Raw genomic sequence first — 47,552 nt, 5'->3', positions numbered from 1 at the left:
GGATCGCCATCCGGACCGTCACCGGTTACCGTAGCCTGGTTGCTCACACTGCCCGCATCTAGGTCTGCCTGTGTAACCACATGCGTTACCGATATCGTGGCCGTTGCAGCAGGTGCTAGCGTACCGATGTTCTCCTCGCCTGCAGGGATAACAGCGTTATCGTCCGTAAGGATAAGATTATCGATCGTCACGTTGCCGTTGTTTGTTACCACGATGTCGTAGGTGATCTGCTGGCCTACCGTATTGTAAGGACCTGCGCTTGTGATCTCTTTTGTTACCGTAAAGGATGGTGTCTGTACAACATCCGTATCCGTCGGATCGTTCGGCTCAGGTGTATTCGGATCATCCGAGTCAACAGGCGTCAATGGATCGCCGTCCGGACCGTCACCGCTCACCGTAGCCTGGTTCGATACCATGCCCGCATCAAGATCCGCCTGTGTAACCACATGCGTTACCGATATGGTTCTTGTACCAGCAGGTGCTAGCGTACCGATGTTCTCCTCACCTGCAGGGATAACAGCATTGTTATCTGTCAGCACAAGGTTGTCGATCGTAACATTGCCCGTATTGGTGACCACGATGTCGTAGGTGATCTGCTGGCCTACCGTATTGTAAGGACCTGCGCTCGTGATCTCTTTTGTTACCGTAAAGGATGGTGTCTGTACCAGCTCTGTAAACGTACATGTCGGACATTGCGGATCGAAGTTCGGATTATTAGGATCTAGTGGATTAGGGTCCTCCGATTCGTCTGATGCCGGATCGCCACCCGGAGTCTCTCCAGAAGCAGTCGCCAAATTCCAAATACCACCAGCATCAATGTTATCTTGTGTAATAGCGTATTTAGCTTCAAATGTCCATGTTTCACCGGGATCAAGACTATTATTATTGTTCGCATCACCAGAAATTAATACAGGAACGACTACCGGATTCGGCGCAATAAACAGAGGGTCATTCAATACAACGTTCTCAATCGCTACATTTCCAGTATTTGCCAAAGTAAATGTATAGTCAATCTGGTCTCCCACATTCACTACATCGTCGTCATTTGTATCTATGTAGTCTCCGGACTTTAACAGCTCCATGGAAGGAATACAAGGAACGACATTCAAACCGTATCCACGGCCAGACATGAGTGTAGCACCTACGACATTCTGTCTCACCTGTAACGTATTACCGGCAGGGCTCCAGTTAATCGTATTTAAAGAATTTCCATTAAAAAGTTCCAGGGGAAACAAGGGTCCTCCCGACGTTTTGCTTCCAAACATGGATACATTTCCAGTAGGACTTATTACTACCCTTATCAATGGATTAGTCGAACTTCCCGCCATCTGCCAGATGGCCCCTTCCGTATTAGTTTCATATAGATCTCCATCCGCAAAACGCACATTGATACCAGGAGCAGGAGTTCCATTGGATTGAAATTCGATTTCCGATGTCGCTAGCGGCTGTCCGTTTATAGACATATTAAAGGAGTTATCTAACTCATAAATATCAAGCACAAAACCGTAACTCGTTCCTGGTTGCGAAAATTCCGAGACTATAGGATTGCTTGGAGCTTGATTACTACCATAACTCCAACTAAAATTCTCACCATCTATTTGTTCCGTACAAATATTTCCAACGACAAAATCAATCCGATTCGTTAATATGTTATTGCAACCCCCTCCAAGTCCGTTGTCCGAACATTCGAAATGTGGATCCGTCGGAGGGATATAACCAGCCCCTGAAGGATCGCTTTGGTTTGTCGCATCAGGATCCGTAACGTCATTGGGCCGCAATATCGAGGCTTCTACATTTAATTCTCCAGAAAGCACCGTTTCGTTGATGGAACCCTTTATCGTATAAGTCACTTCACATCCATTAGGTATATTCAAAGAAGAACTATACGTATTTGTAATAGGGTCGTAAGTGATAGGAATGGCTTGCGTTGCTCCACATGCCGAGATAAAATTAGCCTCTAGAGGCGAAAAACCATCGGGTGCCTTAAATGTAAATGGCGCTCCCTCCACATCACTAGGGCCATCATTTTTCACTTTCACTGTATAGGTAAGTTCATCTCCTAAAGCAATGGACGTTTTATTCGGCGTAATACTCGATATCTCCAGGTCAGCGATCTTTACACTTACATCAGTAGCAATAGTTACCGCCTCTCCTTTTATGAACGTCCAGGTATCAATAGACTTCACATCACCAAATTGACCCGACGCACCCGAACCTCCAACGCCCCATATATGTCCATTAGTCTTACTACTTATCCCTATACTATTTGCCGGAGGTAAGTGGCTGTTATTTTTAGGATTAGGATTCGACCCATTCCCGGAATCCGGGACATCCTGGTCATTCCAATAGACAATATCAGAAACTACATTAGTTAAGTTTGTATGATCTAAAAGTTCTACTATTGTTCCAAACCGATTGTATTCCATATCGAAAAATGGAAAATGAACTTCGGCGCCTTGAAGTTGCACCGTTATTTCCGCGGGCACATTTCCTGCAGGAAGTGAGGCACCTACTCCATCTTTACCATCCCATAAAACACTGTTAGACCCGGCCGACGCCGATCCAGTAAGCGTACGAGTTACAAAAGCAGCAGGCACGGCCGTACTCTCAATAATAATGGTATAATTTCCTTGAGTTCCTGCATTAAACTGAACAAATCCGCCCTTATTACTTACCTGCCCAGGTGTATTATCTGCTCCTACCAATTGAACGCCGGAAACTTCAGGAGTTACCACAGCATTCTTTAACCAGGTCGAACCATCGGGCACTGCGCCAGTAGCCGATGCGGGCAAATCACCCGCTGGTAAGGTGTAGAACATTTTATGTGTAATATGCCGCTCGGTATCTGCAGCATTGGGGTCGTGAACACGCCCGCCAAGATTACTTGTCGTATTTAAACTTTTATAGATCGGTTCTTGCGTTGTATTATCGACAAAACCATTGTTGTTCACAAAAAAAGTGAAGTAAAGACCGTTATTACCATTATTGTCTACCCGGTACGTATAACCGTCTTTTGTCAACACATACACCAGTCCATAGAAACCGTTCGTATTTGCGCTGCCGGTTCCATTCGTAAGGTTTAAGACATTGGTATATACACGTCCTTTGATAAAACCACTATTTGTGCTATTAATAACCGACACATCCCATGCAAGAATACCGGCATTAACACTACTCTGTGTCCAGTTTGCTGTTGCAACATATGTGTTAGTGGGGTCGTTAGTTGCTCTGGCCACAAACTCTACCCGATACACCCCTTCGGTGGTCACATTATGGTAAATGGGCGTATATCTATTACCCCCTGTTTGTCCTAGCAACTGGGGTCCGGCCAATTCTGCGGTTCGATCGCTAATCTGACCAGCCGAAGTACTGTTAACAACTTCGACACCACTGGGTGCGTATAAACGAATACGTCCACTTCCCCCGCCTTGCGCGCTGGACGCCACCGTAATCGTTTCGCCAACCTTGGCATACACGTAATGCGTGCCATGGTTAGCGAAAGGCCAGTTTACAGTCGGAGCGGTATGAGCACGTAAATAAGCACGTAGCCCCGTAGCGCCAGTCGGATACAAATCCCTAGATCCATCCGCAAAAGCGTTGGCACCTATAAGTGTAAACAGTAAAACTCCCAGATATAACACCCAGTTTGCTTGCCTCATCCCTCGGGCCAACGTGTGAAAAAAATTCATAATACTATTCATATTTTCAAGAAAAAACATTAGTTTGGTGGTTGAAGATTCTTCTGTACAAAAACCTACCTTTTTTCCGGCGCAAATATGATAACAGCATCTTAGAATCCTTGTCTCATTTTTGAATACTGTTGTCCATTTAAAAAAATGAGACAAAAACAAAAATCACAAACAGCTATATATGAGATAGATAAAAACAAAAATAAACTACACCTCCCACCTCTACTCACTCTCGCGATTTTCGCAAAACCAATACTACACACTTCATAATAGTCGTTATTTTTGTAGCCTTAAGCCCGATGATGTCGTTGCGGATTATTGGCAAGCAGCCGAGTCGTGATGAAATTACCTAGCTTTCTCTGCACGATATTTTTCACCAACTCTGTTTTGTATATGGTCATGTTCTTATCGATTTTTTTAGTTCTAGTTACCCCTTCCGTTTGCCGTGGTTTACCATCAACAGTGGATACAAATCTTTCATACCTTGAGGCGACCAAATATCCAGCACATACGAGTTCCTATTTTGATCGAGAAATCTTCAAAAAGAACGTTTCCGACACAACGAATAATCGAATCACTAAAACCGATAAAATTAACGAACAGGTTCACAAAGCAATAGCACTTTACGGATCCGGACATAGGCAGTCCGCACTACAAATCATTAATGAGATAGAAAGTACAGTCCTTGCGCGAAAGGAATACCATCATTTAAGTAATCTTTTACGGATAAAATCGGTGATACTCTATCAGGCAGGTTTTAGAGATGAAGGACTGCAACTGATCGAACGCAGTCTCTACTACGCTAAAAAGATAGTGGATAGTGATTCACATCATATTCAACTCGGATATGCTTTCCTAGCAAAGACCGGTATGGTGACCGACGAAACCATCAAACTCCAGTTGAAGGCAGCTGCTTATCAGCATATGACTTCCGTATCAACACTTCATCCTAAGCAACAAAGTGCGATGACCTCAGCCATAACCTCATACGCCACCAGTTTAATGGACAAGAAGGAATTAGATTCAGCAGAATTTCACCTATTAAAAGCGCTACGGCTGTTTTCCCCCGATACACTTTATAAGGTGCCCGACACGTTCTATACCTTAGAAATATTAGGAATCCTTTGTTACGAAAGCAATAGGTTTGCAGAAGCCATCAGCTATTACGAAAAGGCCCTTCGTCACAATGAATCTGTGAAAAACGCTCACCATACGAGCCGTCTCTACCTGCGCATGCACGGGGCTTATAATAAAATGAATAAGGATATAGAAGCTGATTATTACCTACGCCAATATTCCATCATCAAACTTGGTCTAGACAGCGCAAAAGACGCCTTGATAAATGATGTAGCGACAAAAGCACAAGATCAGAATAGCACAAGTGAGCGAGAGAACAGCAGAGGTCTCGAAAGTATACTCATCGTTGCATTGCCCATTTCAATCTCACTCGCCATGCTCGTCTGGTACATCGGACGCCCATTTGCTAAACGAAAGCAGTCCAAAGAAAGCGAAACAGCAACCGAATCATTCACCAAGGTATCTCGTGTTTCCGAGGCACAGCTTTCACCCAATGCCATTCAATTGAGCGAACTCTATAATTTGGCAAAAGCAAATAATCCACTATTCCTTACGAAATTTTGCAGCTACTACCCTAGGTATATCGACCGGCTTAATCAACTAGCCTACCCTGAATTAGTTAGCTCCGAACTGGAAATATGTGCCTATCTCAAACTTAATCTCGATACGAAGGAAATATCGAGGTACACCTACCGAAGCATCCGCTCCATTGAAAACAGAAGATATAGGGTACGTAAGAAATTGAATCTTTCTCCAGATACCGATCTCAAAAACTTTTTATTAAACCTGGACTCGTAGTCTTACTTGTCACCCGTCAAATCCGAACTAGCTGCAATTTGCCGATCTCTCAATTGTTGCATATATTCAGAAGGCAATAAGCCAGTTTCGGAGCGGAAGGCAATAGAGAATTTGCCATGTGTAGCAAATCCGCACAAACTCGCGAGATAGCTTATTTTACAATTTAACAGGCTTGGGTCATCCGCCAGACACTTTATAATATAGGCGACCCTGTGCTTCTGAAGATAGGTATTGAAATCAATCCCACGATATTTTTTGAAGATATAAGACACATAACGCACATTAGAATGCATAACAGAAGAAAGCTTGGACAACGTGATATCCGATTGAAGATAAAACTGCCTATCTTCGAGTTCCTCCAGCACAGATTTAAGCCGTTTCTCAGTTTCTTCCGCTATATGCAATTCATCATCCGTCTCTGTATTCAGTATCCTACCCGCCGTCTGCGATACCTCTGTGGCAACTACCTTAGTAAAAACACCCTTCTCCACGCGCCTGTTGCGCAAGACTAGATAGCCGCCAATCACAATGGCTAGCAAGAGAAGAACGATCCCGACAAAAATAGCCTCTTTTTTTAAATTATCCTGCTCAAGTTCTTTGTGCTCCAATAGTTTATCCGCTACCCTTTGCCATACTGCCGTGCGATTTTGTAGCGTTTCTGCATGGAGGTCCTTATAATAAGTTGCCCGATTTAGATCGTTCATCTTACTATAGAGTTTTGAATACGACTCGTAAAGCAGGAGTTTCAATTCTTCCCGGTTAGAACTAGCGACGTATGGCATAGCTTCTGTCAGGTATTCTTCAGCGGCTTGTAGTCTATCTTGTTCTAGGGCCACTTCAGCTAGGCCGCGATAGATATAGGGTCTTAAATTACTTTCTTGATCGCCAAGAAGCTTTAAGGAGCGGAAAAATGCAGAATCGGCCGCCGCTAGTTTATCCAGTTGGAGGTAACAAATGCCAATTAGCTGATCATTGGTAGCGCGCACCAGTATACCTCGGGGCGAGCTGGACGTATCCTGTGATGCATATTCTCTTGCTTCATTTAAAAATACTAGCGCTCCTCGGAAATTTTTGTCATTGAGTGCGTGGAACGCGTGCTCCTGCAGAATGTTTATCTTCGTTAGTGTATACCCTTTCGCCTGCCGTTGTTTTTCATTGATTATATCTGCTTTTTTAAGGTATTTCTTAGATTCCGAATACAAGCCTACATTGCGGTATGTTGTCGCTAAAAATCCCGCCGCGCGCGATTCCCATTCTAGAAACCCATCCATTTCGGCGATTTTATGTGCACGCGTAGCAAAACGCAATGCAGCCGGAATATCCCCTGTACTGTGCTTAATGTTTGCAAGGAGCATAAGCGCTTTGATCTTTTGAAGATCCCCTTTCGCGTGTTGGTATAACGAGTCCGCTATCCGTTCCGCCTCGATTACATTAGAAGCGATCTTATCACTATACACCTCATTATACCGCTGATCAAATGTTTTCTCATCCGCGAAGGCCATAAAACAGATAAAAAAGGAAAGGAAAATGCTTAAGCTTAAGACAATGTTGTAGTTATGCATTTCGACGTTTTTTAAACAAATAGTTATCGCGATATTCCAAAGGCGTACATTCCTTTTCCTGATTGAAATTACGGTAAAAAGATGCCCGAGACTTAAATCCGCATTTTATGGCGAGTTCTTCCATGCTGTATTGCAGTATCTCCTTTTCCAACAGCTCGCAGGCCCTATTTATACGTAACGAGTTGATCCCCTGTTTCACACTACAATTGTACTCTTCGACGAAGAAGGCCGTGACGATCGGCTTAGGTAGACGTAATTCGCGTATCATCCCCCCTATCGTAAATTCGGGATCCAAGTATCTTTCATGCTGCAGATAGGTTTCTATCCGTCCATAATATCGCTGAAATTTAGCCGTATCCACCGGATCGTCAGCCAGACTATGCTCCGAGAGCAGCCCAGATTCTTCTTTTTGAACAACACCTTGCGAGGCAGGCCCCTTATTTCCTAAAAGCTGGTGTAGTTGATAAAAATAGGCCAAGCATACGCCAACAAACATCGAAAAAAATATAACAAAACCAGAGGTAGACGAGCTCGCCCGGCGCCCTTGTACGATACCTGTAATAACCAACGGAAGCATAAAAGCAGCCAAAATTAAAAGAATAACGACAGCATAGCGATAAATCCACTTCGAGTTCGCTTGTGTCCTATTGTCGGATAACACAACGACAATTGGATAAACCAACCAAGAGAGTGCCATTAATCCGTAAAGTATCACATAGTAAGACCTATCGTATTCCATGCGGAACTGGCGAAATATTAAAAAACAGCTATATGCAAGCAGTCCAAATATAAAGGGTAAGGCATGCCAAATCACCGTCTTTAAGGAGAGCGCATTGTTTTTTGCAGCATAATAGGCATAGAAAAGTAACGGCCCATACAAGAGTCCGAACGGAGCTCCTCTATCCACATATTTCAACCCCACGAAAACATCGCGAAACAACGCTGCATGTACAATATGGACGCCAGCAAGTACCAAGAAAGCACGGATTACTTTATCTAATCGAGAAGGAGCCACTATCAGGCTCGATAAATGGATACCGAGCAACGCAATAATGAAGATAGCGGCATATAAAAACCAGATTACCATGCGGAACTTTCGATATTTTCCCGATATGTACCAGGAGACACGCCGACATACTGTTTGAAATACCTGTAAAATGTCGTCTTTGAATTAAACCCACTTTGGTTAGCAAGTACCTCCATTTTTAATACCTGACGTTCGTGCTCGAGGAGATCTTTCGCGTGTTCGACACGAAATCTGGCCAACCATTCATAGTAATTAGTCTGTAAATGCTGATTGATATAATCCGTTATGAGTGATTTTGGGAGTGCCGTCTTTTTAGACAAGTCATCAAGTGTCAGTCCTGTATCCAAAAACAATTTATCTTTATACATACAATCTGCCAGTTTTTCTGCACACGCTAGAATACGTGAGTCATCTCTTACAGTCCTTATCTTCTGGGGTCGTGTGTCTTCAATATCTGCTGTGTTGTAGTCTTTGGCAAAGATCAGGTAATTGGTGAGGAGCAGAATGGAAAAGACCATTACAAAAGCCACAACGTACAACGGATTTACGTCCAGTTCAAATCCCCACTTTTGACTAAGCAGTAGCAAACCGATAAAAAAACCAATGGCATTGCCCAAAAAGGCCAACTGCCGCAGAAGGACCAGTCTATTCGAGGTATTCGACACACTACGGCGCATCCGAACCAACGCGACGAGTGGATAACAAACCATTGACAAGATCATCAGCGGAAAATAAAATTCGTAATATAGCACACCCGGATTCCCTAACGCAAAGAGATACCAAAGCAGGAACAGAGTGAACATGGAAAAGTGAGCCATAACTGATATTCTGTTCCCTATTTTTCCCGAAGATGCAATGTTGTACATTATCATAAAAATCGGACCATATAAGAACGGAAAGGGTATAGAATAATTCTGGAAAATAAATAAAAGATGTATCACCTGTAAGAGCGCAAACGATAGTGCAAACCGTTCAAAAGCATTCTTTTTTAACTTGTTGGTAAATAGCATAGTTATTCAATTTTATATTCTATCACGTATATTTATATTGCAATAAGCAATCTGTTATATTGATAATAGCAAAAACTTTACACCTTACGGTACATACATCACTTGCGCATCATTAGATTGCTTAGCCTAGATGCTAGTTTCGGTCTGTTGTGGAGACGTTCTTACCTGTGTTTTAAATTTTAACCTGAAGGTTGTTTCAACGGTTGGTTTTCACCTGTTTCTCTGACAGCTAGGCGAATTTACAAGTTAAATTGTAAAAGCCCTATTGAATAAATCAAACTTTACATTTCTGTAGCTATTATTCTACAAATGTAGATTGTTAGTGATTCCAAAAGAAAAAAGCCACTATAAAGTGGCCTTAAATATCAAAGTACTACACGACACCACTACTCCGTGATATCATCCGCAGCTTTGTTGGGATCTTCCGTATCTGGTACAGCCTCTTCTGCCGGAGACTCAGACGAGTCATTTTCTTCCTCCTGCAAGTCCTCTTCCGCAGGTTTGTCATTAGGGTCCATAACCGCTTGTGGCCCTTCCATTAGTTGCAGATAGTCTTCGTACGCTAAAATTAACGCAATAACCAAACCTGGTTTGGAAGTCATTGCCGATGTCTTGTGTGTATTCATATTTAGTTAGCTTATATAGTAACAGCGTGTATAGTAACAACGTAAAACGCCTTCAATTGTTTTTCAATACCAATACGAAAATTAGCTCGTTTTATCGAAACACTTTTAAAACCGTATTTACCGCAAAACAATCGAATTATACGGTATTTCTTTCATAAATATTGCAAAGTGTTTTGAAATACAAAAAATAATATATACTTTAGAGATAAAGTTACTCCGGTAATTAAATTATGCTACCGTACCCATGAAAAAAATTATATTTGTCGATAGTACCCAAATAGGACTTTTTACATTTCAAGCCTATATCCTTGAGTTGTGTAATTTAAATGTAGGTTTTGGCATATATATCGAGACCTTCGATATTCCACTTGTATTGTTTGAGAAAGACGCCTCAGATGTCGTACGGCTCTCGATAGATGAAAGCTTGGTGCAATTCATTGCCAATAAAAGCATATCGAGCAGAATAGAGCGCCAACAGTATTTCAACCAACTTTTAGAATTTGTCAAATCAAGTGAGGAGCTCGCAGCGAAAATAGTATTTAAGGAAAAAGAAATGGAGTATCTTGCCGATAGTAAATACCTCGTTCAGATGAGAAATATTTATATAAATTCAGGGAATCAAGCCTGAGCTAAAAAATATTTAAAAATAAATTTAGCCACCAAACCAACTCTTTATCAAATCATTAACACCCGTGTACTGATTACAATAAGCTAAAATCCATTTTTATAATTGCTAAAATATTACATAGTTTTGCCTCAAATTATAAACAAACTATGTTACCATCACCGATCAGACAATTCTCCCATCTAGGTATTGTCCCATCCAAACAAATTTTCTATCAATTAGACACTGCCGCACTCGTTGAGCAGGCACTGCGCAACCAGGAGGCCACATTGACGGCAACAGGTGCATTGAACATGCAAACCGGAAAATTTACCGGCCGTTCTCCCAAAGACCGCTTCATCGTCATGGATCAGCACACCGCCCACACCGTTGACTGGGGAGCCATCAACCAATCTATGGACGTAGCCATTTTCAACAAAATCCATCAGCGTGTTGCGGCCTTCATTTCCGATAGCGATATCTATGCCCGAGACTGTCAGGCTATTGCCGATCCGCAATATGCACAGCATGTATTCGTCGTCAGCACCAAGGCTTGTCAGGATCTATTTGCGAAAAACATGTTTATTGAATCGGAAACGATCACTTCCCATCCTGTCGATTGGAATATCCTAGTCGCTTCCGACCTGCAGCTCGAAGACCATCTGGATCTAGGCTTAGCGCACGAGCATTGCATTGCGCTAGATCTCACCCGCAAGTTGATTTTGATCGTTGGTACAGGTTATACCGGAGAGATTAAGAAAAGTATATTTTCTGTTCTGAACTATATTTTGCCCCTTAAAGGAATCCTAAGTATGCACTGCTCCGCTAATGTAGGCCAAGATGGTGATACAGCACTTTTCTTCGGTCTTTCAGGCACAGGTAAAACGACACTCTCCAACGATCCGGAGCGCTATCTAATAGGTGATGACGAACATGGCTGGGCCAGAGATTCCATTTTTAACATAGAAGGTGGCTGCTACGCCAAGACGATTGGATTGAACCCACACGCCGAGCCCGTGATCCATGAAGCCATTCGGTTTGGCGCTTTACTCGAGAATGTAACCTATCATCCCCATACACGCACAGTCGACTATACGGATACCAGCCTTACCGAAAACACCCGTGTATCTTATCCCCTTGAGCATGTCCGCACCTATAGCAACAGTAATCGTGCAGCCATACCCAAAAATATCTTTTTCCTATCGGCAGATGCCTTTGGCGTATTGCCTCCGATTTCCAAGCTCACGGTCGAGCAAGCACTTTATTACTTTATCAATGGCTACACCTCAAAGGTTGCCGGCACTGAAATGGGCATAAGCTCCCCTTCTTCCACCTTTTCAGCCTGCTTTGGCGCCGCATTCATGCCCCTGCACCCCATGCATTATGCCGAACTTCTCCGCACGAAACTAGCGGAAAATCCCGACACAAATGTATGGCTAGTTAATACCGGCTGGATAGCCGGCCCTTATGGCGTAGGACGTCGGATCAAACTTTCCATTACCCGCGAGATTATCAAAGCTGCACTTAGGGGTACCTTGGGCGAAGAAGGTTATCAGCAGCATCCCATATTCGGGCTTTCGTTTCCAAACAATTGCCCCAATATTCCATCCAAACTGTTGGATCCCCAAGCATTATGGGAAAATACGGAAGCTTATGACGCCATGGCACGTAAGCTGAAAGATCTATTCGAGGAGAACTATACCAAGTATAATACAGCCGTAGCAGCTCTTCCCTTATTAAACTCACCTCAAGCGATAAAAACGACAGTATAATCTATTTGATATGGCAATCACGACATTAGGACAATTTATCATTGAAAAACAGGCCGACTTTCCGTATGCTAAGGGAGAACTTTCACGTTTGCTGCGGGATATTGGCATCGCCGCCAAACTGGTCAACCGTGTAGTCAATAAAGCAGGTCTCGCAGATATCCTCGGTCAGCAAGGCGACATTAATATACAGGGGGAAGTTCAACAAAAACTGGACGTGTATGCCGATACACAGTTCATCAATGCGTTGAAAATGGGTGGAGAATGCTGTTATGTCGCTTCCGAAGAACACGAAGAGGGTGTAGATTTGTCTGCAAATACTGTTTCCAAAAAAGCGAAATACATCGTCTGCATTGATCCACTCGATGGCTCATCAAACATCGATTCCAATGTTTCCGTAGGCACCATCTTTTCCATCTATAGACGTTTCCATGCAGACCGTCCTATCCAAGAAGAAGAAATTTTGCAAGTGGGCCGCAAACAGGTGGCAGCAGGCTATATCATCTACGGCTCCTCCACGATGTTGGTCTACACGACAGGTTGTGGTGTCAACGGGTTTACCTTAGATCCCTCCATCGGCGAGTTTTGCCTCTCCCATCCCGACATGAAGATTGCTTCCCGTGGGGCTCTATACTCCATAAACGAAGGGTATTATAGCAAGTTCCCACAAGCCGTAAAAAAATATATCAAATATTGTCAGGAGATTGACCCCGCTACGAGCCGTCCCTATACTTCGCGTTACATCGGTTCCATGGTCGCAGATATCCATCGTAATTTAATAAAAGGAGGCGTGTTCATTTATCCGCAAACGTCCAATCATCCAGCGGGAAAACTGCGTCTGATGTATGAGTGCAATCCGATGGCATTTATTGTGGAACAGGCGGGCGGCAAAGCCAGCACAGGAACCACGACAATACTTGATATCCAGCCACAGACATTGCACCAGCGTGTTCCGATAGTTATTGGAAGTAAAGAAATGGTAGAGCAGGTGGAAAGCTTCTATCTGTGAGGTAAAAAGTGGGTAAACTTATAAAAAGTAAATCCTGAAGCTGGGAGCGACAGGATCTACAAAACCAATTATTAACCTAAATTATAAAACGTCCTACTTTTACTTTTAGTATGTGGAAGGTATATTTTTTTTAAAACAACTTTACGACAGACGATTATAATTGCGTATAAAAGCAAATATATCTAAGTTTGCAACGATTAACGTTCAAAAGACAAGATGGGTTTCAATTGTAATAGAGTAAATTATCCGTTGAAGGATTGGATTAAGCGCAGCTTTATATTCTCCTTTTGCATCGTTTCCATTCTGGCTATTGATATTATGTATCAAGACCAACCTGCATTCTGGTGTAATATTCTTATCGCCTTTGTCTGTTTCTTCGGCGTGATTGTATTCAACCTTTTGCTCCATATACACTTTGATCTCAAGGATCCCGTCAAATCTCCAGTATACGTCAAGTTATTAAGTTTCCTCTCTACCCTAGGCATATGTTCGCTAACCTTCTACATCACCTCCCGTTTGGGCGTGATGAATATGGAGGAGAAACGTATTTTAAACACGTCCACATTTGGCTTTATATTACTTATGGTTTTACGGGCAGCCATTCTCAATTTCATTGTTCAGTTGTGGTTATATTTCGTTATGAACGATCATTTTCGCAATCAGCTTGAGCTCGAGCGGTCCAAGCTCGACAAACTGAATGAGCGGGCCATCAACCAAATGCTGCGGCAGCAGGTACAACCTCATTTTCTGTTCAATGCCCTATCTAGTCTAAAATCGCTGATTAAGAAAGATAGTGCTATGGCCGAATCCTATTTACTGCAGCTTTCCGACTATCTTCGCGCTAGTTTTACCATCTCCGAGGACGGATTGGCAACTGTAAAACAAGAAATACAATTGTGTGAAGACTACCTCTGCATGCAAAAGATCCGTTTTAACGATGCCATATCCTATACCATAGCTGTTTCTGCATCTGTACTTGAAGATAAGCTGCCTATATTCTCGTTACAACCTTTAGTCGACAATGCGCTAAAGCACAATCAATATACCGTAGAACACCCCCTCCATATAGAGATTCTAAACCACGACGGTTGGATTATCGTACGCAACAATGTATGTCCACGCAAGACATCACATGAAGACAACAACAACTACGGCCTAAATAATCTCAAAGAACGGTTTAGTTACTATTTGAAAGAGAGCGTGCATATTCATGATCACGGTACATCATTCGAAGTACACGTTAAAATTATCTCCTCGTGAACGCTATCATCATCGAAGACGAAGACCTTACAGCAGAAGACCTGCACTGCACGTTGAAACGGCTGGATCCTTCCATTGAACTATTAACACGGTTATCCAGTGTGAAAGAATCTGTAGCCTATTTCCGAAAAAAAACACCCGTAGATCTTATCTTTAGTGATATACAACTGGGTGATGGTCAGTCGTTCGAAATCTTCAAGACCATACCTCCCCCTGCCCCCATTGTGTTCTGTACCGCTTACAATGATTACATGATGGAAGCATTTCAGACTTTCGGACTGGATTATATCCTCAAACCTTTTTCGGACGAAAGTATCCGAAAAACCTTACTTAAATACACCTCGTTGAAGCACACGTTCAATAAAGGAACGAACGAGATGCTATTCGAACTTCAAAACCAGACGGTATCAGCCGAGCAGCGACGTAAATCCATTATCGTCATGAACGGCGACAAAATTATTCCCGTACAATTGAGTGATGTTGTACTCTGTTACATTGAATTTGACAACGTATTTGTCAAGATAAGTTCCGGTAAGGAATATTTGGTCAACAAATCATTGGATGAGATGGAACAACTATTAGGCGGGGACTTCTTTCGAGTAAACCGGCAACATATTCTCAAGCGAGAAGCCATTGCATATGCCAATATGGGACTTAGCCGTAAACTCATGTTGACACTGCACGTGAGCCATCCCATCAAAATTTCCGTGAGCAAAGAAAAATCAAGCACCTTTCTACACTGGTTAGAAGGCTAATACCTCGATCATTCATCCGAACCTGTGGACGACTCAGTCTTCGATTTGTCCGTTTCAGCTATTTTTTCATTTCCGGTCATTATAATTCTCACCATCTTTGAATTAACAACTCAAACACATAATACCATGAAGAAATACGTTTTAATATTCAAGACTTCAATCCGAACGATACTAGATCGTTCCAATTTGATTCAAAAATTATATACGGTTTCCAACGATGTAAAATTTGCAACAGTAGATCTTGATGATGAAGATTTTATCCTGCGAATAGAAAGCACCCGTCGCAATGAAGATTTCATTTCCCGGTTTTTATCTTTAGAAGGGCATCAGGTAGCCTTTTTAGCCGCATTTGAAAAAGACGAACAAGGGAGACCGTTGATGAAGGCGTCTTATTATTAGGGCTTAGACACGAGGAGCTAGAAGACTAGTCTGCCATTAAGCAGGCTAGTCAATTACTAATTCACCGTCTAACTGCTCATAAATTGAATTTTTCGAGATGTATTCCGGGACAATGTCTTTCATCATCGATACCAACGCCATGCGATCGATTGCTTCCGAACAGGTAAGGGCACATAACTGTTCGATTTTATATTTCTTCACGTCTACATCCTCGGTATTCACCTTGGCAATCATGATTTTCTCGTGATGTGTTTTCTGCGTATTTTCATCATTCGCCAACAGCTCCTCGTAGGTCTTTTCTCCTGGTCGTAATCCCGTGATCTGGATATCAATATCTTCCGGATAGCGGTATCCTTTCAGTCGGATCATCCGTTTCGCCAGATCCATGATCTTGACCGGTTGTCCCATATCAAATACGAATATCTCTCCCCCATCGCCCATTACTCCGGCTTCCTGCACCAATTGGCAGGCTTCGGGAATCGTCATAAAGTAGCGCGTAATATCGGGATGCGTTACCGTCAGTGGTCCACCCTTTTTCAATTGTTTTTCGAAAAGCGGAATTACGGATCCATTGGAGCCCAGTACATTTCCAAAACGGGTCACGATAAAATTGGTCGCGCTTTGCCGATTCAGTGCCGACACATAGATCTCTGCTATACGTTTTGTTGCGCCCATTACGTTTGTGGGGTTTACGGCCTTATCCGTAGATACCATGACGAATTTTTCGGCGCCAAACTGTACCGCCAGATCCGCCACATTCTTCGTACCACACACATTCGTGCGAATAGCTTCATAGGGATTTTGCTCCATGAGTGGCACGTGCTTATAAGCTGCCGCATGAAAGACCATTTGTGGTCTATATTTGTCGAACACCTGCTGCATAAAGACCCTATCGCGTACGTTACCCACTACGTAGGAGGAGGTAGTTGGCGCTATCTGCAGGATTTCCTGTTGCATATCGTAGAGGGCAGACTCCGCCTGATCCAATAAGATAATACGTTTGCAATCACTATAAGCAATCTGTCGTGCCAGTTCAGATCCAATGGAACCCGCCGCACCAGTTACAAGAATCACTTTACCCTGTAAGGAAGCCTTGACGATCAGGTTATCCAGTTTAATGGACTCCCGTCCCAGTAGATCTGTGATCTTCAGCGTACGCATTTGGCGTGCAGCCGCCTCCCCCTGCAGTAATTTTGCGGTAGAGGGCATGATCATGATTTTAGACGGCAACGGCTCCAGAATTGCCGATATACGCTTCAGGCGTTCCTTATTCGTATCATCCAGCGCTATAATAAATTTATCCACACGCAGATCCAGTACATACTGTTCGTTTAGACAGGCTATATCCTTTACCAAAAAACCGTTTATCCGTTTTCCGATCCGGTTCGGGTTATCGTCCACGACTGCCACTACCTTATATTTGTTACGTGTATCGTTCTGCAGGATATTATAGGTGACCATACCCATATTTCCGGCACCCGCAATTACCACCCGGCTTACGGTACGTTCATTCCAGAAAATACGTTCGTAAATGGTACGGTAGCCTATCCGTGCAGCCACCATGGCAACAAAAGTTATTAGGGCATGTACAAACAGTACGCCGTAAGACATCCGTAGAAAATCACCCGAAAAGGTACCCCGATCAAATAACAGACGTGCCACGAACGAGACCAAGAATAAGCTTATTGTGGCTGCGCCCACTGCCTTCAGGATGTACTGCGCATCACGGATTCCCGATTGCCGGATTATGCCCTTATAAGTCTTAAAGTATAAGAAACACAAGTAGTAGACCCCAGTAACCGTTACCGATTTCTTTACCATCAGCAAGAGGTCAAAGCGCCCCTTAAAACTATTGATAATGTAATTGGCCAAAATATAACAGGCCCACACCGTCAACAAATCAATTAACAAGACCACCCACCTCGGATTGTCTTTACGCAACCGTTTAAAAATATGTGCTATTTCCATTAATATTCTTATATCTGCAGCATGTTACCCTAGCGCAACATAGTTTTTCACAACGCTAATCCTTATAACAAAAAGCACACCAATATTCGGCAGAATTTATTTTTTAAGTCTACGTATAAAAAACAGATAACAAATATGCGTAAAAATACGTATATATGAAAGCTAACAGAAGAATATTTTCATTTTATTTTGAATGAAGGATATGTTAAGTTTCTTACTTTTTCTTTTTACCAAACAGTTGCTTGCGCAGGCGTTCGCGAAGTGAAACAGGAGCGGTATCACCGTATCCGTATCCATATCCGTACCCATAGCCATAGCCACGTGCAAAGTCGACATCGTTAATCACTACTGCCATATTCTTTAACTTGCCCTCTTCATACAATTCTTTCGGCACATTCAATAGGCGTTTATCCAAGTAATTGGCCCGCGCTACGTAGATCGTCAGATCTGCATTATCCGCGATCAAAAGCGTATCCGTTACCAAACTCACCGGCGCGGTATCCACTATGACATAGTCATAGTGTTCACGTCCGTATTTGATCACATCATCAAAATGCCCATTCATCAAGAGTTCTGCCGGATTCGGCGCAATATAACCCGAATAGATGATATCAAATTGATAAGGGGCAGGACGGTTGATAATAATGTTATCGATATCCATATCCGGATTAATCAGGTATTGTGTGATCCCGATATTCGTATGTTGCAGGTGCGAAAGGCCCAGGTAATCCAATACTTTCGGGGAGCGGATATCTGCCCCAATTAAGAGTACTTTTTTACCCGACATGGATAAGATTCGCGAAAGGTTGGTGGATACAAATGATTTTCCTTCACCCGAAGTCGTGGAGGTTACAAAGATCACCGCCGAGTCCTTTTTAGCCCCGAGCATAAAGGCCAGGTTGGTCCTTAAGATCCGGAACGCCTCCGCGAGAGAGGAACGGTCGTTATCCTGAATAATCGGATCCTCGGAAGTCGGCACCTCTCCCAAAATCGGTGCTGCAAATTTATCCTCAATATCCTTGCGCGAATGGATTTTATTATCCAATAAGAACTTGATATAAAGCGTGGTAAATGGAATGAGAAATCCAAAAATCAATGCTGCGACTATAATCAAGGATTTTCTCGGCGACACAGGCTTACTCGAGCCGTAAGCTGTGTCTATAATTTTCATAATAGCTGGCGTAGCCGAAGCCTGTATTTCTGTTTCTTCGCGCTTTTGCAATAGGAAAAGATATAGCGATTCAACGATCTCCTGCTGTCTCGAAATATCTCGAAATCCACGCTCTTGATTCGGAAGTTGATTGAGCTTGCCTTGAAACTTATTTCGTTGAGATTGAAGTGCATTCACATTAGACTGTAATACCTGACGATAGTTATCCAATGAAGCGCGTAAGGATCGATTAATCTCTTGCAGATTTTTATTCAGATTTAAAACTACAGGATTATCTTGTGTTGCGGATTTCAAAAGGTCATCGCGTTCGAGCAAGAGTTCGTTATAATTTTGGACAATTGATTGTACAGACGGATCACTAAGACCTAAATTTGACGGTAACAGGGTGTTAATACCATCCTCCACAGTTCCACGCATCATATCTGCTAGCTGCAACTGTGTTTGGTATTCGATCTGCTTTCGCTCATTTTCCGTTGCACCCTCCATATATAACTGGGCTTCAGAAGTCATATCCACCAGGTTATTATTATCTTTGTAGTCTGCCACCTTCGAATCCGCAGTAGCCAAGTCCTTTGAAATCAACTGCAAACGTGTATTAATAAAGCTCGATGTAGCCCGGGTGAGTCTGGTCTTATCCTCTGTCATGTCCTTATTGTATTGCTCAATAAGCGAGTTCAAAATAATTTCAGCCTTGGTGCGATTACCATAGTCAATAGAAAAATTCACAACGTAAGACTGTTTTTCTTTGTTAGGAGTGACCTCTAAAATTTCTAATAGCTCGTCGACCGTTTTGTCTATAGGTTGGTATTCCACAACCAATTCATCGCCACTATTTAAACTGGGTTGCGGAACTAAAGTTATCGGTCCAAGGGGTGTACTAAGGTTTTCACCTGATAAAAGTGTTCTTGTTCCACTATTTTCGTCATTAACAATATATTGATTGTCAACATGTTTAATAGAAAAAGAATAAGATACTGAATCCAAACGTACTGCATTTGATTGCAGTATAATTAATTTGAAAGGTGCTTCCGATTCTAAAATTTCAGACGATTTGACATTTCCCTTTTTAAAATAAGAAATATGCAACCTATTGTTTTCCACAACCTTACGCAAAATTCGGCGAGATTTAAATATATCAATTTGATCAGCAACAAATGCTGAGGATCCTCCACCCAATCCGGTTAGGCTTGATAGCTCTGCCAATCCGGCCAATTCTCCTGAGGCTTTGTTCTCGTCCTGCAATAATATTTTTGCTGTAATATTGAAGATTCGCTCTGCGTACCTTAGGTAGAGTAATCCTGCGACTAGACAAATAGATACTGAGAGAACAAACCACTTCCAATAAAAGGCATACTGCTCAAAAAGCTGTTTTAAATTAATTTCTTGTTCCTGCACTTCAGGAGTTGTCTTAGATATACTGTTATTCATGAAAGTTTTCTCTTTTTCTCTACGTTAGCGAACGAGGACCGAAATGATTGTTATGATTATACCAGCGATGGAAATAAACAAAGAATTATTTTGTGTGTATTTTGAAGATTGTACCCGAGCACCATTCGGTTCAACGTATATTACATCGTTTTGTGCTAAGTAATACACTGGTGAATTCAGCGCATCCCGTTGTGTCAGGTCTACCCGGTATTCTTGCTTAATACCATTTTGTTCTCGTATTACTAATACATTATTCCTTACTCCGTTGATGGTTAAATCACCGGCCAGTCCGATCGCTTCTAATAGGGTGATACGATCATTTTGAATCGTAAATGCCCCCGGACGTAGTACCTCGCCTAATACAGTGATCCGAAAATTACGAATATTGATATTAACACCTGGATCTACAATGTACTTACTAATCTCCTGACGCAAATAGTCAATCGCTTCAGTTCGCGTTTTACCTATCAATTTTACTTTACCCAATTTCGGAAAGTCAATATAGCCATTATTGTCGATGGTATAGGTCGGGATAAAAGGATTAGATTCCTGAATAGTCCCGACCTGATAAGCATTTACCTGATTAAATGGTTGTGTCGCCCGAATATCGTCCGCAGTAACCGAAATGGTCAATATATCCCCCGCCTGTAATTTGGGCGCATTGAGCTCGTAGCTGGTATGTAAAGCTGTTGAATCGGGTTGAAAGTAAACCAAATCCTTCCTGCTCGCACAGGAATTCATCAGAAGTATTCCGACTACGAAAAGGGCCAAGAAGGCATTGCGTAAATATTGAGGCATAGATAACAAATTAAGTTATTCGGTGAGCAGTACAAAAAACGCTCCAAAAATTTTCTAGTTTCACCAATCGCAAAAATACTATTTTGAACTGAAAATACTAGAATTTTTCAAAACAAAATGAAAACAACTCTGGTGACTAGTGATTAGTAAACGGTGGTTGGTGTTTCGCATTCCCTAACTCGCAATTTTCTAATACTTTAAAGATCACCACGTCGTACCTCCTCGTGATGACGAACGGTTATACTAGTTCCTAACTCCTTGTTCCTACCTCCTAACCCCTATTCACAAAGAAATCTACCGGCCAAGTATAGTCATCATTTTTAGCATTGTCAATCCCATAATCTGCAAACACCAACAACTCACTGTTCGCTTCCAACGCCCTGAACGCTGTACCATATCCAACCGGAACATGCAAAACCTGTTGATCCGTTGCTTTTATGACTTCTCGCTCGATTGCCAAATCCGGAGACGGTGTTTCCCAATTATCAATCTGTACCAAGTCAACAACAAACGATCCCGACAATACATAAAACCAGCGTTGTTCGATGCGATGCGCCCGCCATCCCCGTACTGTTTCTAGATCAGCATTCTTTATAATATAAAACCGCTTTACCAGCGACATATCAAAATCATTAACAAAACGGATAGAACCGCGATGGTCTGTGGCTATGCCTCCCTGTATTGTATTTATCATTTTTCGGAGTTAGGGGTTAGAGACTAGGAATTAGAGATTTCCGATATTTAATAAGTCCGTTTATCATTTTACCAATTTCTTCCGCTTTAGGCAATAATCCGTTGTACATATCTTCATTTAAATAACCAAGATTTTTTGCTATTAAAAGTTGAGTATCAAGTTCTGCGCAACTTCCAGAAGCTATAAATAGGAATTGAATAAACTCTTTATTCGTTTGCCTTGCTGCACCCTCCGCAATGTTTGATGGTATTGACACAGCAGATCGTCTGATCTGGGAAGTGATAGAATAAACCTCTTCTTTAGGAAACGCCGTCGTACATCGGTAAACATCGCTTACCAACACAATTGCCTTTTTCCAAACATCCAAATCTTTATGTGAAACAGTACTCATAGCGAATTTATATTAAACCTACTCTCTAACGGTGTTTGTTTTCAAAATAAGCATCCAGTTCCTTTTCTTCATCGAAATCTACAGGAAGCTTCACAGACCCCAACACGTTTAGCCATTCCAGATTTCTTTTATCCATAGCCTCCTGCGAAATCAATTGTTCCTTTTCTATATCATCGCCACTCATCTTCAACATTTGCTTCTGCTCTTCGATTAATTTAGTCATCTGTGTTTCAGTTGCCATAATTATCAATTTTGATGTGCGATAAATTTAGCAAAAATTAAACACATAGAAAAATGACAACAGACTAGTTTCTAACCCCTAATCTCTATCTCCTAACACCTAACCCCTAACTCCTATCCTTCAGTCACCAATCTCTGCTTTCTGAAAACCAAACTTTCAATTTACACACTTAAATCAAAATAAATATGTAAATTGAAAACTAAACTTTCAATTTACACGATTATTCGTATATTTGCTACATGATAGAAAGAACATGTTTTTCGAAATTACTATCTGCACTACAGACTGTACCCGTTGTCGCGCTATTAGGGTCGAGGCAGGTTGGCAAGACGACCTTGGCCTTAGCTATCGAAACGGCTCTAGAAAAAACAGCTACGTACCTTGATCTGGAACTTGATTCTGACTTTAACAAACTCACCGATCCGGAAAGCTATTTGTCCCGTTTTTCGGGGGAATTACTTATCATCGACGAGGTTCAGCGTAAGCCCGATCTTTTCCGCATATTACGTGGTCTAGTCGATATACGGAGACGAGCGGGAGAGCCAGCAGGTCAATTCCTGCTCCTCGGATCGGCATCACGTGATCTATTACAACAATCTTCCGAATCATTGGCTGGTCGAATCCGCTACCTTGAGCTAAGCCCTTTTACCGTTATCGAAATACAACAAGCCGATCCCCTCGCCTCCAATCTAGAGAAACTATGGTTTAGGGGAGGATTTCCAGACAGTTACCTTGCACCATCTGAAGCAGAAAGCTGGCATTGGCGGAGCGACTTTATTTCGACTTACGTAGAACGAGATATCCCATTAATGGGGCCTCAGATTCCAGCCACTAAGCTACGTCGATTCTGGACCATGCTCGCCCACTACCACGGACAGCAAGTTATACTCTCCGAATTGGGCAGAAGCTTAGAGGTTAGCCATACCACAGCACGAAATTATCTTGATACGCTTACCGATTTCTACATGGTGAGACAGATCCAACCTTGGTCTGGGAATACCAAAAAGAGATTGGTGAAATCGCCCAAGATTTACCTTCGAGACAGTGGTTTATTGCACCGGTTACTAAACATCTCTGAATTCGACACCCTACTAGGTAATCCTATTTTAGGAGCAAGTTGGGAAGGATTTGTTATTGAAAACATCATTTTAACCATTGACGACCGCTGGCAGTTTAGTTATTACCGCAGCAGCGGGCAAGCGGAGATTGATTTAGTACTTGAAACCCCTTTACATGAAGTATGGGCTATTGAAGTCAAACGAGGTGCTGCACCAAAACCAAAGCGCGGTTTCTACGAAGCGGCCCAAGATATCGGTGCAGACAAAAAATTCGTGGTATACAGCGGAACAGAACGTTATCCCCTACCCAATGAGGTCGAAGTCATCGGATTAATTGAATTTCTATCGCTAATCTCCAACCCCTAATACCTATCCCCTAACCCTCTAATGTCTAACCCCTAATCTCTAACTCCTAACCCCTAATTGACATATTTCCCAATCACATACCCCTTCCCCACCAAATACGCTGCACTCAATACAGCCAACAGCCCAATTGCAAAAACCACCTGTGTGGATACAGACTGATCTACAAACTGCAGTACGAGTAAACCGATTAAAAATTGAACAGCTCCATATAGAAAAGAGATCAGCAATTTATTGACACCTGCTTCATTTCCCAGGTACTGGTATAAGTGTGAGCGGTGTGCTTCAAAGATATTTTCTTTTAAGTACAAGCGACGGATAATCGTCCATACCGCATCAATGCCATACACCGCAAGGAAAAGAATATAAATAAGATTACCTGTTTGGATAATCAGCGCAGCTAAAGCAAACAATAAAATAAAAGCAATGGCTACAGATCCTACATCGCCGGCAAAACACTTTGCTTTGGTTCTAAAGTTGAAGAAAGCAAATACGAGTACCGATAACATCGTATAAATCAATAGATCTTGATCAATAAAGTTGATATGGTGACTGGTCAACAGTAATAGACTTCCAACTGCTAAGGAATAAGCTGCCGTAATCCCATTGATACCGTCCATAAAATTATAGGCATTGATTACACCCACTACGACGACAAAGGTGATCGCCAAGTAATACCAAGGCAAAGAAAAGACTTGTAGTTCATACGCCATTAACAACACAGAAAGGAAATGAATCGCCAGACGTATCTTGTTGGATAAGGTCATGATATCATCTGCAAAGGAAACGATAGTCATTAACGTTAATCCCAAAAAGAAATACGGATACTGAAAACCAGATATAATAAAAAATGCCAATGCACCAAGGTAAAAGATTATACCACCACCACGGAGTGTAACGGTAGTATGCGAACTCCGCTCATTGGGTTTATCAATAATATTGAACCGATCCGCAACCCGAAAATATAACAGTTCCGCCACAAAAAGAATCACAAAAATCACTAAATATATCATCACTTAATATTTGTCTACTTTCTAATATCTAACACCTAATCTCTAACTCCTATCTCTAGTGAGCTACCATTCTACTTCCAACCCTTTGAAATCAAAATTCGATATTGATCCTGGAAAATCTCCATAAATCTGTACACGCATTAAACTCAGTGCGGATAGCTTTTCGCTTATACTCTCAAACTTAATTAAAAAAGCGTATGGAATTTCGGCAGTCACATCTTGAAAGAAAACATCTTCGGATTCCGCATTAGGTTTTACGACTTTATAGGTTTGATAGGTATTCCCCTGAGGATCGACAACCTGTTGCTGCACAAACTGCAGGTTTCTTTTTTTTGTACCATGGTAGGTTATCAGTCCCTTTACAGAAACTTCACCACTTTCTTGGTTCTGAGACAAGGAAGTGATACGTATCGACACATCTTCTTTCTTTATTTCTTTCCCTCGCTCACGCAAATCCAACGCCTCCTTTAATATTGTCGTCCGTTCAGCTTGTTCTTTTAGTTTTCCTTTCAGCGTTACAATTTCCTGTTGCAATTGCTTTTCAGTAGCCGTCTGTGCTTTTACACTCTGTAAGCCGCACAAAACAAAGCCAATCCATAAAAATGTTTTCATATATTTAATTATTTCATGATCTCTAACTCCTAGTCACTAACACCTATCTCCCAATCTTTAACTCCTGTTCTCGGATCTTTGTTCCACTATAACCTTTACCAATTACTAATCACTAGTTACAAGTCACGAAACGACCTAATCGTTTTCTCCAGCCCTTCTCTAGCAGACAAAGGTAGTTTTTCAATCCCCAAGGCTTCCTTAATCTTCGTATTTGAAACTATTAGATTACTTGTCATCTTTTTTAATCGTTTTGAATTCAACGGTATCGGAATTACATCTCCTACTTTCGCGATTGCCTTCACTATAAACTTAGGAAGAGATAGATTCAACGTATTCCTTCCTGTAATATTTTGAATAATCTGTATAATCTCAGATGTCGAAACCGGTTCATCGTCAGCAATATGATATATCCCCGACTCCATCTTATCTTGATTTTTAATAATCTGCTCAATAAAAAAACAAAAGTTATCTATAGATATGAAGGAACGGCTATTTTCAAAAGAAGCCAATGGATAGGGAATGCCTTTAGAAATCAATTTATATAGCAACCCAAGATTGCCCCTATCTCCAGGTCCGTGAACCATCGGTGGGCGAAGAATAATCAGCTTCTTATTTGTAGGTATTTCCTGTGACATCAACCACTCCTCCGCTACACATTTTGACTTGCCGTACAGTGATTGAGGATTGCACAAATCAACTTCGGTTAAGGGTTTACCAGATTCAAATTCCTCTAATGCGGCTAGAGAACTAATATGAATAAAGAGGTTCATTTTAGTTGATGTGAACTTTTCAAAAACATCCTTAACAATTTCGAAATTAGAATAATAATATTCTTGCTCCGTTGCTACGCCTCTGTGATCGTGCGCTTTTCCTATCAAATTTACTACCGTATGTGCGTCCGTCTCGAAATAATTTCTCCAATTTACAGTACGCAGTGATAAAACTTCAACTTGAAAACTCTTCTTATTTAGAAAATCCGTGAGACTTTTTCCTATAAAACCCGACGATCCCAATACTTTAATTAATGGTTTTGACATTTGATTGAATAATTGAAAGACATACATTAACACTAAAACAACTAATGTTCCATAATAAGGATCTCTCCTGCTCGAATCCTCGCCGTATATGCTACACCTTGTTTTCCATAAGAGCGGTTTAATTCCTTATCGATAAAAGTAACATTATTTGAGGGGTAAATAGTAAATTGATTAACCTTTGAAAGGCTTTTATTAACAAAAACGGTATAATTCTTTTCTCCATTTTTAATTTCGGAAATTAATAAATTTTTACCATTTACTAACCTAAACTTATTCGATGGTATATTTAGGAACAATGTTAAATCTTTACTTGCCTCTGTGTGATAAATTTTTACTACACTACAATTCAAAAAGACAGATCTCAAATTATTTATATATCTATTTACTTCCTTCAAATGTTTATAATTCAAATTTTTTTCTCCTGTAATAGACATTGGTGCATCTATCATTGTTCCTCCTAACGACCAATATCTATAATACTGAATTCCCTGCGCTCCGTATGAAAGATTTACAAATGCTTGCAACATCAGATCTTGAATACTAATGATTTCTGATTTATTTTCAATTGACATTATCTTAATAAAGCCCCAAAATGACGAGTTTTTATTTTTTGTCATTGAAGAAATTATTTCAAGATTACCATACCAATCTTTTCGTGTCTGCCCGTTAGTTATGGGATAATGATCAAAAGAATATACTCTAAGATCAAATTTCGAATAGAATCGATTTATATAATCACCATAACGTACTCCTCCCAATTGTTTCACAGAAGCATAATTCGGAAACAAATTGATGTAGCAGATATTACTTTTATCAATATCTGAAATAATATTTTTCCATTGAAGCAACTTGGGAAATCTACTTAAATCTGGCTCGTCCCCTAAAAAGTATCCTCCTAAACCAGGATGGTCCTTCACCATTTCTACTGTCTTCCGTGTTTCAGAAAATAATTCTGGACAATAAAGCAATATTTTTACACCATACTTCGCGGCAATATCCATTGCTTTAACAGCATTTCCAATATTATGAAAATGAGAAAAACTTAAATTAACACCGGCCTCTTTTAATTGGCTATAATAATGATCATTTGTAAAATTCTCTGGTATAGAACCCCAAGCTAAAATTGGAAAGTTTGAGTTAGAAACTTGACCTTTAATTTCTCCAACCAACAACAGAATAAAAGTCAAAAAGTATATAAAAAATCTCATTTCCTAGGATCAAATCTTGTCATTAATCTATGTACCGGTGCGATTAACCACGCTGGAAGCAAAGATCGTATTACGGGTACAAAAACGGCGATGCGAGTATAAGCCGGCAATTTCAATAATTTAGCTCCGCGGTAACCCATCATAGCCTGCTTAAAAACGACTTTCGTATTATTCTTTTTATAATAATTTTCCGTAAAACGATACTTAATTAAGAAGCGAGGTAAATTTTCGATTTTTAACCCTCCTGCGGCGGCTCTTATCCATAAATCATAATCTTGCCGACGTATGACATTTGGATTGTACGATCCAACCTTTACAATTTGCTTTTTGCGAAATGCAATTGTTGGATGAATTAAAGGGTTGGTCCACATCAACCTATAGAGATCTTTATGTCCAATTGGATACTTTCTTTCTCCAATAATATTGTCGTCATGATCGATATCATGTGCCCACCCACCAAGTATATCAATATCTGGATTTGCTATAAGATAGTCATACTGCAACTGAAATCTATTCTCATAACAAATATCGTCAGTATCCATGCGCATTACAATATCCTGAGAACATGCTTCTAAACCGTTATTAAGGGCGTAGCCAAGTCCTTTATTTTCTTCAAAGGCTATAAACTTAAATGCTAGTTTCTGCTTATAATTATTAATAACAGACTCAAGTTCAATTGTTAATGGACCATCTTTAACAAATACAACTTCATCAGGAGGTAGCGATTGAGCTGCAATACTTGCTAAACATTTCTCAAGTTGTATTGGACTGTCTTTTTTAAAACAAGAAATTAAACAAGAAAAAGCCATAATACTATTTTAATTTAAAAAAATATTGTTTACGCTTATCTTCGAATACGGAATCGAAGAAGATCATATCTCCATTTCCATTAAATCTCGGATGTAGGTCACAACGAGAGGATTCTTTAAACGAAGGAGACTGATACACTTCAAACAATTTTTCTACCGTATCGTTCTTTTTATTGTATACATAAAGTGTCTGCATACGACTTCTGTCTGGATAAGTATCGAATACAATGTTGTCTTGATAAACAGATGGATGACCATCGCCAACACCTAGTTTATCAACCACGCTATTCAATGTAAATTTCAGGGTATTTAAATCTATAAAATAGTATCCATCTTTCCCGTCGTGGCGAAGATAACCGTAGACTGTATTGTCGTCAAACCAGCAGCAATGGCTAACCATATCATGATCGGAAATAACCTTAAGGGATTTAAAGTCGCTTCCGATCAGTCGATCCTTCCGAACACCATTTCTATAGTACCTATGAATAAAAATAAAGTAATTACCCTCTTTATTAATCATAATATGGTTAATAGTATGAAATGAATGATCAAAATCATCCTGCTTTTCCAAATTGGCTATATCTTCTAACGAAAATAGAAGTCGAGATACCTCAGTCACATAATCTGTGATGAAAATACCATCCTGCCTCAAATTTTTCTTTTCATCATCATTTAACTTGCCTTGATTATTATAACCGTAATCCTCTGTTACCTCGTATAGTCTTTGATAATCTAGCGATAAAATGTAGTCCTTTTTGTAAGCATCTTGGACGGGTCTATCGAATACCTTTATAACGGATCTGGCACTAAGTGAGTATACCTTAGCTTCCCAAATCTTATGCAATCTATTATAATCATTGTAGATTAAATGATCGTCGTCTAGCCACTGGGTTCTACATCCTTGCTGCCATGTATAAGCATAAGACTTACCTACCTTTAAAATCTCGTCTGTATCGATATTTGTTAATACGATTTCAACATTCGATTCAGGCCTTCTTTCAAATTTCGTATTGTCCGCAGTTACATGATTAATAACCCATCCAATTGAATTAATTGAGCTTTTGTCATAATAACCAAAGAAAAATTCTTCGTTCGCCTCTAGTGATCCCGTCTGTCGCAAGTCTTTCTCTGAAATCTCGCCAAAACCCTTAATTACGTAAGCTTTTCTGTATATTAACGCATTTAAAGACACATAGCATCTTTTTACAAAACGTTTTATTTTAGGAGTGTTTGAAAGCACCTTAGCAATAAATCTCTCCTTTAAGGTATAATTCGAGTTAGCCATTTCTTAAACTTCTTTTTATAAGTGCAGTAATATAGCCAAAACGATAGCCAAGCTTCTGAAGAAACGAATTTGTACTTTTACCCGTTGACGAGGTCGAAGCATTATTTCCGTGTCTTCTATAAAAAATTAACTTTTCAGGTATCAATGCATATTTGAAAAAAAAAGAACCGATATATCCGATCCATCTGTCATGGGACTGAATATAGGGGGGGAACGGAAGCGCCTTATCAAGCACCTTCCTATTGAAAGCAGCACAACTCCCCTGATATGGTGTAGGCTTAAATAAAGCAGCATATTTGTTAATTGCAATCCCGGCCTCCGGTATATAACGCGTATTGTAAATAACATTTAAGTTTCCGTCTGTTATATAACAGTCGCTAACTATATAATCAAAGTCGATCAAGTACTTTTTTATAATATCAACCTTATTTTCGACCCATACGTCGTCTTGATCAGACATGATTATTACATCACCCCTAGCGTTGGCCAAAGCATTTTCCATATTAAAGGTAGGATTTCCGAACCGTTTCCCTGTTAATAATCTAATTCGATCGTCTTTCATCCCTTCTAAGATTTGAAGAGTCCTATCACTAGATCCGTCGTCAGAAATTACAAGTTCATCATCCTTACCAAGCTGGGACAAAATTGACGTAACCTGCGCCAAAACATATTTTTCACCATTGTAGGTTATCATACATACCGAAATCATATTGTTTTATTTAGAATTTTCTAACGAAATTATAATAGATTTTATAATAAAAATACTTGCCAATGCCTATACCTGAAATTTCTTTCAAAAAGCGAATCCTTTCTAAATTTCCTTGAATTGTATTTTTAATGTTTCTAATTTTTTTCAAGTAATAGCCAGTATTCACTTCTTTTGCACCGACGGCATTGGAATCATGTTGCCGATATAGTATTAAAGATTCATTAACTTGTCGTATTATACCTCCTCTTCTGATTGTTTGAATCGCGATCCACCAATCATGCATCGGCGCGCGTTCATTGTACGGTAAACTCACTAACTTAGCAGCTTTATTTATCATCATAGTGCAACCAGTTACGCAATTAAAAACTTGAATAATATCACCTTTAGTAATTATTGCTGGTTTAAGGCCCACGGTTCTCCAATATGAATCACTTACAATTTCTAAATTGTGGTTAACTACGAATAAATCTGTGTGCACAACGATAGGTCCGTCATGGCTAGATTCTAATGACTTCATTTTAGCTAAAGTTTTTTCTATTTTATCAGTTAGCCACACATCATCGTGATCGCAAAACATAAAATAATCGGACTCAACCTTATTTAAGAGATACATAAATCCTTTTGCAGCCCCCAAACTTGTACCGTTTGACGGAATCGATAAAATTCTGCTATCCCGAGCACAAAATGTATTAATAATGTTCAGAGTCTCGTCAGTAGAGCAATCATCTCGGATATACAAATTCCACTCAAAAAATGTTTGAGCAATTAATGAATCCAGCTGCTGTTCAAGATATCGAGAACTATTGTATGTGGTAAGTAGAATAGACAATTTCATATTGTAATTATAAATTAAAATAATCGATCAAGTACTGAGTTAGATTCAATCGTTCGACGAATAGTAGTCATATATTCTCCATCATTAAGCATTAAGAATAACAAATAGAACGTAAAAACTACCCAAATGTAGATAAGGAATCGCGAAAGCAAAACCTTACTAATATCGTAATTTTTTGACCAACCATAATATATACATATACTAATATAAGCAAATGAAAATAAAGACAGATTCATTGAGACTCGCCAGAAATCCCTGACAAAATACTGCGGAATAATAATAAAATTAGAATACTGTATTAGCTGCATAGTGAGTGGTAATAAATTTTTATACTTTTCTGCAACTCTATTTTCGATTCGCTTGAACCGATTTTTGTAATGCCAAAGGCAAAAATTGCTTAAAATAAAAAACGGAAGAAATAGCGCGATCGTTCCAAGAAACCTCGAAATGGAAACAAGATCTAAGTAGTACTCGTATTTTGGATTTACTATTTGTATTAATGGGAGAATCGCGCCTGCTGGAATAAATACTAAGACCATCGCGCCTAAAAAAATCAGAATATTTGTTTTTATGTAATTTTCATAGAATGAAAACTTCCTTATTAAGAAAAAAGGAGCCATAATCATCAAAGAAAAATGACTACAGATGGCCATAACAAAAAATAAGTAAAACACTACTTTACGCTTTTCGAAGTTAAGAATCGCAATTAGGAAAAGAGAAAAAGCTAAGAAAAACCTAATTTGTAATATGTTTGGATAAAATGGGACGATATATAAACATGAAACCACGAAAGCTGGAAGTGGCGATATTCTTTTGAGAAAAAAAAACATGCATAACATTATAAGCCCTCCATACAGAAACACAAAATCAGCGTATGATCCACCAAAAAATTTAACACTTTCAATAATTAAAATATGTGCCGGTTCGAGTGTTGATCTTACGGATTCATCATATATATATTGGAAATGTCCTTCATAATTTTCTTGGTCTAAAGACCATGAATTAAAAGCCTGCAGAACAAATAAAATAGCGAAGGCTACGTAAAAAAAAACTAGTTTTAGGATCGTATTCTTAAATACAGCTTCGAGAAAAGCTAATAGCAAAAGAAATAACGCAATTAAATAATACATAAAACTATATAACGAGTCAATTTAAAACAAATATCCAAACTTCACAATCTATCGCAACCAAATTCCTTTAGCCGTTCCCTTTATAATCTTACCGAACTGGATATAATTAAAAGCAGCTCCCGATCCATTAACAATGATCAGTGCTATTACCACACCTAATATACCATAACTCTGACTAAAAAAATATGTAAATGGTAGAAAAATTATGGCAGCAAAAATTATATTAATTACCTGTACGCGAAGCTTTCCAATCCCGTTTAGAAAAGACGAGTAACTGAGACTTATTACAAGTATATATATATATATACCCATTGAGATCGAAAGTTCAAAAGGTATTTTAATTACAGCACCCACCCATATTTTATAAACATAATCGGAGATTATAGTCATTATAAACAAGCCAATAAACGTAGCCAGTATTAATTTATGGACTTTTTTCATGCTTTTATGTATCCATTCTAGATCATTTCTAACATAAGCATCTGTAGTGGCAGACCAAAGTGGTGTTAATACAATCGAAAACAACATGGGAACAACGCTATAATAACGATACGCTATATTATAAACAGTTACGTTCTCCGGACCAAACATACTCGAAATAATTAAGTTGGATGTAGAAAAAATAACCAGCCCGCCTATCTGCAGTATAAAAAATTGCCCTCCTAAACTGAATAAAGATCCAACGTATTCTTTCTTATATAACTTAAAGGAAGGAGCTAAAGATTTATACTTAATCCAAAAAGTATATGGATATACGGTTAAGTAAACGATAACAGGAGAAACCGAGTATATAACAGCAACACTGAAAAGCGAACCTTGGCCTGTAAAAGACATTACATAAATCAACATTAGGGAAAGCAATTGTCCTAGCATGACCAATAAATTGTTAACGGCTGGCTTTTGAAGGGCTAAATATATATTCCCAACAAGTTTAAGAACAAATGTCAAACAGAATAACGCGAAGGATACAAAAACAATATCTTTCAGATTGGGGAGTACGGTTGTATCGACGTTCAAAATCAAATTCCAATCGATGAAATTGTTCGCAAACCAAAATACACCAAACAGAAGCAACATGAGCATCAAAATAACACCATATGTAGTTGATACCAACACTCTTCCTAACGTAAAGTCTTCTTTTGCCAATGCTTCAGCGAGTTTATTTCTTAATCCATTCCCCAGTCCGATATCAAATGTGTTAATCCACATTAAAATAGAACTTAGGGTAAGCCATACGCCATATTCAACCGGATTTAGAAAATTAAGAGTAACTGGAACAAGTAATAAATAAGTAAGCACGCTGACTCCCTTTATACCGAAAGAATACACGATATTCTTTTGGGCTTTCATCGTTCTCTCATCCTGTCCTTTGAAGCGTTTACTAAGCCGGTTCTTAATCATCTGCCTAATCTACGCCATTTAATAAATACTCTCCATATCCACTTTTAACCAGCGGTTCTGCAACTTTTACAAGTTGTTGTTTATCAATATATCCCATCCGATACGCAACTTCTTCAATCGCACCAATCTTCATTCCTTGTCGTTCTTCGATAACTTGTACAAATTGTGCTGCCTGCATTAAGGATTGTATTGTACCTGTATCTAACCAGGCTGTTCCCCTATCAAATACGCCAACCTTTAATTTACCACGTTCTAGATATTCTTTGTTGATATCTGTGATTTCCAATTCACCGCGAGGAGAAGGTTTTATATTTTTCGCTATCTCTACTACGTTGTTGTCATAGAAATACAGTCCAGGTACTGCATAGTTAGATTTAGGCTGTTTTGGCTTTTCTTCAATAGAAACCACCCTATTGTCAGCATCAAACTCCACAACACCGTACCGCTCGGGATCGTTGACCTGATACGCAAATACCACGCCACCATCTGGATCAGCGGAAGATTGCAGTAGTTTAGACATACCTGATCCATAGAAAATATTATCTCCGAGAATCAAGGCTACTTTGTCATTTCCTATAAAATCCGCACCCAAGATAAACGCTTGTGCCAACCCATCAGGTGATGGTTGTTCGATATAAGAAAATTTACAACCAATTTTTGAACCGTCTCCCAACAGCTTTTCAAAATGTGGTAAATCATGTGGAGTAGAAATAATCAATATTTCACTTATTCCCGCCAACATTAATACCGATAGCGGATAATAGATCATTGGTTTATCGTACACAGGCATTAGCTGTTTAGAGACAGCCAAGGTCAACGGGTGTAAACGTGTGCCGGATCCCCCGGCTAATATAATTCCTTTCATTTTAGTGACTTGTAATTTGTGACTAGTGATTCGATATTTTTCCTTAAACTTTTGTTAACATCTCTTCCAAACTATCCTTCCAGTCTGGTACAACTGCGCCAAACGTATCTTTAATCTTTGACTTATCCAGCAAGGAAAATTTCGGACGCGCTGCCGGTGTTGGATATGCTGTTGTTGGAATAGCGGTAATTTTACAGTCCAATCCCTTTATTTCCCTGATCGCAACCGCAAAATCAAACCAACTAATTCTACCTTCATTCGAAAAATGATATATCCCTTTCTGCCATTTAGAAGAATGGATGATATCCAATATAGTTTTTGCCAAATCACGCGCATAAGTGGGGGATCCTACCTGATCATCAATAACTGAAATTTCCTCTTTTTCGGTCATTAAACGAATCATGGTCTTCACGAAATTAGCGCCATAGGTCGAATATACCCACGCGGTACGGATAATAATCGCATCCGCCCCGGATTCAATAATAGCTTGTTCACCGCGTTGCTTGGTTAGTCCGTAAACATTGATCGGATCTGTGGGCTCATCTTCTTTTAAGGGTATCCTACAATCTCCCTGAAACACATAATCTGTGGAAATATGGATAAGTTTCTTATTGTTTTTTGCAGTCCAATCTGCCATTACACCCACGGCCCGATGATTGATGATATCCACCAATTCAGATTCCGATTCCGCCTTGTCTACCGCCGTATAAGCGCCTCCACTGATAATGATATCTGGTCTTATATCATTTAACACCTCTGCTACTATCTCCACATTATCTAGCGGCATTTCCTCCCGGTCCACAAATACAAATGTATCGTGAGGATAGTTTACACTTAGCTCTCTTATTTCAGATCCTAATTGACCGAATGCTCCTGTTACTAATATTTTCATTTGATTTTCCCTTAAATGCAAAGATTGCTTCACCTTCATCCTTCAGGTTCGCAATGACGATAATTATTTATTTTTAGAGAACTTGGACTAATTAACCAAATACCTCTTTAAAGGTTGGCAAGATCTGATCCTTATCCGATATAACCAATTCTGCTGCCGGAATACCCCAATCTATGCCCAACGCTGGATCATCGAACTTCACGCCGCACTCCGACTCTTTGCTGTAAAAGTTATCGCATTTGTAAAAGAATGTTGCTGTTTCCGATAACACGACAAAACCGTGCAGAAAACCTCTTGGAACAAATAATTGCAAATCGTTTTCTGCCGAAAGCTCCACCGCCACATGCTGTCCAAATGTAGGAGAATCAGGTCGTGCATCTACAGCCACATCAATAACAGTTCCTTGAAGAACGCGCACCAATTTTGCCTGAGCATGTTCACCGGCTTGCGCATGAAGACCTCTTAATACACCCCGTGTTGAATAGGACTGGTTATCCTGTACAAAATGTGTATCTGTACCCGTCAGCTCATTAAAGGTATGTTCGTTAAAACTTTCAAAAAAATATCCTCGACTATCACCAAATTTATTTGGTTCCAATATATAGCAACCCTTTAATTTTGTTTCTGTAATTTTCATCTAATTAATTGTATTGCTTATCATAATACTTTTGATAGTCTCCAGATGTAACATGGTCCAACCAATTCGGATTAGAAAGAAACCAGTCTATGGTTTTAGATAACCCTTGCTCAAAAGTGACCGAAGGCTCATAACCAAGTTCTTGATTAATCTTAGTCGCATCAATGGCGTAACGTAAATCATGTCCGGGACGATCTTTGACATAAGTAATCAATTGCATTGACGTTCCTTCTGGTTTTCCCAATTTCTCGTCCATTTGCCTACAAAGTTCTTTGACCAAATCGATATTCTGCCATTCGTTAAAACCACCTACATTATAGGAATCGCCATTTTTGCCGTTATGAAATACTAAATCAATTGCTTTAGCATGATCTATCACAAACAACCAATCCCTTGTATATTTACCATTTCCATAAATTGGAAGCGGTTTATTATTTAAAATATTGTGAATACACAAGGGAATTAACTTCTCCGGAAAATGATTTGGACCATAATTGTTAGAACAGTTTGTCAACACAATTGGCAACCCATAGGTATCGTGATATGCACGTACAAAATGATCTGACGATGCCTTTGATGCGGAGTAAGGAGAATGGGGATCGTATTTCGTATCCTCTGTAAATAACCCTGTTTCACGTAACGCGCCATATACCTCATCTGTAGATACGTGATGGAAACGTTTACCTTCAAAACCGTCTTTCCAGATCTCCTTTGCTGCATTCAGCAAATTGACGGTACCAATGACGTTAGTCATGACAAATGCTGTTGGGTCTGTAATGGAACGATCTACATGCGATTCTGCTGCTAGATGAATAACGCCGTCAGGCTGATACTGCTGGAAAACGTCCATTATCACGGTAGCATCGGTAATATCCGCCTTAACAAAAGTGTAGTTGGATTTATTTTCGATATCCTTTAGATTTTCCAAATTACCTGCATATGTCAATGCATCTAAATTGATGATTTGGTAAGACGGATATTTGATTACAAACTCGCGTACAACATGAGATCCTATAAAACCTGCTCCTCCTGTTATTAAAATTGTCCTTTCCATTTTTTATTTATTATAAAATTTTTTAAACCATCTAACAAACCCCTCAACTCCTTCTTGGATAGAGGTTCTGCTTTGATAACCCAAAGCATTCAATTGTGCAGTATCCGCCCAGGTACGGGATACATCACCAGGCTGCATGGGTAACATGTTCTTCTCAGCAACCTTGCCCAGATGCTGTTCCATTGTTTCAATAAATTCCATCAGCGAAACCGGGGAACCGTTACCAATATTAAAGACCTGATATAACGGTTGTTGTTTTGCAGCCACAGGTGGATTATTCAGCGTAACGATAATACCTTGGATAATGTCGTCAATATACGTAAAATCACGGCTCATCTCACCATTATTGAACACCTTGATCGGACGATCCTCCATTATCGCCGAAGCGAACAAAATCGGGGACATATCTGGTCTACCCCAAGGCCCATATACTGTAAAGAAGCGAAGTCCCGATGTTGGGATTTGATATAAATGACTATAAGTATGCGCCATCAATTCATTAGCCTTCTTTGTAGCGGCATAAAGACTCACTGGATAATCTACTCGATCATCTTCTGAAAAGGGCACTTTACCATTCTCTCCATAAACCGACGAACTCGAAGCATAGATTAAATGTGATATTTCATGATATCTACAACATTCCAAAATATTGACAAACCCGACTATGTTGCTATCAACGTAGGCCATTGGATTTTCCAGGCTGTAACGTACACCAGCCTGTGCCGCAAGGTTGATCACCGCATCAAATCCTTCTTGAGCAAACAGTTCCGGTAGCTCGTCCTGATCTTCCAGACTCATGCGTACAAACTTAAAAGAAGGGTATTTGTCAGACCCAACTTTCTGGTTCCAATTTTCGGCTTCCTCTTTGCTAACCCCCAACTCAGCTAGCCGTGCGTATTTTAGATTCACATCGTAATAATCGTTGATATTGTCTAGACCCACCACCTCTATTCCTTGCTCCAACAGCTTTTTGCTAAGGTGGAACCCTATAAAACCAGCTGCTCCCGTAACGAGGATTTTCTTGTATTCCATATTTATGTTCGTTATTTGCGAATTAACTTAATCTATGAATCACCATCAATGCTATTCCCCAATTGCGTAATAAACATAACCTAGGCCTTCTATCTTCGAACGGTTCAATAATTTCCGTCCATCAAATACAAAGGAAGGTTTTTTCATCGTTTCTTTTATCTTTTCCCAGTCGTAACTTTTAAACTCTTCCCACTCCGTTAAAATTGCTACTGCATGTACCCCTGCAAGCGCTTCATACGGATCATTCACGACCTTCACCAGTCTCCGGTTTTCTTCGGGAGACCGTGTGCCCAGGTAATCCAGATCTCTGTATATCTGCTCTGCAGGCACCTTAGGGTCGTAGACAATCACATTCGCCTCTTCATCCAGCAGGTGATCGGCTACATAGATAGCTGCTGATTCCCTAGTGTCATTGGTGTCTTTCTTAAACGCCCAGCCCAGAAAGGCAATATTTTTGCCATTGACCGTATTGTATAATGTCTTGATGATATTCTCCGCAAAACGTACTTTTTGGTGGTCGTTCAGGATGATGACCTGTTCCCAGTAGTCCGCAACAGCCTTCAGATTATAGGAACGTGCGATATACACGAGGTTCAGGATATCTTTCTGAAAGCAGGATCCGCCAAAGCCGACCGAAGCTTTCAGGAATTTTGCACCGATACGAGAGTCGTAACCGATAGCACGTGATACTTCATCCACATTTGCACCGGTCACTTCGCAAAGTTCGGATATCGAATTGATCGATGAGACACGCTGTGCCAGGAAGGCGTTGGCAACCAGTTTGGACAGTTCGGACGACCAGAGGTTGGTGGTCAGGATGCGGTCACGTGGAACCCATGCTTCGTAGACCTGCACCAGGGCCTCTATGGCATCTGCGTCCTCTCCTCCAATCAGTACGCGGTCCGGATTGTGCAGGTCTGTTACGGCTGTACCCTCTGCCAAAAACTCGGGGTTGGAAAGGATATGGAAGTTGACTCCATTCCCTGTGTTGTCTAGAATAGATTTAAGTGCTTCTGCTGTGCGGACCGGCAATGTTGATTTTTCCACCACAATCTTGTCCGACTTAGCAACAGCAGCTATCTGACGGGCACAGAGCTCAATAAATTTTAGATCTGCGGCCTGTCCTTTACCTTTTCCGTAAGTTTTAGTAGGGGTATTAACCGAAATAAAAATCATATCGGCTTCGTGTATCGCTTTATCCACATCCGTAGAGAAAAACAGGTTACGCCCGCGGGCTTCTCCGACAACACCGTCCAGACCCGGCTCGTATACCGGCAGTTTGGATAGGTCGGCATCATTCCATGCAGCAATACGTGCTTCGTTTAAATCTACAACCGTTACCTGAACATTAGGGTTTTTCTGTGCAATAACAGACATCGTAGGGCCTCCAACATAACCGGCTCCTATACAGGTAATTTTTTTTATTTGCATATTTTTTTTAAAGTCTTGCATCAACAATTGAACGGTCTAAACAACCTTTGATATCAAATACAACATTGGCATCTTTTGTTAACGATTTAATATTATATGTTAAAAATTCATGATGCGCTACAGCTAATATCACGGCTTCGTACTTAGTGACTGGTGATTCGTGACTGGTGACTGGTGACTGGTCATTTGTTGCAGGTGATTCGTTTAGCAACTTGATACCGTATTCGTGAGAAACTTCCTCGGGGTCTGCCCAAGGATCATAAATATCTACCTGAATACCATACTCTATCAATTCCTTACGGATGTCAATGACTTTGGTATTCCGTACATCCGGACAGTTCTCTTTAAACGTAATCCCTAGTATCAATGCTTTCGAATCCTTCACGTTGATACCTTTTCCAATCATTAATTTCACCACTTTAGATGCGACAAAACGAGCCATGGAATCATTTACCCGGCGGCCGGACAGAATTACATCTGGATGATAGCCCAGCTGCTCCGCTTTATGGGCCAGATAATACGGGTCGACAGATATACAATGTCCACCAACCAAACCAGGCTTATATTTCAAAAAGTTGAATTTAGTCCCTGCAGCCTCTAATACATCATTGGTATCAATACCAACACGGTCAAATATTAGTGCCAGCTCATTCACAAAAGAAATATTGACATCACGCTGCGCATTTTCGATCGCTTTTGACGCTTCAGCCACTTTGATCGAAGGTGCCTTATGCGTACCGGCTAGAATAATCTTTTTATATAATTGATCTATTTCCTCGGCAATTGCTGGTGTGGAACCTGAAGTTACCTTTTTTATCGTTGTCAGCGTGTTTACCTTATCGCCCGGATTGATCCGTTCGGGTGAATAACCGACAAAAAAATCGGTATTAAAGGTTAAACCTGATATCTTTTCCAATAGCGGCACACATTCTTCTTCGGTACAACCGGGATATACCGTAGATTCGTAAATCACGATATCTCCTCTTTTGATAACCTCCCCCAGCATCGTTGTCGCTTTCAGTAGTGGCTGTAAGTCCGGTGAATTGTAGCGGTCAATAGGCGTAGGTACAGTCACGATAAAAACATGGGCATCCCGAATGTCATCCAGTAAGGAAGAAGCACGATATCCCTTTACAAAATTGGTTTCCTCCGCATCTTTGACAGCTACCTCCAGCTTGTCTAAATCCGCCTCTCGTGTGCTATCTTTGGCATCATTCAATTCCGCAACACGATCTGCATTGATATCAAACCCCACCACTGGAAAATGCGACGCAAATTCAATGGCCAATGGAAGACCGACATATCCTTGCCCGATAATGGCAATTTTTTTAATTTGCGTATTCGCGAATTCGCCTAACTGCATGTTGTTTTATTCATTTCTAACTACTAGTCTCTAACTCCTAACCCCTAGTTACTACCCTCCATTATTATCCATTTCCTTCTCCGCAACCACTTTCCTTAAGCCCGAACTCGAAAAACGGTGATCGCGTGTATTGAAGTAAAGTTCAATGCCTTTTTCTTCGCAATATGCTCTGCCCGTAAAGTCTCTATCCTTATATTCATCACCTAAGATCCGTATATCGATTTGAAATGAACGTAAAACATCTTCCAGATCTTGCTCGGTCAGATAAGGTACGATCTCATCCACATGTTTGCAGCCTGACAATTGGATATAGCGCTCTACCACCGTTTGGCTCGGCTTATTCTTTTCTGGACGGTCTAAGGTAGGATCTACCTGCAGACCGCAAATCAAATAATCGCATTGACGTTTCGCCTCCTCCAGCATCTTAATATGACCGGCATGTAACAGGTCGAATGCCGAAAAAGTAATGCCAATGCGCATATTTTGTCTATCGTTTTTAACGTTTGTGTCCAAATTTTTACTAGTTTCTGATTTCATAAACTACGGATTTGCCTATTATAGATGATCCTCTTTTTCTTTGATGGAATCCATGAGCTCGCTACGCTCGGTTCGCCTATCTGCGTATCTGCTTAAATAATAAATGTACGAATACTGTTGTTTCTCAAAATAAAGTTAACGGATTTTTGTAACATTCCGATGACTTGCGTGCTAATAACAATTTTTGTGCCGTATTTATTGTTTAATTGCATATTTGCTTATTATGGATGATACTTTCTTTTCTTTATGGAATCCATGAGCTCGCTACGCTCGGTTCGCATATTACTCTTCCTTTATAAAGTATCCGCCTGTCTTTTTGCTTCCTCTTCTTTCTATTAATTTTCTTTCTATTAATTGTGAAATCTGTCTTTCAATAGTTTTGATAGGGCGGAAATCTAAAATACTAGCCAAATCCTTTACTTTTACTCCCGGGTTATTCGTAATGGCAAACAATAATGATTTTAATCCCTCGTTTAATCCCTCATTTAATCCCTCATTTAATCCCTCATTTACACCGACAGGCTCTATACCGCGATGTATTGGAAAACTCATTCTGATGTAATTAGTCGAAAATTGAAAACACTCTTTTGCATAGGCGCGCAAAATTCTCGGCACTCCAGATCCTAACTGCTCTACCAGTTCCATATCCCGAAAGATCCGCATTATCTCTTTACTCCTTGGAATAGAAACGCCATCAAAGAACTCACCTTGCGTCATTCCCTCTGGAAGACCACCATATGAAGTAATCTCCATCCTGTCGTCAAAAAACTCAAATTTAGGTGCTAATTCATACGTATAATCGTTATGTACAATCGCGTTGATTACCGCTTCACGTAAAGCAACTGCATCCCAAAGACGTCTTTCTTCCCGTTCTTTCGACGTAATTTTTGTTAAGGTCTTATTTTCGACCTCTATTCTATCCAAAACCTGTTTAGTGGCTTTTATTAATGAACAGAAGCCGTATTCATTACTCTGTATTAAATCAACCCTATCCCTACCATTGTACCGAGCAACCTTGACCGACGTCGTATTATTATCCGCCATCAAATAAGCTACATAATTATACACGGTATCGTCATTGAGCAGTTCTAAATTTTTAGCAAACTGCTCGTTAAGTGTCTTACCCGCCGCATCATAATAAATCCGAAGCTGTTCAAAGCTCAAATCTTGTCGAGGTGATTTAATCTTTCCAATTGAATTTCTCGTCCGCTTTGCAAACAACGTTTCAATCATATGAGCCGACATCGGCTCTGAAGCACTTCCGGTACGGATAAATGCCCCTCTTTCGGACATACCGTATTTTTTTATGTAATAAGGTCTTTCTGCTCCACTCGCTACAATAATTTTGATAACCGAGACACCTTCTCTTTGCTCCAGTACTACATCAAACAACCCCAAACAGGAGGGTGAAATATTATTTCGAAGACGGTCTTTAATCTGCAACTGAACCTGATCCGCATTTTCAACACCGACCACACTGCCATCTTTAGCAATACCGAGATAAATAATCCCACCGCCAAGATAGTTCAAGAAAGCAACAACCTCTTTTTCGAGATGGTCAGTTAGTCTTTCTTTGTGTTCTATACGGTTGGTTTCTACCATTTTTGCGAATCTGCCTGTTGCCTATTTCTTTTTAAACAGTATAATATGATGCACGGATGCGGGCGACTTTTCAAAATATAGTTTCACAGATTTTTTTAAAAGCTCCGATGACTTATTCGCTAACCGCGATAAGTAATCCGTATCGAGATCATTTCCTAATATACATACTTCTAATGTTCCTGAATCGACACCTCTTGCGTAATCACCTATCAAACTGACTTGCTCAATATCACCCGCCTTAGCAAATATATTATCGATCAGATCATCCATTCCGAGATAATCCCGAATAAGGCGTTGTAGGGAATTAAAAAGGGGGTGTTTGTTATTGGCCTGATAAATAACTTTATTATCTTGCTGCTCGCGGATTAGATAACCCGCATCTGTCAACTGATTAAGTTCTTTACGGATCGCGTTGGTGGATTCGTGAAATTCTTCCGCCAGACCCCGCAAATAACCCTTATTGGTTGCGTAGGCAAAAAACTTAATCAAAAGCTTTAGTCGCGTCTTGGACGTGATCAGGGTTTCTAACATAGCATCAGTAGCATTGAGCAACAAAAGTACTCGTTTTTACATTAAAAACCAACAATAAATCGATAAAAGTCGTGAGGGTGACGACAAAGACCTGCTATTAAACGACAAAATCCTCTTCAATCGAAATTGGCAAATACCGTGCTGCGCATGGCAGCTTCGTAAAAAAATATTTCACTCACAAAATGAAACTTTTTATATATTTTGTATTTCATTCAGTGAAACTTATTACAAATTTAGCTTCCTATGAAAGAAACTCTAAAAGAAATACTATCCGTAAACAAGCTCGAATTACTAAAAAAGCCTCTTACACCCCGCGAGACCGGCATTACATTAGGCTTAAACAAAATTCAGGAAATCATAGGTCCACGACGGGTAGGTAAAACTTCGGCAATGATACTGGCATTGAAAGAATTATTGGTCATTCCAGCCTGGAAATGGCTGCTCACAACTTAGTTGCTATAACATTGTACTTTAATAAAAAAAAGAGACGACCATACTAAGTCGTCTCCTTTCGTTTATCGAGCCTTTGCGGTTCTACTTCCCTCTGCCCTGCAGCAATCGCGTAAGCAGGTAACTGACCAATGTACCAACAATAGCCAATACCACCGTCTGCAGGAGGTTATGCCAGGGAATTAAACCCATGATGCTGCAACAGCTTCCGCCCAGCACGGGAAACCAGCCACCGCCATGACTATTCATCACGTACCTCCGTTTCTGTAGCCGTTTTCGACCGCACGACATCCGATTGTGCGAAGTGAGCTGTCTGCTCAGGTACTACACTTCCGCCATCATCAAGGTTCACTTCCGCACGCGGATGGGCGATCCCGTTTTCGGCCGCTACATCGCTATCTTGCTCTTTACCCTTCTGGTCTGGGGTTTCCGATTCCGGCTTTCCGTTATCCAGAACCGATTCGATGATGCCCAAACCGACAGCTACGTATTTTAAAATATTCAGCGCCTTACCCGGCAGCTTGATTGGAGCAAGTAGTACCACCTGTACTGCTTTGCTGATTTTGTTTATGATGCTACGCATAGTATATAGTATTAAGTATTTAGTATTAAGTATTAAGATGTTAGACATTAGATTTTAGATTTGAGACTTTAGATTTTAGATTTGAGACGTTAGATATTAGATATGAGACGTTAGATGTAAGATTTCGTCGTTCTGACGACAAAGACACTCCTAACCCCTAGTCACTAACCCCTAACCCCTCTAAGATTGCCGCGTCGCTATGCTCCTCGCAAAGACGAGAATAATAGTTCTAACCCCTAGTCACTAGTCACCAATTACCAGTCACCAATTACCAGTCACTAACCCCTAATCACTAAAAACACTTCTGCTCCCATATCCCACAGCCCGTAAACGAGGGATTTCAACTCTTTGAGGGCTTTTGCGCTTTCGTCGCCTGTACCTTCTCCGGTCAGTTTTGTAACCGGCGCAATGCAACCGCGTAGATGCTGTTCGGCGTTGTTCGCGGCATGGATCAGGATGGCTTCCCTTCCTTGCACAGATGGAATTCCAATCTGCTCCCCATTCTTGGGGTAGACCCTTTTTTCCAGCCTGTAGCGTCCTTCCGGGATACAGCTTTTGTTTGGCGTATTGTCCTGCCAGGGCAGTTCTATCGTGTGGCAGATCGGTTCTCCTAGAAAATAGATCGTGCCATTGGTTCCCCGCTCCCCGTATTTCCGTCGGAGATGGAGTGTTATTGTTGTTGTCATTTTATTAGTATTTAGTAGTGAGTATTGAGGTGTTAGATTTTAGGAGTTAGGACGATCTAGTCTCTAACTCCTTCCACCTAACCCCTAGTCACTAGTCAGGTATATCAACTTCGACAATAGACATCGCGTTGTACGATCCATTGTTTAATGGATAAAACGCACCGTTTACTTCTTGGAAGAGGCCTATTCCGACCAGCACATAGGCCGCACTGCCGGGGTCAAAGGCAGTCGTCAGTTGCAGGGTCTCCTCCACGTGCTCACCGATTAATGGGATATAGGCCGAGCGCTCCACTACTGGCTTCGGCGGTACCTCCTGCATCGTCAGTTCGGCAGCGACCAGCACAACCTGCATATGTGTCGCTCCATTCAATAACGTCACATCATTTTGGGGGTTGAACTGTGGGATTACCAACGACACCGTTTCCGCATCACGGTCGATCACAGGCTCCAGGTCTTCAGCCAATATCATCTTCAGGCTGCTTCCGATATTGAGTTCAAAACCCTTCAACATGTCAGCATTCTCCGGTAGGAAAACACGCTCACCACGCAGGTTTACCGGATCAGCTTTCTGGATACGGTGCACCAGGGAAGTGAGCCTATTGCGCATCGACTTATCGGAGAAGTAGCGCAGGAGATTGTTCAACTGCAAGCGAAGCGATTTCGCCATTTTGTTTGCAGATCCAAATTCCGCATTGTTTTCACGGGTACGCTGAAAATTGGGATCGGAAGCGATACGGGATTTGTCGACGCCGCCTTTCATACGTACCTCATACCCTCTACTGCGGTGTTTGCTGAAGGAAAGATCGCCGACCTTTCCGCGCATTTTTACTAAACTTTCTTGTTTTGCCATAATAAATTTGTTTTAAATTATAATCCAAAAGTGCATAGCCAAGAATTAGCCGCTGTCCACAATGTCCGCAGATGTCTTAATTTTCCGCATTTGTCCGAGCGCCGCATACTCGTGTCTCAAAAAGGTCGAAAATGTCCAAAATGTCCTAAAATGGTAAAGATTGGTTAACTCAACTATACCGTTTACTTACTGTAGACTTACTAAAACCCTATCATTTACTTACCAAAGACTTACTACAGACTTACTAAAAACATACGAAAGCCTTACGAAGAAGCCAGGGTAACTTTACCAATGCTCCCATTGCAATCCTACACAACTCCACGACAAAACCAACACAACTCCAGGGCGAGTCTAACAGCTTGTAGTATATCAAGCATAGGTCTACCGAATCATTTTATTGGCATGTGCTATTGGCATTATAGTATAAAAATGGTATATTGGGAAGTGTAATTAACTTTCTCCTGAAAAGGGTGGTAGCGCTACACACACTACTTGAAGGTATCTTGCTTAATGGGGGAAATAATGCTAACCGATATTTCCATTACCATGAAAAACCCTAGACTGTGCATCACTGCGCAAGATATTAGTGCCATATTAAACATTACGCCACGGCAGGCAAGCCGCAAGTTACAAGAGATCCGAGATGCGTATGGCAAGCAATATCATCAGTACCTTACCTTCGCCGAATTTGCAGCGTACACCGATCTCCCCTTAGACGAGCTTTATAAACGCTGCCATCCGTAGTAGGTGATCGTTAAAAATATGTATTCGTCTTTTCATTTTGTCATCCTGACGTAAGGAATAACCTAAAGTCAGGATGACTGAAAAGCGACCTCTTTAGACGTCCTCATCAAATTAGATCCCATTATGCGATACTGGGTCTTTGTAGGAGTAGATCATTGCGCAACTCCTCATAGCGCTCCGCAGATATCACGATAGGTTCACTTCGTTCCAACATCAATGATACGGCATATTTTTTTGCCGACAGTCGCTTGATATCTGCGATTTCAAAACGGTTAACCAGCGGCCCACGGCCCAATCGGATAAACAGGTAGGGAAACTTCTTTTCCAGTTCTGCCAGTGACTCCTTATTTGCTACGACCACATCCGTTCCATCGCGCAGCAGCATGTGTACATATTTATATTCTTTATCCAGGTCACTTAGATAGAACTGTACAACCCGTGATGGATGAACGGGATGCTCCAAATCGGGCGAAAACAGTTTTTTTTGCATGTCCTGCCACAGCTGTAAGCCGTCTCCGACCTGCTTGGTCAGCATCTCCAGTTTCTTTTCCCACTGCCT

46 protein-coding genes (1 of these 46 only partly in view) are annotated in these 47,552 nt (G+C 40.6%); 10 read left to right on the top strand and 36 right to left on the bottom strand.

From position 1 onward, the window contains the following. Positions 1 to 3,689 (bottom strand): DUF7507 domain-containing protein (locus FAZ15_RS14715; RefSeq protein ID WP_162304961.1); only part of this gene is annotated, 3,689 nt, incomplete at its 3' end. 462 nt (positions 3,690 to 4,151) lie between these two features. Between FAZ15_RS14715 and FAZ15_RS14710 the strand changes: the two genes are divergently transcribed. Beyond that, complete coding sequence (locus FAZ15_RS14710) at positions 4,152 to 5,564, top strand: tetratricopeptide repeat protein (protein WP_162304960.1); 1,413 nt, start codon at positions 4,152 to 4,154, stop codon at positions 5,562 to 5,564. A gap of 2 nt (positions 5,565 to 5,566) precedes the next feature. Here FAZ15_RS14710 and FAZ15_RS14705 read toward each other — a convergent pair whose 3' ends face one another. The 4 genes from FAZ15_RS14705 to FAZ15_RS14690 all read right to left on the bottom strand — a co-directional run bounded on the left by FAZ15_RS14705 (position 5,567) and on the right by FAZ15_RS14690 (position 9,789). After that, a complete protein-coding gene (locus tag FAZ15_RS14705) occupies positions 5,567 to 7,126 on the bottom strand; it encodes a helix-turn-helix domain-containing protein (protein WP_136902068.1) in 1,560 nt (519 codons plus the stop codon). Beyond that, the gene (locus FAZ15_RS14700; RefSeq protein WP_136902067.1) at positions 7,119 to 8,213 is read right to left on the bottom strand and encodes a helix-turn-helix transcriptional regulator; all 1,095 of its coding nucleotides are present in this window, start codon (positions 8,211 to 8,213) and stop codon (positions 7,119 to 7,121) included. Before FAZ15_RS14700 ends, FAZ15_RS14705 begins: the two co-directional genes overlap by 8 nt. Then, a complete protein-coding gene (locus FAZ15_RS14695) occupies positions 8,207 to 9,163 on the bottom strand; it encodes a helix-turn-helix domain-containing protein (RefSeq protein WP_136902066.1) in 957 nt (318 codons plus the stop codon). The genes FAZ15_RS14700 and FAZ15_RS14695 overlap by 7 nt, the downstream gene beginning before the upstream one ends. A 386-nt stretch (positions 9,164 to 9,549) precedes the next feature. After that, positions 9,550 to 9,789, bottom strand: a complete 240-nt coding sequence (locus FAZ15_RS14690) for a hypothetical protein (RefSeq protein WP_136902065.1) — start codon at positions 9,787 to 9,789, stop codon at positions 9,550 to 9,552. A gap of 244 nt (positions 9,790 to 10,033) precedes the next feature. Between FAZ15_RS14690 and FAZ15_RS14685 the strand changes: the two genes are divergently transcribed. The 6 genes from FAZ15_RS14685 (at position 10,034) to FAZ15_RS14660 (ending at position 15,585) form a co-directional block, all read left to right on the top strand. Then, the gene (locus FAZ15_RS14685; RefSeq protein ID WP_136902064.1) at positions 10,034 to 10,417 is read left to right on the top strand and encodes a hypothetical protein; all 384 of its coding nucleotides are present in this window, start codon (positions 10,034 to 10,036) and stop codon (positions 10,415 to 10,417) included. Positions 10,418 to 10,563: 146 nt separating this feature from the next. After that, positions 10,564 to 12,165: a phosphoenolpyruvate carboxykinase (ATP) gene (pckA, locus tag FAZ15_RS14680; RefSeq protein ID WP_136902063.1), complete on the top strand. Its 1,602-nt coding sequence runs from the start codon at positions 10,564 to 10,566 to the stop codon at positions 12,163 to 12,165. 10 nt (positions 12,166 to 12,175) lie between these two features. After that, entirely contained in the window at positions 12,176 to 13,171 is a 996-nt protein-coding gene (fbp, locus tag FAZ15_RS14675) for a class 1 fructose-bisphosphatase (protein ID WP_136902062.1), read from the top strand. Between the two features lie 216 nt (positions 13,172 to 13,387). Beyond that, positions 13,388 to 14,431: a sensor histidine kinase gene (locus FAZ15_RS14670; RefSeq protein WP_136902061.1), complete on the top strand. Its 1,044-nt coding sequence runs from the start codon at positions 13,388 to 13,390 to the stop codon at positions 14,429 to 14,431. After that, complete coding sequence (locus tag FAZ15_RS14665; RefSeq protein ID WP_136902060.1) at positions 14,428 to 15,186, top strand: LytR/AlgR family response regulator transcription factor; 759 nt, start codon at positions 14,428 to 14,430, stop codon at positions 15,184 to 15,186. The genes FAZ15_RS14670 and FAZ15_RS14665 overlap by 4 nt, the downstream gene beginning before the upstream one ends. A 126-nt stretch (positions 15,187 to 15,312) precedes the next feature. After that, positions 15,313 to 15,585 carry a hypothetical protein gene (locus tag FAZ15_RS14660; protein ID WP_136902059.1) on the top strand — a complete coding sequence of 91 codons (273 nt, stop codon included), beginning with the start codon at positions 15,313 to 15,315 and terminating at the stop codon, positions 15,583 to 15,585. Positions 15,586 to 15,630: 45 nt separating this feature from the next. On the opposite strand, the gene FAZ15_RS14655 is transcribed toward FAZ15_RS14660, so the two are convergent. The 6 genes from FAZ15_RS14655 to FAZ15_RS14630 all read right to left on the bottom strand — a co-directional run bounded on the left by FAZ15_RS14655 (position 15,631) and on the right by FAZ15_RS14630 (position 22,276). Continuing rightward, positions 15,631 to 17,553 (bottom strand): polysaccharide biosynthesis protein, encoded by a 1,923-nt coding sequence (locus FAZ15_RS14655; RefSeq protein ID WP_202912404.1) that lies wholly within the window; start codon positions 17,551 to 17,553, stop codon positions 15,631 to 15,633. 214 nt (positions 17,554 to 17,767) lie between these two features. Beyond that, positions 17,768 to 20,152 (bottom strand): GumC family protein, encoded by a 2,385-nt coding sequence (locus FAZ15_RS14650; RefSeq protein WP_136902058.1) that lies wholly within the window; start codon positions 20,150 to 20,152, stop codon positions 17,768 to 17,770. 24 nt (positions 20,153 to 20,176) lie between these two features. After that, positions 20,177 to 20,950: a polysaccharide biosynthesis/export family protein gene (locus FAZ15_RS14645; protein WP_136902057.1), complete on the bottom strand. Its 774-nt coding sequence runs from the start codon at positions 20,948 to 20,950 to the stop codon at positions 20,177 to 20,179. Between the two features lie 271 nt (positions 20,951 to 21,221). Next, the gene (locus FAZ15_RS14640) at positions 21,222 to 21,644 is read right to left on the bottom strand and encodes a WxcM-like domain-containing protein (protein WP_136902056.1); all 423 of its coding nucleotides are present in this window, start codon (positions 21,642 to 21,644) and stop codon (positions 21,222 to 21,224) included. Positions 21,645 to 21,660: 16 nt separating this feature from the next. Next, on the bottom strand, positions 21,661 to 22,035 hold the full coding sequence (locus FAZ15_RS14635) for a four helix bundle protein (RefSeq protein WP_136902055.1): 375 nt from the start codon (positions 22,033 to 22,035) through the stop codon (positions 21,661 to 21,663). 25 nt (positions 22,036 to 22,060) lie between these two features. Continuing rightward, a complete protein-coding gene (locus FAZ15_RS14630) occupies positions 22,061 to 22,276 on the bottom strand; it encodes a hypothetical protein (protein WP_136902054.1) in 216 nt (71 codons plus the stop codon). A 239-nt stretch (positions 22,277 to 22,515) separates the two neighbouring features. Here FAZ15_RS14630 and FAZ15_RS14625 point away from each other — a divergent pair, with 239 nt between their 5' ends. After that, positions 22,516 to 23,700, top strand: a complete 1,185-nt coding sequence (locus FAZ15_RS14625) for an ATP-binding protein (RefSeq protein WP_136902053.1) — start codon at positions 22,516 to 22,518, stop codon at positions 23,698 to 23,700. A 53-nt stretch (positions 23,701 to 23,753) separates the two neighbouring features. On the opposite strand, the gene FAZ15_RS14620 is transcribed toward FAZ15_RS14625, so the two are convergent. From FAZ15_RS14620 to FAZ15_RS14525, 20 genes are all read right to left on the bottom strand, one after another. Beyond that, positions 23,754 to 24,710 carry an MraY family glycosyltransferase gene (locus FAZ15_RS14620; RefSeq protein ID WP_136902052.1) on the bottom strand — a complete coding sequence of 319 codons (957 nt, stop codon included), beginning with the start codon at positions 24,708 to 24,710 and terminating at the stop codon, positions 23,754 to 23,756. Between the two features lie 63 nt (positions 24,711 to 24,773). Then, positions 24,774 to 25,322, bottom strand: coding sequence for a hypothetical protein (locus FAZ15_RS14615; RefSeq protein ID WP_136902051.1), 549 nt, complete (start codon positions 25,320 to 25,322; stop codon positions 24,774 to 24,776). 116 nt (positions 25,323 to 25,438) lie between these two features. After that, positions 25,439 to 26,359, bottom strand: coding sequence for an NAD-dependent epimerase/dehydratase family protein (locus FAZ15_RS14610; RefSeq protein WP_136902050.1), 921 nt, complete (start codon positions 26,357 to 26,359; stop codon positions 25,439 to 25,441). A gap of 41 nt (positions 26,360 to 26,400) precedes the next feature. After that, complete coding sequence (locus tag FAZ15_RS14605) at positions 26,401 to 27,567, bottom strand: hypothetical protein (RefSeq protein WP_136902049.1); 1,167 nt, start codon at positions 27,565 to 27,567, stop codon at positions 26,401 to 26,403. Beyond that, on the bottom strand, positions 27,564 to 28,376 hold the full coding sequence (locus FAZ15_RS14600; protein ID WP_136902048.1) for a glycosyltransferase: 813 nt from the start codon (positions 28,374 to 28,376) through the stop codon (positions 27,564 to 27,566). The genes FAZ15_RS14605 and FAZ15_RS14600 overlap by 4 nt, the downstream gene beginning before the upstream one ends. A 4-nt stretch (positions 28,377 to 28,380) precedes the next feature. Then, on the bottom strand, positions 28,381 to 29,661 hold the full coding sequence (locus FAZ15_RS14595; protein WP_136902047.1) for a glycosyl transferase: 1,281 nt from the start codon (positions 29,659 to 29,661) through the stop codon (positions 28,381 to 28,383). Continuing rightward, complete coding sequence (locus tag FAZ15_RS14590; protein WP_136902046.1) at positions 29,654 to 30,370, bottom strand: glycosyltransferase; 717 nt, start codon at positions 30,368 to 30,370, stop codon at positions 29,654 to 29,656. Before FAZ15_RS14590 ends, FAZ15_RS14595 begins: the two co-directional genes overlap by 8 nt. A gap of 10 nt (positions 30,371 to 30,380) precedes the next feature. Next, positions 30,381 to 31,205, bottom strand: coding sequence for a glycosyltransferase family 2 protein (locus tag FAZ15_RS14585; protein WP_136902045.1), 825 nt, complete (start codon positions 31,203 to 31,205; stop codon positions 30,381 to 30,383). A 14-nt stretch (positions 31,206 to 31,219) separates the two neighbouring features. Further along, a complete protein-coding gene (locus tag FAZ15_RS23130; RefSeq protein ID WP_136902044.1) occupies positions 31,220 to 32,335 on the bottom strand; it encodes an EpsG family protein in 1,116 nt (371 codons plus the stop codon). 48 nt (positions 32,336 to 32,383) lie between these two features. After that, entirely contained in the window at positions 32,384 to 33,736 is a 1,353-nt protein-coding gene (locus FAZ15_RS14575; protein ID WP_136902043.1) for a lipopolysaccharide biosynthesis protein, read from the bottom strand. Positions 33,737 to 33,740: 4 nt separating this feature from the next. Then, entirely contained in the window at positions 33,741 to 34,601 is an 861-nt protein-coding gene (gene rfbA, locus FAZ15_RS14570) for a glucose-1-phosphate thymidylyltransferase RfbA (protein ID WP_136902042.1), read from the bottom strand. A 43-nt stretch (positions 34,602 to 34,644) separates the two neighbouring features. Continuing rightward, entirely contained in the window at positions 34,645 to 35,493 is an 849-nt protein-coding gene (gene rfbD / locus FAZ15_RS14565) for a dTDP-4-dehydrorhamnose reductase (protein ID WP_136902041.1), read from the bottom strand. Positions 35,494 to 35,584: 91 nt separating this feature from the next. Then, a complete protein-coding gene (gene rfbC, locus FAZ15_RS14560) occupies positions 35,585 to 36,130 on the bottom strand; it encodes a dTDP-4-dehydrorhamnose 3,5-epimerase (protein ID WP_136902040.1) in 546 nt (181 codons plus the stop codon). Positions 36,131 to 36,134: 4 nt separating this feature from the next. Next, positions 36,135 to 37,184 carry a dTDP-glucose 4,6-dehydratase gene (gene rfbB, locus FAZ15_RS14555; protein ID WP_136902039.1) on the bottom strand — a complete coding sequence of 350 codons (1,050 nt, stop codon included), beginning with the start codon at positions 37,182 to 37,184 and terminating at the stop codon, positions 36,135 to 36,137. Positions 37,185 to 37,187: 3 nt separating this feature from the next. Further along, positions 37,188 to 38,216, bottom strand: coding sequence for an NAD-dependent epimerase (locus FAZ15_RS14550; RefSeq protein ID WP_136902038.1), 1,029 nt, complete (start codon positions 38,214 to 38,216; stop codon positions 37,188 to 37,190). Between the two features lie 51 nt (positions 38,217 to 38,267). Next, positions 38,268 to 39,647, bottom strand: coding sequence for a nucleotide sugar dehydrogenase (locus FAZ15_RS14545; protein ID WP_136902037.1), 1,380 nt, complete (start codon positions 39,645 to 39,647; stop codon positions 38,268 to 38,270). Positions 39,648 to 39,654: 7 nt separating this feature from the next. Then, a complete protein-coding gene (locus FAZ15_RS14540) occupies positions 39,655 to 41,010 on the bottom strand; it encodes a nucleotide sugar dehydrogenase (RefSeq protein ID WP_136902036.1) in 1,356 nt (451 codons plus the stop codon). 51 nt (positions 41,011 to 41,061) lie between these two features. Then, positions 41,062 to 41,547, bottom strand: a complete 486-nt coding sequence (locus tag FAZ15_RS14535) for an adenylyltransferase/cytidyltransferase family protein (protein WP_238387267.1) — start codon at positions 41,545 to 41,547, stop codon at positions 41,062 to 41,064. A gap of 282 nt (positions 41,548 to 41,829) precedes the next feature. Next, positions 41,830 to 43,149 carry an RNA-binding domain-containing protein gene (locus tag FAZ15_RS14530; RefSeq protein ID WP_136902035.1) on the bottom strand — a complete coding sequence of 440 codons (1,320 nt, stop codon included), beginning with the start codon at positions 43,147 to 43,149 and terminating at the stop codon, positions 41,830 to 41,832. Positions 43,150 to 43,170: 21 nt separating this feature from the next. Next, positions 43,171 to 43,680, bottom strand: coding sequence for a helix-turn-helix domain-containing protein (locus tag FAZ15_RS14525; RefSeq protein WP_136902034.1), 510 nt, complete (start codon positions 43,678 to 43,680; stop codon positions 43,171 to 43,173). 243 nt (positions 43,681 to 43,923) lie between these two features. Between FAZ15_RS14525 and FAZ15_RS14520 the strand changes: the two genes are divergently transcribed. Beyond that, the gene (locus tag FAZ15_RS14520) at positions 43,924 to 44,133 is read left to right on the top strand and encodes a hypothetical protein (RefSeq protein ID WP_136902033.1); all 210 of its coding nucleotides are present in this window, start codon (positions 43,924 to 43,926) and stop codon (positions 44,131 to 44,133) included. Between the two features lie 81 nt (positions 44,134 to 44,214). Here FAZ15_RS14520 and FAZ15_RS22525 read toward each other — a convergent pair whose 3' ends face one another. From FAZ15_RS22525 to FAZ15_RS14505, 4 genes are all read right to left on the bottom strand, one after another. Beyond that, the gene (locus FAZ15_RS22525) at positions 44,215 to 44,382 is read right to left on the bottom strand and encodes a hypothetical protein (protein WP_162304959.1); all 168 of its coding nucleotides are present in this window, start codon (positions 44,380 to 44,382) and stop codon (positions 44,215 to 44,217) included. Beyond that, on the bottom strand, positions 44,372 to 44,713 hold the full coding sequence (locus FAZ15_RS14515) for a hypothetical protein (protein ID WP_136902032.1): 342 nt from the start codon (positions 44,711 to 44,713) through the stop codon (positions 44,372 to 44,374). Before FAZ15_RS14515 ends, FAZ15_RS22525 begins: the two co-directional genes overlap by 11 nt. 278 nt (positions 44,714 to 44,991) lie before the next feature. Then, on the bottom strand, positions 44,992 to 45,399 hold the full coding sequence (locus FAZ15_RS14510) for a DUF5675 family protein (RefSeq protein WP_136902031.1): 408 nt from the start codon (positions 45,397 to 45,399) through the stop codon (positions 44,992 to 44,994). Positions 45,400 to 45,490: 91 nt separating this feature from the next. Further along, on the bottom strand, positions 45,491 to 46,249 hold the full coding sequence (locus tag FAZ15_RS14505) for a hypothetical protein (protein WP_136902030.1): 759 nt from the start codon (positions 46,247 to 46,249) through the stop codon (positions 45,491 to 45,493). Positions 46,250 to 46,771: 522 nt separating this feature from the next. On the opposite strand from FAZ15_RS14505, the gene FAZ15_RS14500 reads away from it, so the two are divergent. Continuing rightward, a complete protein-coding gene (locus FAZ15_RS14500; protein WP_136902029.1) occupies positions 46,772 to 46,993 on the top strand; it encodes a hypothetical protein in 222 nt (73 codons plus the stop codon). 121 nt (positions 46,994 to 47,114) lie between these two features. On the opposite strand, the gene FAZ15_RS14495 is transcribed toward FAZ15_RS14500, so the two are convergent. After that, positions 47,115 to 47,552: the end of a LytTR family transcriptional regulator DNA-binding domain-containing protein gene (locus FAZ15_RS14495; RefSeq protein WP_136902028.1), read on the bottom strand. The gene runs 591 nt beyond the window's last position; 438 of the gene's 1,029 nt are visible here — the last part of the coding sequence; the start codon falls outside the window, past its right edge; the stop codon is at positions 47,115 to 47,117.

Source organism: Sphingobacterium olei, from assembly GCF_005048855.1.
Classification (GTDB): domain Bacteria; phylum Bacteroidota; class Bacteroidia; order Sphingobacteriales; family Sphingobacteriaceae; genus Sphingobacterium; species Sphingobacterium olei.
This window is presented reverse-complemented; position numbering and strand designations above follow the sequence as displayed.

Excerpts from the sequence above, each read along its gene's own strand:
- FAZ15_RS14595 (WP_136902047.1), bottom strand. The coding sequence starts at position 29,661 with ATGGCTAACTCGAATTATACCTTAAAGGAGAGATTTATTGCTAAGGTG.
- FAZ15_RS14640 (WP_136902056.1), bottom strand. The coding sequence starts at position 21,644 with ATGATAAATACAATACAGGGAGGCATAGCCACAGACCATCGCGGTTCT.
- rfbB (WP_136902039.1), bottom strand. The coding sequence starts at position 37,184 with ATGGAAAGGACAATTTTAATAACAGGAGGAGCAGGTTTTATAGGATCT.
- FAZ15_RS14575 (WP_136902043.1), bottom strand. The coding sequence starts at position 33,736 with ATGATTAAGAACCGGCTTAGTAAACGCTTCAAAGGACAGGATGAGAGA.
- FAZ15_RS14660 (WP_136902059.1), top strand. The coding sequence starts at position 15,313 with ATGAAGAAATACGTTTTAATATTCAAGACTTCAATCCGAACGATACTA.
- FAZ15_RS14510 (WP_136902031.1), bottom strand. The coding sequence starts at position 45,399 with ATGACAACAACAATAACACTCCATCTCCGACGGAAATACGGGGAGCGG.
- FAZ15_RS14505 (WP_136902030.1), bottom strand. The coding sequence starts at position 46,249 with ATGGCAAAACAAGAAAGTTTAGTAAAAATGCGCGGAAAGGTCGGCGAT.
- fbp (WP_136902062.1), top strand. The coding sequence starts at position 12,176 with ATGGCAATCACGACATTAGGACAATTTATCATTGAAAAACAGGCCGAC.
- rfbD (WP_136902041.1), bottom strand. The coding sequence starts at position 35,493 with ATGAAAATATTAGTAACAGGAGCATTCGGTCAATTAGGATCTGAAATA.
- FAZ15_RS23130 (WP_136902044.1), bottom strand. The coding sequence starts at position 32,335 with ATGTATTATTTAATTGCGTTATTTCTTTTGCTATTAGCTTTTCTCGAA.
- pckA (WP_136902063.1), top strand. The coding sequence starts at position 10,564 with ATGTTACCATCACCGATCAGACAATTCTCCCATCTAGGTATTGTCCCA.
- FAZ15_RS14515 (WP_136902032.1), bottom strand. The coding sequence starts at position 44,713 with ATGCGTAGCATCATAAACAAAATCAGCAAAGCAGTACAGGTGGTACTA.
- FAZ15_RS14585 (WP_136902045.1), bottom strand. The coding sequence starts at position 31,205 with ATGAAATTGTCTATTCTACTTACCACATACAATAGTTCTCGATATCTT.
- FAZ15_RS14685 (WP_136902064.1), top strand. The coding sequence starts at position 10,034 with ATGAAAAAAATTATATTTGTCGATAGTACCCAAATAGGACTTTTTACA.
- FAZ15_RS14590 (WP_136902046.1), bottom strand. The coding sequence starts at position 30,370 with ATGATTTCGGTATGTATGATAACCTACAATGGTGAAAAATATGTTTTG.
- FAZ15_RS14670 (WP_136902061.1), top strand. The coding sequence starts at position 13,388 with ATGGGTTTCAATTGTAATAGAGTAAATTATCCGTTGAAGGATTGGATT.
- FAZ15_RS14525 (WP_136902034.1), bottom strand. The coding sequence starts at position 43,680 with ATGTTAGAAACCCTGATCACGTCCAAGACGCGACTAAAGCTTTTGATT.
- FAZ15_RS14630 (WP_136902054.1), bottom strand. The coding sequence starts at position 22,276 with ATGGCAACTGAAACACAGATGACTAAATTAATCGAAGAGCAGAAGCAA.
- rfbA (WP_136902042.1), bottom strand. The coding sequence starts at position 34,601 with ATGAAAGGAATTATATTAGCCGGGGGATCCGGCACACGTTTACACCCG.
- FAZ15_RS14540 (WP_136902036.1), bottom strand. The coding sequence starts at position 41,010 with ATGCAGTTAGGCGAATTCGCGAATACGCAAATTAAAAAAATTGCCATT.
- FAZ15_RS14535 (WP_238387267.1), bottom strand. The coding sequence starts at position 41,547 with ATGAAATCAGAAACTAGTAAAAATTTGGACACAAACGTTAAAAACGAT.
- FAZ15_RS14600 (WP_136902048.1), bottom strand. The coding sequence starts at position 28,376 with ATGGCTTTTTCTTGTTTAATTTCTTGTTTTAAAAAAGACAGTCCAATA.
- FAZ15_RS14545 (WP_136902037.1), bottom strand. The coding sequence starts at position 39,647 with ATGCAAATAAAAAAAATTACCTGTATAGGAGCCGGTTATGTTGGAGGC.
- FAZ15_RS14605 (WP_136902049.1), bottom strand. The coding sequence starts at position 27,567 with ATGAGATTTTTTATATACTTTTTGACTTTTATTCTGTTGTTGGTTGGA.
- FAZ15_RS14705 (WP_136902068.1), bottom strand. The coding sequence starts at position 7,126 with ATGCATAACTACAACATTGTCTTAAGCTTAAGCATTTTCCTTTCCTTT.
- FAZ15_RS14625 (WP_136902053.1), top strand. The coding sequence starts at position 22,516 with ATGATAGAAAGAACATGTTTTTCGAAATTACTATCTGCACTACAGACT.
- rfbC (WP_136902040.1), bottom strand. The coding sequence starts at position 36,130 with ATGAAAATTACAGAAACAAAATTAAAGGGTTGCTATATATTGGAACCA.
- FAZ15_RS14700 (WP_136902067.1), bottom strand. The coding sequence starts at position 8,213 with ATGGTAATCTGGTTTTTATATGCCGCTATCTTCATTATTGCGTTGCTC.
- FAZ15_RS14530 (WP_136902035.1), bottom strand. The coding sequence starts at position 43,149 with ATGGTAGAAACCAACCGTATAGAACACAAAGAAAGACTAACTGACCAT.
- FAZ15_RS14610 (WP_136902050.1), bottom strand. The coding sequence starts at position 26,359 with ATGTCAAAACCATTAATTAAAGTATTGGGATCGTCGGGTTTTATAGGA.
- FAZ15_RS14520 (WP_136902033.1), top strand. The coding sequence starts at position 43,924 with ATGAAAGAAACTCTAAAAGAAATACTATCCGTAAACAAGCTCGAATTA.
- FAZ15_RS14645 (WP_136902057.1), bottom strand. The coding sequence starts at position 20,950 with ATGCCTCAATATTTACGCAATGCCTTCTTGGCCCTTTTCGTAGTCGGA.
- FAZ15_RS14690 (WP_136902065.1), bottom strand. The coding sequence starts at position 9,789 with ATGAATACACACAAGACATCGGCAATGACTTCCAAACCAGGTTTGGTT.
- FAZ15_RS14650 (WP_136902058.1), bottom strand. The coding sequence starts at position 20,152 with ATGAATAACAGTATATCTAAGACAACTCCTGAAGTGCAGGAACAAGAA.
- FAZ15_RS14620 (WP_136902052.1), bottom strand. The coding sequence starts at position 24,710 with ATGATATATTTAGTGATTTTTGTGATTCTTTTTGTGGCGGAACTGTTA.
- FAZ15_RS14635 (WP_136902055.1), bottom strand. The coding sequence starts at position 22,035 with ATGAGTACTGTTTCACATAAAGATTTGGATGTTTGGAAAAAGGCAATT.
- FAZ15_RS14695 (WP_136902066.1), bottom strand. The coding sequence starts at position 9,163 with ATGCTATTTACCAACAAGTTAAAAAAGAATGCTTTTGAACGGTTTGCA.
- FAZ15_RS14550 (WP_136902038.1), bottom strand. The coding sequence starts at position 38,216 with ATGGAATACAAGAAAATCCTCGTTACGGGAGCAGCTGGTTTTATAGGG.
- FAZ15_RS14615 (WP_136902051.1), bottom strand. The coding sequence starts at position 25,322 with ATGAAAACATTTTTATGGATTGGCTTTGTTTTGTGCGGCTTACAGAGT.
- FAZ15_RS14655 (WP_202912404.1), bottom strand. The coding sequence starts at position 17,553 with ATGGAAATAGCACATATTTTTAAACGGTTGCGTAAAGACAATCCGAGG.
- FAZ15_RS14500 (WP_136902029.1), top strand. The coding sequence starts at position 46,772 with ATGCTAACCGATATTTCCATTACCATGAAAAACCCTAGACTGTGCATC.